Annotated in this window: 43 protein-coding genes (2 of these 43 running past the window's edge); 19 read left to right on the top strand and 24 right to left on the bottom strand. The window is 45.4% G+C overall.

The genetic code is table 11. The annotated features are described in order from the left end of the window. Positions 1–440, bottom strand: the 5' portion of a protein-coding gene (locus RJ41_RS17695) for an EAL domain-containing protein (protein ID WP_039223559.1). 1,657 nt of this gene lie to the left of the window's left edge; the window shows 440 of its 2,097 coding nt (coding positions 1–440); it begins with the start codon at positions 438–440; its stop codon lies off the left edge, out of view. A gap of 397 nt (positions 441–837) precedes the next feature. Between RJ41_RS17695 and RJ41_RS17690 the strand changes: the two genes are divergently transcribed. Continuing rightward, entirely contained in the window at positions 838–2,289 is a 1,452-nt protein-coding gene (locus RJ41_RS17690; protein WP_039223557.1) for a DEAD/DEAH box helicase, read from the top strand. A gap of 448 nt (positions 2,290–2,737) precedes the next feature. On the opposite strand, the gene RJ41_RS17685 is transcribed toward RJ41_RS17690, so the two are convergent. The 3 genes from RJ41_RS17685 to RJ41_RS17675 all read right to left on the bottom strand — a co-directional run bounded on the left by RJ41_RS17685 (position 2,738) and on the right by RJ41_RS17675 (position 5,861). Further along, the gene (locus RJ41_RS17685; protein ID WP_039223555.1) at positions 2,738–3,556 is read right to left on the bottom strand and encodes a thioredoxin family protein; all 819 of its coding nucleotides are present in this window, start codon (positions 3,554–3,556) and stop codon (positions 2,738–2,740) included. A gap of 83 nt (positions 3,557–3,639) precedes the next feature. After that, entirely contained in the window at positions 3,640–5,205 is a 1,566-nt protein-coding gene (locus RJ41_RS17680; protein ID WP_039223552.1) for an ATP-binding protein, read from the bottom strand. Continuing rightward, positions 5,205–5,861, bottom strand: a complete 657-nt coding sequence (locus RJ41_RS17675; protein WP_039223549.1) for a response regulator transcription factor — start codon at positions 5,859–5,861, stop codon at positions 5,205–5,207. Before RJ41_RS17675 ends, RJ41_RS17680 begins: the two co-directional genes overlap by 1 nt. A 278-nt stretch (positions 5,862–6,139) precedes the next feature. On the opposite strand from RJ41_RS17675, the gene dld reads away from it, so the two are divergent. Then, positions 6,140–7,873: a D-lactate dehydrogenase gene (gene dld / locus RJ41_RS17670; RefSeq protein WP_039223546.1), complete on the top strand. Its 1,734-nt coding sequence runs from the start codon at positions 6,140–6,142 to the stop codon at positions 7,871–7,873. A 150-nt stretch (positions 7,874–8,023) separates the two neighbouring features. Here the strand turns inward: dld and mmsB are convergent, their stop codons facing one another. Together mmsB and RJ41_RS17660 are read right to left on the bottom strand one after the other, a co-directional pair. Next, positions 8,024–8,899, bottom strand: coding sequence for a 3-hydroxyisobutyrate dehydrogenase (gene mmsB / locus RJ41_RS17665; protein WP_039223543.1), 876 nt, complete (start codon positions 8,897–8,899; stop codon positions 8,024–8,026). A 14-nt stretch (positions 8,900–8,913) separates the two neighbouring features. Beyond that, entirely contained in the window at positions 8,914–10,413 is a 1,500-nt protein-coding gene (locus RJ41_RS17660; protein WP_039223540.1) for a CoA-acylating methylmalonate-semialdehyde dehydrogenase, read from the bottom strand. A 98-nt stretch (positions 10,414–10,511) separates the two neighbouring features. Between RJ41_RS17660 and RJ41_RS17655 the strand changes: the two genes are divergently transcribed. The 8 genes from RJ41_RS17655 (at position 10,512) to RJ41_RS17620 (ending at position 22,556) form a co-directional block, all read left to right on the top strand. After that, positions 10,512–11,396, top strand: coding sequence for a LysR family transcriptional regulator (locus RJ41_RS17655; protein ID WP_039223538.1), 885 nt, complete (start codon positions 10,512–10,514; stop codon positions 11,394–11,396). 273 nt (positions 11,397–11,669) lie between these two features. Beyond that, positions 11,670–12,986 (top strand): methyl-accepting chemotaxis protein, encoded by a 1,317-nt coding sequence (locus tag RJ41_RS17650; protein ID WP_039223535.1) that lies wholly within the window; start codon positions 11,670–11,672, stop codon positions 12,984–12,986. A gap of 180 nt (positions 12,987–13,166) precedes the next feature. Further along, positions 13,167–14,426 (top strand): sensor histidine kinase, encoded by a 1,260-nt coding sequence (locus RJ41_RS17645; protein ID WP_039223532.1) that lies wholly within the window; start codon positions 13,167–13,169, stop codon positions 14,424–14,426. Continuing rightward, positions 14,423–15,100: a response regulator transcription factor gene (locus RJ41_RS17640; protein ID WP_039223530.1), complete on the top strand. Its 678-nt coding sequence runs from the start codon at positions 14,423–14,425 to the stop codon at positions 15,098–15,100. The genes RJ41_RS17645 and RJ41_RS17640 overlap by 4 nt, the downstream gene beginning before the upstream one ends. A 142-nt stretch (positions 15,101–15,242) precedes the next feature. Further along, complete coding sequence (gene exaC / locus RJ41_RS17635; RefSeq protein WP_014950684.1) at positions 15,243–16,760, top strand: acetaldehyde dehydrogenase ExaC; 1,518 nt, start codon at positions 15,243–15,245, stop codon at positions 16,758–16,760. A 40-nt stretch (positions 16,761–16,800) separates the two neighbouring features. Then, positions 16,801–18,897 (top strand): 4Fe-4S binding protein, encoded by a 2,097-nt coding sequence (locus tag RJ41_RS17630; protein ID WP_039223526.1) that lies wholly within the window; start codon positions 16,801–16,803, stop codon positions 18,895–18,897. Then, complete coding sequence (nosP, locus tag RJ41_RS17625) at positions 18,866–20,056, top strand: nitric oxide-sensing protein NosP (RefSeq protein ID WP_039223523.1); 1,191 nt, start codon at positions 18,866–18,868, stop codon at positions 20,054–20,056. The genes RJ41_RS17630 and nosP overlap by 32 nt, the downstream gene beginning before the upstream one ends. Then, on the top strand, positions 20,043–22,556 hold the full coding sequence (locus RJ41_RS17620; protein WP_039223520.1) for an ATP-binding protein: 2,514 nt from the start codon (positions 20,043–20,045) through the stop codon (positions 22,554–22,556). The genes nosP and RJ41_RS17620 overlap by 14 nt, the downstream gene beginning before the upstream one ends. Positions 22,557–22,613: 57 nt before the next feature. Here RJ41_RS17620 and RJ41_RS17615 read toward each other — a convergent pair whose 3' ends face one another. The 15 genes from RJ41_RS17615 to RJ41_RS17550 form a co-directional block, all read right to left on the bottom strand. After that, positions 22,614–23,273, bottom strand: a complete 660-nt coding sequence (locus RJ41_RS17615; RefSeq protein ID WP_014950680.1) for a response regulator — start codon at positions 23,271–23,273, stop codon at positions 22,614–22,616. Between the two features lie 272 nt (positions 23,274–23,545). Further along, on the bottom strand, positions 23,546–24,406 hold the full coding sequence (locus RJ41_RS17610; protein ID WP_039223514.1) for a hypothetical protein: 861 nt from the start codon (positions 24,404–24,406) through the stop codon (positions 23,546–23,548). Between the two features lie 210 nt (positions 24,407–24,616). Further along, positions 24,617–25,846, bottom strand: coding sequence for a porin family protein (locus tag RJ41_RS17605; RefSeq protein ID WP_014980250.1), 1,230 nt, complete (start codon positions 25,844–25,846; stop codon positions 24,617–24,619). 281 nt (positions 25,847–26,127) lie between these two features. Then, positions 26,128–28,650, bottom strand: a complete 2,523-nt coding sequence (locus RJ41_RS17600; protein WP_039223511.1) for a TonB-dependent receptor — start codon at positions 28,648–28,650, stop codon at positions 26,128–26,130. Positions 28,651–28,770: 120 nt separating this feature from the next. Beyond that, positions 28,771–30,573 carry an insulinase family protein gene (locus tag RJ41_RS17595; RefSeq protein WP_039223509.1) on the bottom strand — a complete coding sequence of 601 codons (1,803 nt, stop codon included), beginning with the start codon at positions 30,571–30,573 and terminating at the stop codon, positions 28,771–28,773. A gap of 88 nt (positions 30,574–30,661) precedes the next feature. Then, the gene (gene pqqE, locus RJ41_RS17590) at positions 30,662–31,822 is read right to left on the bottom strand and encodes a pyrroloquinoline quinone biosynthesis protein PqqE (protein ID WP_039223506.1); all 1,161 of its coding nucleotides are present in this window, start codon (positions 31,820–31,822) and stop codon (positions 30,662–30,664) included. Further along, complete coding sequence (gene pqqD / locus RJ41_RS17585) at positions 31,812–32,201, bottom strand: pyrroloquinoline quinone biosynthesis peptide chaperone PqqD (RefSeq protein WP_039223504.1); 390 nt, start codon at positions 32,199–32,201, stop codon at positions 31,812–31,814. Before pqqD ends, pqqE begins: the two co-directional genes overlap by 11 nt. Further along, complete coding sequence (gene pqqC, locus RJ41_RS17580) at positions 32,201–32,956, bottom strand: pyrroloquinoline-quinone synthase PqqC (RefSeq protein WP_039223500.1); 756 nt, start codon at positions 32,954–32,956, stop codon at positions 32,201–32,203. Before pqqC ends, pqqD begins: the two co-directional genes overlap by 1 nt. 2 nt (positions 32,957–32,958) lie before the next feature. After that, the gene (gene pqqB / locus RJ41_RS17575) at positions 32,959–33,879 is read right to left on the bottom strand and encodes a pyrroloquinoline quinone biosynthesis protein PqqB (protein WP_039223498.1); all 921 of its coding nucleotides are present in this window, start codon (positions 33,877–33,879) and stop codon (positions 32,959–32,961) included. A 72-nt stretch (positions 33,880–33,951) separates the two neighbouring features. Then, the gene (pqqA, locus tag RJ41_RS18995) at positions 33,952–34,023 is read right to left on the bottom strand and encodes a pyrroloquinoline quinone precursor peptide PqqA (protein ID WP_071953288.1); all 72 of its coding nucleotides are present in this window, start codon (positions 34,021–34,023) and stop codon (positions 33,952–33,954) included. Positions 34,024–34,127: 104 nt separating this feature from the next. Continuing rightward, positions 34,128–35,987: a leucyl aminopeptidase gene (locus RJ41_RS18785; RefSeq protein ID WP_052235506.1), complete on the bottom strand. Its 1,860-nt coding sequence runs from the start codon at positions 35,985–35,987 to the stop codon at positions 34,128–34,130. Next, positions 35,984–36,766: an ABC transporter permease gene (locus RJ41_RS17565; RefSeq protein WP_015068005.1), complete on the bottom strand. Its 783-nt coding sequence runs from the start codon at positions 36,764–36,766 to the stop codon at positions 35,984–35,986. Before RJ41_RS17565 ends, RJ41_RS18785 begins: the two co-directional genes overlap by 4 nt. After that, positions 36,766–37,488, bottom strand: a complete 723-nt coding sequence (locus tag RJ41_RS17560; protein ID WP_039223488.1) for an ATP-binding cassette domain-containing protein — start codon at positions 37,486–37,488, stop codon at positions 36,766–36,768. The genes RJ41_RS17565 and RJ41_RS17560 overlap by 1 nt, the downstream gene beginning before the upstream one ends. Then, complete coding sequence (locus tag RJ41_RS17555; protein ID WP_039223486.1) at positions 37,479–38,462, bottom strand: PQQ-dependent catabolism-associated beta-propeller protein; 984 nt, start codon at positions 38,460–38,462, stop codon at positions 37,479–37,481. The genes RJ41_RS17560 and RJ41_RS17555 overlap by 10 nt, the downstream gene beginning before the upstream one ends. Next, a complete protein-coding gene (locus RJ41_RS17550; protein ID WP_240485824.1) occupies positions 38,459–39,808 on the bottom strand; it encodes a type 1 periplasmic-binding domain-containing protein in 1,350 nt (449 codons plus the stop codon). The genes RJ41_RS17555 and RJ41_RS17550 overlap by 4 nt, the downstream gene beginning before the upstream one ends. A gap of 184 nt (positions 39,809–39,992) precedes the next feature. Between RJ41_RS17550 and RJ41_RS17545 the strand changes: the two genes are divergently transcribed. From RJ41_RS17545 to pedF, 3 genes are all read left to right on the top strand, one after another. Then, positions 39,993–40,901, top strand: coding sequence for a substrate-binding periplasmic protein (locus tag RJ41_RS17545; protein ID WP_039223480.1), 909 nt, complete (start codon positions 39,993–39,995; stop codon positions 40,899–40,901). 382 nt (positions 40,902–41,283) lie between these two features. Then, a complete protein-coding gene (locus RJ41_RS17540; protein WP_014977357.1) occupies positions 41,284–43,071 on the top strand; it encodes a PQQ-dependent methanol/ethanol family dehydrogenase in 1,788 nt (595 codons plus the stop codon). 294 nt (positions 43,072–43,365) lie between these two features. Continuing rightward, positions 43,366–43,863: a cytochrome c-550 PedF gene (gene pedF, locus RJ41_RS17535; RefSeq protein WP_039223478.1), complete on the top strand. Its 498-nt coding sequence runs from the start codon at positions 43,366–43,368 to the stop codon at positions 43,861–43,863. A gap of 144 nt (positions 43,864–44,007) precedes the next feature. On the opposite strand, the gene RJ41_RS17530 is transcribed toward pedF, so the two are convergent. After that, positions 44,008–44,940: an AEC family transporter gene (locus tag RJ41_RS17530; RefSeq protein WP_014950661.1), complete on the bottom strand. Its 933-nt coding sequence runs from the start codon at positions 44,938–44,940 to the stop codon at positions 44,008–44,010. A gap of 184 nt (positions 44,941–45,124) precedes the next feature. Here RJ41_RS17530 and RJ41_RS17525 point away from each other — a divergent pair, with 184 nt between their 5' ends. The 3 genes from RJ41_RS17525 (at position 45,125) to RJ41_RS17515 (ending at position 49,491) form a co-directional block, all read left to right on the top strand. Beyond that, positions 45,125–46,873 carry a sensor domain-containing diguanylate cyclase gene (locus tag RJ41_RS17525; RefSeq protein WP_039223475.1) on the top strand — a complete coding sequence of 583 codons (1,749 nt, stop codon included), beginning with the start codon at positions 45,125–45,127 and terminating at the stop codon, positions 46,871–46,873. Positions 46,874–46,978: 105 nt separating this feature from the next. Then, positions 46,979–48,097 carry an adenosylhomocysteinase gene (locus RJ41_RS17520; protein WP_039223472.1) on the top strand — a complete coding sequence of 373 codons (1,119 nt, stop codon included), beginning with the start codon at positions 46,979–46,981 and terminating at the stop codon, positions 48,095–48,097. A 188-nt stretch (positions 48,098–48,285) separates the two neighbouring features. Continuing rightward, the gene (locus tag RJ41_RS17515) at positions 48,286–49,491 is read left to right on the top strand and encodes a M24 family metallopeptidase (protein ID WP_039223681.1); all 1,206 of its coding nucleotides are present in this window, start codon (positions 48,286–48,288) and stop codon (positions 49,489–49,491) included. A gap of 26 nt (positions 49,492–49,517) precedes the next feature. Here the strand turns inward: RJ41_RS17515 and RJ41_RS17510 are convergent, their stop codons facing one another. Further along, entirely contained in the window at positions 49,518–51,227 is a 1,710-nt protein-coding gene (locus tag RJ41_RS17510) for a protein adenylyltransferase SelO (RefSeq protein ID WP_039223468.1), read from the bottom strand. A 270-nt stretch (positions 51,228–51,497) separates the two neighbouring features. On the opposite strand from RJ41_RS17510, the gene RJ41_RS17505 reads away from it, so the two are divergent. Both RJ41_RS17505 and RJ41_RS17500 read left to right on the top strand, forming a co-directional pair. Beyond that, positions 51,498–53,171, top strand: coding sequence for a Na/Pi cotransporter family protein (locus tag RJ41_RS17505; protein WP_039223465.1), 1,674 nt, complete (start codon positions 51,498–51,500; stop codon positions 53,169–53,171). A 1-nt stretch (position 53,172) separates the two neighbouring features. Further along, positions 53,173–54,588 carry an MBL fold metallo-hydrolase RNA specificity domain-containing protein gene (locus tag RJ41_RS17500; RefSeq protein WP_039223463.1) on the top strand — a complete coding sequence of 472 codons (1,416 nt, stop codon included), beginning with the start codon at positions 53,173–53,175 and terminating at the stop codon, positions 54,586–54,588. Positions 54,589–54,614: 26 nt separating this feature from the next. Here RJ41_RS17500 and RJ41_RS17495 read toward each other — a convergent pair whose 3' ends face one another. After that, positions 54,615–55,172, bottom strand: a complete 558-nt coding sequence (locus tag RJ41_RS17495; RefSeq protein ID WP_039223459.1) for a YceB family lipoprotein — start codon at positions 55,170–55,172, stop codon at positions 54,615–54,617. Positions 55,173–55,414: 242 nt separating this feature from the next. Between RJ41_RS17495 and RJ41_RS17490 the strand changes: the two genes are divergently transcribed. Further along, positions 55,415–57,671 carry the 5' portion of a WD40/YVTN/BNR-like repeat-containing protein gene (locus RJ41_RS17490; protein ID WP_039223458.1) on the top strand. It continues 899 nt past the right edge of the window, so 2,257 of the gene's 3,156 nt are visible here — the first part of the coding sequence; its start codon is at positions 55,415–55,417; its stop codon lies off the right edge, out of view.

Genomic DNA, 57,671 nt, shown 5'->3' with positions numbered 1-57,671 from the left:
CCTACTGTTTTCACTACTATTACTTTGCTAGAAGTGAGATATAACCCAACGGAGAGTGTTGAGATACTTTTATCGATGTCAGTTTGGTTGTGCTGAGGAGACATTTTTTCTTGCGGTTTAGTTAGCCCGCCATTAAAGCCGGCATGACCTATATAATGGTTCAACAGCGTACCGTCATTACCGAAAATATAGGCAGCTTCAGCATATTCATACTCGTCTAAACGAAGCAAAATTCCCGTTTGATTGAAACTGCCAGCAGGCTCGTCGATGTAGTCGATGAGATCAACAGCCATGTTTACACTTATAGCATCTACTTCCGCAGACACAAATTCAACGTAAAGCTTCTCATAGACATAGATAGACAGACCAATGATCAGCGCACTGACTACGGATATAGATGCAAGCGTGTTGAATGATATTTCAGAGCGAAGGCTTTTCAATAAGTACTCTTTTAAGTTGAACTAAGTGGCAGTAAATACTTTTTAAAAGTATTAGAAAAGGACTGCTCTTTCTTTTATTACCAGTATAGACGTTTTACATCATTTCTTGATTAGCAATTTGGGTGAAATTGCGTGAGAGCGCAGTATTAAACTATCAATTGAACAAAAAATGCTCTGGTGGACTTTAGTGTTTAGTGATAGACTCCGCGCGCAATTTGTAAGAGTAAACACCTACGTTCTTTTCTTGATGTCAAACACCAATAAGCCAAGTTGGCAATGGCGTGTCTCTTTAGGTTTTCCCAGTAATCTATAACCCCCACGGTTAGCAATAAAGCACTAACGCTAATACCTTTGTGGTATGCAATTTTTTATAAATACCTATGACAGGAGTTTATTAATGTCATTTACCCAATTAGGGCTCGCTGAACCCTTGTTAAAAGCTATTGAAAAACGAGGATTTAGCACTCCATCACCAATCCAGGAAAAGGCAATACCAGAAGTATTGCAAGGAAAGGATGTGTTGGCAGCTGCACAAACGGGAACAGGGAAAACTGCAGGATTTGGACTTCCTATTTTACAGAGATTGATGGAAGGACAACCTGTATCTGGCAACAATGTTCGGGCACTTATCTTAACACCCACGCGAGAACTTGCTGCTCAGGTAGAAGAGAGCATCAGAGCGTTCAGCGAGTTTTTGCCGTTAAAAACTGCCGTGGTATTTGGTGGAGTAGGCATTAACCCTCAAATGATGAAGCTCCGTAAAGGTGTGGATGTGTTAATTGCTACGCCTGGACGATTGCTTGACCTCTACCAGCAAAACGCTGTTAAGTTTTCTCAGCTTGAAGTGTTGGTATTGGATGAAGCAGACAGAATGCTTGATATGGGCTTTATTCACGACATTAAGAGAGTATTGAAGCTATTGCCACAAGAGCGTCAAAGCTTACTGTTTTCAGCCACGTTTTCTGATGAAATCACTGCGCTGGCGAAAACAATAACGCGCAACCCTGTGAGTATTTCAACCGCGCCAGCCAATACCACGGTAGAAGCGGTTCAGCAACACTTAGTGACCATTGATAAATCCAAAAAGACGACCGCGCTTATTTGTCTGATCAAACAGCAGAAGTGGGAGCAGGTGTTAGTGTTTAGCCGCACGAAACACGGTGCTAACCGTATTGCAGAAAAGCTAACTCGGTCAAAAATTCCAAGTGCCGCTATTCACGGTAATAAAAGCCAAGGAGCAAGAACAAAAGCGCTTGCTGACTTTAAAAATGGCGCAATTAAAGTGCTGGTAGCCACCGATATCGCAGCACGCGGCATCGACATTAGTGAATTGCCTATCGTTGTAAACCTAGACTTACCCAATACGGCAGCTGACTATGTTCACCGAATTGGTCGTACAGGGCGCGCAGGCGCTAGTGGACAGGCTTGGTCATTTGTATGTGCTGAAGAACTGCAAAACCTGAAAGATATTGAGACACTGATTCAAAAGCTGCTTCCTCGTGAAACGTTGGAAGGTTTCGAGCCTCAGCAAGCCGTGCCTGTTACCACGCTTTCTAAGCCTAAAAAGCCCAAGAAGCCGAAAAAGCCGAAAGCACCACAAGGTGAGAGCGACAGCGAAGGTAAACGAAGTGGCGAGAATAAAAAGTCGGGTCAACGTCAAGGCAACCGTAGCGGAAATGGTAATCCGCGCGCAGGTAAACCGGATTCGCGCAACAATAGCGGTGGAAAGCCTGCAGGTCGAAGACGCTCAGGAAGTGAAGGAAGTGCCGCTAAACGACCAGCTAAGCGCAGAAGTAATCCGTCAAATAGCACCACTAATAATACGGCGTCAAACAGGGCAAAAGCGTAAACAGTTGAACTGCGCTTCATAAAACCGAGTTTATTAAAAAAGGGCCGTTGGAAAGGCCCTTTTTAATGTCCATATTCTTTGTTGCGTCACCTTGATGTAGAACCACTATACTTGCGATAACACGCCGCGATTACGAACATTTTAAATCTGGCTGAGTGGGTAATGAATTATGTGGACTGGTATTAGGGCCTATTGATCTTTGTTGTACATTTTTGCAGCGGTCTGTGTGCCATCTAGACAAGGCGGATGTTTGACGGTTTAGTGGTTTTAAATCGAGAACATTCAACGCTGTATAGATGGCACAAAGGCGCTGCCCGAAGGGGTCGTTATGGAAGCCTTTTACTCTTTGTCACAGTCCTTTAACTTAGCCCGCTAGGCTTGCAGGACTGTTTCGCGATTAAAAGGCTTCCATTTAGACCAAAATTCGTACACCAAAGGTCAACAGGCCCTAATTATGTTCCCACGAAAACGGATTGTAATGTCGCAATGCTGGCGTGGTGTTGACTCCGTTGCCATTCTCAGAATCTAACGTAAGCTCGGCGCGCTTTATCAGCGTTTTTTGCAGTTCAGTGCGAAACCCTTTGGTCTCTTTCCATAGCTCGTTAAGCCCTTGTGGGGTATTACCTTGTAAATCTAACGCAAGTAGCGGACCCAGTTTGTCATAAGCGCTTTGTAATCTGAGTGCTTGCTTTTTATTGTAAGCTTCTTCTTCATCTGTCGTTTCCCAGTTAATAAACGGGGCTTTTTGCGCAGTTGTCATTGCAGGAAAGCGAGAGAAATACTGAATGTACTCCGATAAGGGAATGCTGTCAGCGCGCCCCCATATATCCATTGACGTTCTGTTTAACAATGCGCTGGTTTTAGGTTCAACCACCATTACCGTTGGTGTGGCGTAATAAATGGGGTAGTCAAATCGCTCGGTTATATTTCTTCTGTCTTCAAGTGTTCCCACATCAACAAATACGGTTTCATAATGAGCTCGTAGAATAAGGTCCATTTCCTTTGTCGCAAAACGCTCAGCTAAGCCAGTACTGTCGTGACACCACTGAGCACCCAGTACAACCAAAAGTAATTTGCTTTGTTCCACAGCTCGCTGCTGTGCATTGACCACATCTTGATAGAGTGATTTAGACGGAGCGTAAGTGTAAGGACTTTCATTTTGAGTACTTACACAGCCATTTAACGTGGTGAAAGTGGCAATTAAGACAGCAATGTTCAGGCACTGTCTAAAAAAGTGGCCCCGGCGAGTAATGAAATTTTTTTGCATACGGTTATCAAAATAGTAGTTAAATCAACAGCAATGTAGCATAAAAAGGATGCAGCGACGCACCTAAAACGCAATAGAGTAACTTAAGCACTGTAGGACAAAGTCAGGCAAACTCTGGTGCCTGATGGTTTGTTCTGGGAAATATCAAACTCACCATTTATCAACTTTGCGCGTTCTCTCATCGACAGCAGGCCGAGTGTGGGTTCAGCGTTTGCTAGTTGGGCAATATGCTCAGGGATACCGCCGCCATCATCAGTAACGATAAACACGGCACTGTGTTGGGCATAGTTGATATTAATACTGAGCGACGTCGCATTGGCATATTTTATACTGTTTGTTACCGCTTCCTGCACAATACGATAGATGTGTATTTTCTGGTCTGAATCGAACGGTACTGGCGTGCCGCTAACGTTAAACGAATAGTCTATGTTTGCGCGCTTAAGCGTGGTAATGATCTCTGAACGTTGGATCACGCTTTCAATGGGAAGTGTATCAATACCGGACGGACGTAATCCCCCTAAGCTTTTCTTCATTGCGTGGTATAGAGCATCTATCTTTTTGAGCATCATGTCGTTGTCGCTTTCTCTGCTATCTAGCGACAGTTGAAGTTTTAAATCGACTATGCGGTGACCAAAGTCGTCGTGTAAATCTCGCGATAAGCGCTTTCGTTCATCTTCTTGCACTACCACCAATTGACTGGCCAGTGCTTGAGCGCTTTGTACCGATACTTCAAGAGCCTCGTTTTTCTTCGCAAGCTTCATATTCAGCAAGGTAGATTGGTTAATTGAAGCACCTAAAATGAGGCAACTTGTACATGATGCTAAGATGTAAAACTGATGCTCAATGGGAGGAAGTGCGCTCTGGCTTGCCACCACGAACGCAGTAATACCTATGAGTAAACACGAAAACGCACTGCCAACTATGGCATAGCGATACGATAAAAACAGCGCGGGGAAAACCGCTAGATATTTAACCTGATAGCTGATGTTAATTTGTTGGGAGTAGGCATAGCTGCTCAGCATCAGCAAAACCAGCCAAGCGATTGTTGTAAGGTACAGTGCTAAGTGACTCTTAGGGATAGATGGCCGTTTATACAATGCGAAGAGAAAAGGACAAAGAACAACAATTCCTACAAAGTCACCTAATGAAAAATCAAACAAAATAGAGAGAAAAACCTCTATGCCTGTTTGCAGTTCAATAGCCCTTCTGCCCAAAAATACCGCCCCAAGAGCAACACTTATAAGAACACCAAAAGCCAACGTGGCAAGGGTGCTGGAAACATTATGTATATAAGGTGCGCTAAAGCGACGTCTGAATAAATAAACGCATGTACAAATTACCGCGGGTGACAGCACTAAATGGACTAAATACCAACCTATGGTTCCACTTAAAAACGCCGTATTGTCGAGAATGCCACCGGGGTGAAATAAAATGAAGTGGGTTAATTTTTCTGCGATGAGTAGCTGTGGCCAGCTGTAAACTGGCAGTAGTAAAAACGCCGCCAGGCGAACACCAGCAGGCAAATACCAGCTCACCGTACCTGAAATAATTTCGAATTGGGTGCTTAACAACCACACGCCGTGAAATAGCGCGGTATAACCTAATCCCATTAGTAAATAGGTAACGTTGAAATACCGCGTTAGATTCATCAATTTGCTTTGACTAGCGTATCGTCGTAGATAACGTCAGAAACGTCGAGGTACCCAGTTTCTAACGCAATTCTAAGTAAACCAAATTGGGAGGTTACATTGAGTTTCTTGTAAATATTAGTTCTGTGAACCATCACTGTTTTCGGGGCAGTATCTATGTAGTAAGCAATCTGTTTTGGCTGGAATCCTTTTGCTAACAGTAAGAAAATTTCCTTTTCCCTTTCAGTAAGGATAGAGGTTAGCTGTTTATCACCGAAAGCTAACTTTTTACTAATATCTGTGCTTAGATAATTCTCGTCCTTTTCTAGAGACTCCAACGCGTCCATCAATTCTTTAGTGACGGCATTCTTTGTAACATAGCCATCGGCACCGAGTTCAAGCGCTTTACTGATATAGCCAACATGATCATACATGCTCAGCATTAAGCACTTTATAAACGGCGCGTCTTTCTTGATTTTTATTAGCGTGTCGAAACCACTTTCTTGTGCTAACGAGATATCTAGAATGGCAACGTCAATATCGTCTAACGTGGCGAAGGAGGGAAGTGCATCCAGAGAGCTTACTGCGTAGGAAACATGCCAGCCATACTCTTGCTCGATGAGTGTTTTAATGCCATCCCTTACAATTTCGTGATCGTCAATAATGAGTATGTGCATGAAAAAATGCTTTTTATTTCTTAATGCATCAAGTGTACGTTGTATTTGGCTTATAGTGAATAAGCCGATGGCTTAGAGTGGCGATATGCTCGTTAAAATATCATGGTGAAAAATGCTATTTAACGTTGCCAACGAACGGCCTATCTATAAGTGTCCAATGAATTAAATATAAGTAAATTATATCTATAAAAAACGTTTCCCCCCTTTGTTAAAAATGGCGTTAGTGTATAGTTCATCACCAAGTCCATTCTTCCAACACTTCAACACAGAGAGAACCAATGACCGTAAACGTTGACACTCAGTCTTTGATTGCATCTATACGCGATGTAGTAGGGCAGGCCTATTTGTTAACAGATAAAGCGAAGAAGCAGCCATATACCAAAGGGTTTCGCTTTGGTGCGGGCGAAGCACTCGCAGTAGTAAGACCAGGTACGCTGGTTGAAATTTGGCGTGTGTTGAAGCTTTGTGTTGAGGCCGATGTTGCGGTCATTATGCAAGCGGCTAATACAGGGTTGACTGGAGGCTCTACACCAGACGGTAAAGATTACGACAGGCCTCTTGTTATTATCAGCACCATGCGTATAGATGATATTCAGCTAGTTGAGAATGGAAAGCAGATTGTAGGGTTAGCTGGAAGTACCTTGTTTGGGTTGGAAGAGACGCTTGCGCCTTATGGCCGTGAACCTCACTCAGTGATCGGTTCTTCATGTATTGGCGCATCCATCGTGGGGGGAATCTGCAATAATTCAGGTGGCGCTTTGGTTAAACGAGGCCCTGCCTATACTGAATTGGCGCTTTTTGCCCAAATCGATGCAAATGGGAACCTGTCTCTGGTAAATAATCTGGGTATTAACCTAGGTAGCGAGCCAGAGGAAATTTTGAATAATCTTGAGAACAAGCAGTATAAAGAGGAGGATGTCTACCATCCTGACGCTCGTGCATCAGACAATGAATATGATGAGCGGGTTCGAGATGTTGATTCTGATACCCCTTCTCGCTTTAACAATGACGGCAGAAGACTTCACGAAGCTTCGGGCTGTGCAGGTAAGCTCGCTGTCTTTGCGGTGAGGCTAGATACGTTCCCTATTCCTGAAAAGAAACAAGTATTCTATGTAGGCTCTAACGATGCAGCTGTGTTTACAAAAGTGCGTCGTGACATTCTTTCTACCTTTAAAAACTTGCCTGATTCTGGCGAGTACCTTCACCGCGATTGCTACGACGTGTCTAAGAAATACGGCAAAGACATGTTTATTGTTATCAGTAAGCTCGGTGCGAAGTTCATACCGAAGCTGTTCGCGTTTAAGCGGAAGTTTGACGCTTTTACCGATAAGTTAGGCTTTTTACCCAACAAAATGTCAGACCGCGTTATGCAGTACATGAGCTATATTTTCCCTAACCACCTGCCAAAGCGCATGGAAGAATACAGAGATAAATACCAGCACCACTGGATATTGGAAATGAGCAACGACGGGGTAGATGAAGCTAAAGCCTACCTAGATGAGTTCTTTAAAACCAACGAAGGTGGCTACTTTGAGTGTACCGAGGAAGAAGCAGATAAAGCAATTTTACACCGCTTTGTTGCCGGTGGAGCAATAGGTCGCTATCACGTAATGCACAGTAAAGAAGTGGGGGCCATGATGACCATTGATGTTGCACTTCGCCGCAATGATCCTGATTGGTTTGAGGTGTTGCCTAAAGAAATAGACGACCAGATAGACACAAAACTGTACTACGGCCATTTATTCTGTCATGTAATGCATCAAAATTACGTGTTGAAGAGGGGCGCGGATGCCAAACAGCTTAAAAATAAAATTCTAGAAACCTTTGATGCAAGAAGCGCAGAATACCCCGCAGAGCATAATGTGGGTCATGAATACTTTGCCAAAGATGCGCTTAAGAATTTCTATCGCGAACTTGATCCAACCAACAGCTTTAACCCAGGCATAGGTAAAACCACTAAACTCAAAAACTGGGCTGAGCATAAAGGCGGATGCTGTGGTGGGCATCACTAAAAGCCCGATTGATTAAAAGCGATAAGCTATAAATAATTGTTACCATTGCCTGGGTAAAATAAAAAAGAGCGAGTAAAATCCTTTACTCGCTCAGTAAGAAGGCCACCTCTTCTGAGGGAAAGTAGCCGTCGGAGAACTGTTGGTTTTTTCTTATGCTAGTCGGTTGATTATTGAAGAGAAGTCCATCCCTGCATTGCCTTCTTCACAATGCATTTCAAACCACTTTGCAGCAAGTTCACCCATAGGTACTTGGGCATTTACACCCTTTGCGCCCTGCATGGCAAGGCCTAAGTCTTTGAGCATAAGCGCCGAAGCGAAACCGCCAGCAAAATCGTTATCAGCAGGGCTTTGTGGCCCCACACCTTTCACAGGGCAGTAGGTGGTCATTGACCATGTCTGCCCCGAGGCATTAGACGCAATATCAAAGAATACTTGCGCGTCTAAACCAAGCTTTTTGGCCAGTTGAAAGCTTTCACACGTCGCAATCATGGTTGCGCCAAGTAACATATTGTTACAAATCTTCGCTGCTTGCCCTGCACCATGGCCGCCCGCATGGACGATTTTTTTGCCCATTGCGCTAAGCACACCATGAGCTTTGTCAAACGCTTCAGCGTCGCCACCCACCATAAACGTGAGGGTGCCGCCCGCAGCTGCTGCAACACCACCAGAAACCGGCGCATCAAGCATTTTAAGGCCTTTTTTCTCTGCCAGTTCCGACACACTCTTCGCCGTTTCTACGTCAATAGTTGAGCAATCAATAAGCAAAGTGCCTTCGCACACAGAAGACAGGATCTGATTTGAATAGATATCTTTTACGTGTTTGCCTGCAGGCAACATTGTAATAACAATGTCAGCTTCAGCAGCAGCTTGCTCGGTACTTTGTGCAATAGTACAGCCGGCTTCTTTGGCTTTGGCCAGCGCAGCTTCGCTTAAGTCGAAAGCCAATACGTTGTAATCGTTCTTAACCAGATTATCTGCCATCCCTGAGCCCATATTACCTAGGCCAATAAATGCAACTGTGGTCATAATAGTCTCCTCGCTTAGCCCATGGTTGGAATAACAAAGGCGTTGTCGTTCGTATCTGAGCCATCAGGCCAGCGCTGAGTAATCGTTTTAACTTTGGTCCAGAATTTCACACCTTCCATACCGTGCTGGTTGGTGTCACCAAATGCAGAGCGCTTCCAGCCCCCAAACGTATGGTAGGCAACTGGCACAGGAATAGGCACGTTAATCCCCACCATGCCTACGTTTACACGCTGAGCAAATTCGCGCGCTGCATGGCCATTACGGGTATACATAGCAACGCCATTACCGTATTGGTGGTCGCTTGCTAAGTTAACTGCTTCGTTGAAATCTTTCGCGCGTACCATTTGCAGTACTGGACCGAAAATCTCTTCTTGGTATGAGCGCATGTCTTTAGTCACGTGGTCGAAGAAGGTTGGGCCGATGAAGTAGCCCTGACTGTCGTCTGGGATCTGACTGGTTCTACCGTCGTAAACAAGCTCAGCACCTTCTTTTATGCAAAGGTCGATATAGCCTTCAACGCGCTCTTTGTGAGCAGCAGTAACCACAGGCCCATAGTGCGCTTTAGGATCTTCACTATGACTTACCATAATGTCTTTAATCGCCGGAATAAGCTTGGCTTTCAGTTTCTCAGCAGTTTCATCGCCCACTGGGACGACAACCGGTAGCGCCATACAGCGTTCACCGGCACTGCCGTACGCAGCACCTACTAAGTCGGTTACCACCTGATCTAGATCTGCATCAGGCATTACGATGCCATGGTTTTTCGCGCCGCCCATGGCTTGAACGCGCTTACCTGCACGAGCGCCACGCTCGTACACGTAGTTAGCGATGTCAGAAGAGCCTACAAAGCTCACCGCTTTAATAGTTTGATGATCTAAAATACCATCAACCACTTCTTTGTTACCGTGTACAACGTTAAGTACACCTGCAGGAAGGCCTGCTTCAATCATAAGCTTTGCCAGTTCAACAGGTACTGACGGATCGCGCTCTGATGGCTTTAAAATGAACGCGTTACCGCAGGCAATTGCCACACCGAACATCCACATTGGGATCATGGCCGGGAAGTTAAATGGCGTAATACCTGCCACTACACCAAGTGCTTGGCGCATGGAGTACACATCGATTCCTGGGCCTGCGCCTTCGGTATATTCACCTTTTTGCGCATGAGGAATACCACAGGCAAATTCAATCACTTCAAGACCGCGCTGAATATCACCTTGTGCATCAACCAACACTTTACCGTGCTCGCTTGATAATAATGCCGCTAGGCGATCGCGGTTTGCTTCAACTAGCTCTTTAAACTTGAACATTACACGAGCGCGTCGTTGAGGATTTGTTGCTGCCCACTCAACCTGTGCAGCTTGGGCTGTTTCAATTGCATAGGCCAAAGTTGAAGTGTTAGCCAAGCTGACTTCAGCCTGTACTTCACCTGTGTTAGGCGCAAATACCGACGCGGTATTTTCGCTGCTATCCTCAAAATCTTTACCTGCAATAAAGTGAACAATCTTTCTCATGACATAGCTCCTGTAATTTTTAACAATATTGAAACCTTGTGTTTGCAAAGGCAATACATATACTTGCAGTATGATGCTGTAAAAATGCAGGTGTTGATGTGAATTGGGACGACATGCGTTTGTTTCTTGGTTTGGCAAGGAATGGTCGTGTAGCTATTGCAGCTAAAGGCTTAAAGGTAGATCCTACGACCTTGGTACGTCGTGTAAAAAAACTGGAAGACTCACTAAATTGTAAATTGTTTGAGCTAACTAAAAGAGGGTATGTGCTTACTACGCACGGTAGTGAGCTTGTTTCTTACATCGAAAAAGCAGAGCATTATTTTTTAGAAGCGCAAAATGAGCTTGGCGATGAACGTTCCCACTTGGCCGGCACCATTAGAGTTAGCGTTTCTGAAGGTTTTGGCAGTTGGTTTTTGGCACCTCTACTGGCCGACTTCAAGAAGCAGTATCCGGGGATCAGTATTGAGCTTGTGGCAACCAGCGGCTTTTTAAACCTGAACAAACGAGAAGCCGACATGGCTATCTTGTTAGAAAAGCCCAGTAAAGGCTTGCTGGTTACACAAAAATTGACTGACTATAACCTTTATCTTTATACCCACCAGTCCCTTATCGACGATAAAAAACCGCAAACATTGCGAGACCTTACCTCATTCAATTTAGTGAGTTATGTTCCCGATTTAGTGTATGCGCCTCAATTGAAGTTCATTGAGGAAACGGCACTGTCACAGTTAAGCGCGCTGCGCAGCACCAGCATTAATGCGCAATATCAAATGCTTATTAATGGTGCTGGCGTAGGAATTTTGCCCAAGTTTATGGCTGAAAAACAACCAGGCTTGGTTCGGCTGATTGAAAACGAGATTCACATCAAACGCACGTTCTGGTTGGCTACGCACAAAGAAACGCATTCTCAAGCTCGTTTCCAAGCATTTACACACTGGCTAATTGAAAACGTAGCGCGTTATCAAACAAGTTTTACTGACTAGCAATAATCGATATAGTAAAGATCCCGTTTTGTTTGAAACTATTGAACTGTGAGGTCTAATACTGAGTTGGAGTAGTACAGACAAAAGTTTACTGCATTCAAAAGCCGTTTATTCGTAACATCATCCTGCGGCAAAGTGCTTAAGTCAGCAAACCAAACGAAGCTAAGTTTATATCCAAGTAATTTTTCAAATAGAATTGTAAATTTACTAAGAAAAACGACAGTTTAGTCGATAAGCGTCTTATTACCTCAAAATTTTGTCAGGGAAGCGTTCATGTTTAACAAACACCTAGTTAAAGAAAACGAAGCACTTAAAGAGGAACTACATATACTCAAGCAAGTGCGAGATGGCTTGCGCGAAGACATGATCTTTCTTCGTCTCAACGAACGCGGCGAAATTGACGATGTCAATGAGATGTTTCAAAGAGAGCTTGGTTACTCACTGTCTCAAGTGAGAGGCCAACGCTTTTTTGAATTTGTTCCCGAGATTGCCAGAAACACGCCACACTTTAAGAAGCTAAAACATTCTATTGAACAGCGCGTTCATTACTGGGGAGCAATTGAGTTTGTCCGTGAAAACGGCGAGGAAGCGTGGCTGAGGGGCGTAGTTGAGCCGATTTTTGATATTAACGGCAATATTTATAAATTCTCGGTAAACCTGAATGACCTTACGCGAACCATTGCTAAGTCGAAAGAACACGAAGATTTAGTGGCCGCGTTACACAAGTCAAATGCAGCGATAGAATTTGACTTGAACGGCAATATTCAAGACGCAAACGAAGCTTTTCTGAAAACGGTTAAGTACAGCCTTAACGACATTAAAGGTCAGCATCATAGAATTTTCTGTGACACTGAGTATGCGAACTCACGAGAATATAAAACGTTTTGGGAGCGACTCGCTCAAGGCGAGTTTGTAGCAGGAAGGTTTGAACGCTTCGACGCACATGGTAATTCTATTTGGCTTGAAGCCACATACAACCCTATTTGTGACTCTCACGGGCGCATGTATAAAGTAGTTAAATTGGCTACTGATATTACCGAGCAGGTGGCGCGAGAAAGCGCCGTATCCAGCGCGGCTGATATCGCCTATCGCTCCTCTAATACCACGGATCAAATTGCGTCGCGAGGCAAAGAAGTCATTAGTGAACTGCTTTCTGAGATGTCTTCCCTGTCGCAGCAAATGGATAGGGCAAAAGAGGGGATCAATGCGTTAGATGCCCAGTCTCAGCAGATTGCCACCATTATCGGAAGTATCAGTGCCATAGCTGAACAAACCAACCTACTTGCTCTAAATGCTGCGATTGAGGCAGCACGTGCTGGCGATCAGGGACGAGGTTTCGCTGTAGTTGCTGACGAGGTGCGTCAGTTAGCATCGCGTACAACCGAAGCCACAGAAGAAATCATCAATGTGGTTAAACACAACCAGACATTGGCCACCGACGCAGTAAATTTGGTTAATGAAGGCGATGAAAAAGCGCAATCAGGGCTCAATTACGCCAGAGAGGCGGGTGAAGTTATCGAACAAATTCAAGACGGTGCAAAAGAAGTCGTTGATGCAGTAGGCCAATTCAGCAGTCGACTGGGAAGCTAGTAGTACAGAGAAACAGGCTTACCGATAAGTGTAAACTGTCTAAGCTCTTACCAAATAAAACATCGCTCAAAACAGAATTCATCCTACCTTGGTAGGATGAATTCGCCCCTATTGCAGGATGTGCTTTTTAACACAGCCTGTATAGCATAACCCTGTAATAAAAGGCTTGCAGGGGCGGTTATGTCAGGTTTTACGAAAATATCTACAGCTATAGTGGCCGTATTCATTGGCTGCTTTTTGGTTTTTACCTGTCTGGTCTACTTCCATATACAAGATAACATTGAGGAAGAGATGACGGGCGCGCTTAATCAAGTGCGAGAAATGGTCAACCTCAATATCCCTGTTGCTGATATCGAAGCGATTGTAGAGCCTAGTCCTCACTTATCTGCTCACTATTTCACGGGCCGTCTTCAGGCAGACTACGCTTCAGCGTATTCTAAATCCGAAGGAACTGCACTGACGCCAGTTATTATCCCTATTCAGGAAAACCAGTATCTTATAGTGACGCCTTTCAAAGCTACAGAACTCACGCAAAACCTCACTTTTTTTGCCTTGGTGGCGGGACTGTTTTTCGCAACATTCGTTTTGCTGTTGTTTACGTTAAAAGTGGCGGTTAAGCAAAGGTTAGTGCCGCTAAATCAGCTCGCTGACGCGTTATCTGAGCTACGAGAAGGCAAGGAATCACAGCCCCTGCCACATTCAGATATTACCGAAATGAATAGGGTATTAGACCAGTTTAAGCACCTGCAAAATGCGCTTAAATCAAAAGAAAAGCAGCTCATCAAAATAGATAAGCAATTAGCGCTTCTTCAAGAGCAAGAGCGTAATTACCTTGCCAGAGAGCTTCACGATAACGTGGGGCAGTTACTGACAACGATTAAAGCCCACGCCTATATTTTGGTTAACGCAAAAGAGCGCTCGGTTGTTGAACTGTCGGCGCAGAAAGTTCAAGTGATGTCACATCAAATAAGTGATGCAATTAGAAAGCTTACAGCTCACCTTCACCCCCTGATACTAGACAAAGTACCTTTGCAATCGTCGCTTGAGAGACTGGTGTACGAACAAGAAGTGGCGCAGCCCGATACGCAGTGGGACGTGTCAATTAATCTAAAGCGCTATCAAGAAGATAATGAGCGAGATATTCACCTTTATCGGTTTGCTCAAGAAGCCATTAACAACGTGATTAAGCATGCAAAAGCCACTAAAGTTTGCATTCAAATTTATGGCGATACTCACCGGGTCTCTGTGATGGTCAAAGACAACGGCAGGGGGCTGGGAAATCACATCGTGGAAAACATTGGCATGTCATCAATGCGCAGCCGAGCGCGTTGTATAGGAGCAAATTGCAGTGTGACGTCACCCGATGATGGCGGCGTTGCTGTATCGCTGTCCCTTACCCTTAAAAAAATGCCTCCTCTTATGGGCGCTAACGTCGCATGAATATTCTAATTGTCGACGACCACGCTGTGGTGCGTGAAGGATACAAAGCATTACTCAATGCGATGATGCCCGACTGCCGTATTTTTGATGCTGAAAACGGTGCACAAACCCATCGTTTATTAGCCAGTAGTGACATTGAGATCTTAATCCTCGACATAAACCTTTCAAATGAAAGTGGCCTTGTTTTAGCCAAGATTTTTTTGAAGCGACATCCAGATTTAAAAATTATCTTTTTCAGTATGTTCGAAGACAGCGTCATATTGCACCGCGCCATGCAGACCGGTGCTATGGGGTACATCAGTAAAAGTAGTTCGCCTGAAATATTGATCTCGGCAATTAAGGTCGTCGCAAAAGGGCAAAAGTATATTGAGCGAGGCCTCGCGGTAAATTTAGCCAATCAACTTCTCGATACTAACGTGGACATTGCTGCCAAATTAACAAAACGTGAGTTCGAGATATTTATTGCGATAGCGATGAATAAATCCCGCTTCGATATTGCTGATGAGTTGGGCCTATCGGCTAAGACTGTTTCTAACGCACTTACCGTCATTAAGCGAAAGCTTGACGCGGTGCCCTCCCAATTTTCAGCCATTGCGGCTAAACACGGTTATATCGGTGATGCAGAGTTTTCAGCGTCTCAATCGGTGTCTTTTGTCGAGAAGAGTGAGAAGTAGCCATAGGTTTCCCCTCCTAAAGTAGGAGTCAAATCGGTCTATCGCATCATGGTAGGTACAACGTAAAAGTACCATTATCAAACTACACAACAAACCAAGTTAGTGCGCGTGGTACGCGCAAAGTTATCAAAAGGTACTTCTTATGATTTATGCAAAGCCAGGTAGTGAAGGTTCGGTCGTAAGCTTCAAAGAAAGCTACGGTAATTTTATCAATGGCGAATGGGTAGCACCGGTTAAAGGTGAGTACTTCACCGCAACATCTCCAGTAGACGGCAGCGACATCGCACAAATCCCACGCTCAACATCTGAAGACATTGAGCTTGCGTTAGATGCCGCTCACGCTGCGAAAAAGGGCTGGGCAGATACGTCAGTAGCTGAGCGTTCTAACATTCTTCTGAAAATTGCCGATCGCATTGAAGAAAACCTAGAGCTACTTGCCGTTGCGGAAACATGGGACAATGGTAAAGCCGTTCGCGAAACGCTTAATGCAGACATTCCGCTGTGCGCAGACCACTTCCGTTATTACGCAGGCTGTATTCGAAGCCAAGAAGGCACCATCGGTGAAATTGATAAAAACACGGTGGCGTATCATTTCCATGAACCTTATGGTGTAGTTGGGCAAATTATCCCTTGGAACTTCCCGCTACTTATGGCTGCGTGGAAACTTGCGCCAGCACTTGTTACCGGTAACGTAGTGGTGCTAAAGCCAGCAGAACAAACGCCAGTATCTATCTTATTGTTCGCAGAACTAATCCAAGACTTACTACCACCGGGTGTACTAAACATCGTTAACGGGTTCGGGGCAGAAGCCGGACAGGCTCTTGCAACAAGCACAAGAATCGCAAAAATTGCATTTACTGGCTCTACACCTGTTGGCGGACATATCCTTCGCTGTGCTGCTGAAAACCTTATTCCATCTACCGTTGAGCTTGGCGGCAAGTCGCCAAACTTATTCTTCCCAGACATCATGAATCACGAGCCTGAATTTATTGATAAGTGTGCGGAAGGTTTAGTGCTTGGCTACTTCAACCAAGGTGAAGTGTGTACGTGTCCTTCTCGAGCGATTATTCACGAGGACATCTATGATGCATTCATGGAAAAAGTGTTGGAAAAAATTCAGAAGATCAAACGTGGTAACCCACTAGACACAGACACCATGGTAGGCGCACAGGCATCTAATGAGCAGTTCGAAAAGATCCTTAAATACATCGATATCGGTAAGTCAGAAGGGGCTCAGGTTGTCACTGGTGGTGAGAAAGAGCAGCTACCTGGCTTTGATGGAGGCTACTACATTCAGCCGACTATCTTGAAGGGTGAAAACCATATGCGTGTGTTCCAGGAAGAGATTTTTGGTCCGGTAATCGCTGTTCAAACCTTCAAAACCGAAGAAGAGGCGATTGAGATTGCCAATAATACAAGCTTCGGACTTGGCGCTGGTGTATGGAGCCGCGATGCGAATGTAGCATTCCGCGTGGGTCGAGCGATTGAAGCAGGTCGCGTATGGACGAACTGTTATCACTTGTATCCAGCTCACGCTGCGTTTGGCGGCTACAAGAAATCGGGCATTGGCCGCGAAACCCACAAGATGATGCTAGATCACTACCAGCAGACAAAAAATCTATTGGTAAGCTACGACATCAACCCACTTGGTTTCTTCTAAGTAAACCTGAGGGCGGCGCCTACCGCCGCCCGCTACTTTTATGCGCATCGCATTTTCCTCAATCATTTTCTTACTGTTTCTCAGCACCAATGTGTTGGCGCAGTCTGACGCGACAGACATTCCACAAGACATTTACAAAATATTTCCCAACGCTACACGAGTGGGGGAGATGCACACTGACATCAAGGTAACCCCGGTCTATCAGCTTCAGCAACTACTCGGATATGTTTTTGAGTCGAATGACTTTGTCGACTTCATAGGCTTTTCAGGCAAACCAGTTAATGTAGTGATTGGGCTAGACACACAAGGCAATGTGGTCGATCTTTTCGTCAAGCAGCATAGCGAGCCGATTTTTTTGCACGGGCTTGGCGAGAAATCCATGTTTGATTTCGTTGCTCAATATCAAGGGCACAGTGTCAAAGAACGTTTTATCATTGGTGGTAAAAGCAATGTAGGCAAAGACGCTACCTACTTTGATGGGGTTACGAAAGCCACCGTATCGGTGCTGGTTATCAACGATACCATCGTGACATCTGCATTAGCCGTTGCCAGAGCTAAGCTCGATGGCTTTGTTGCGCCTAGCAACAATATTATCAATCCAGACTTTTACGAACCTCTTACTTTTAGCGAATTGGTGGACAAGGGCTACATTCAAAAGCACCAGATTACTCAGCAAAATACCGAAGGGCTTTCGAGAGAAGTGGTTCGGGCGGTTGACGATATTCAAGGCGAGTTTGCTCTTGATGGTAACATCATTGCCGAACACTACTATGCGTTTTTAAGTCTTCCTATTGTGGGGAAAAACCTGCTAGATGAAGAGGAATTTGCTCGGTTACAGGAAAATCTAAATCCGGGTGAAATGGCACTGATGGTACTGAATACGAAAGGGTTCAGTTTTATCAGCGATGAGTTTATTCCCCAAACCACACCTGAGCATTTACGGGTATCTCAAGGCGGTTTTCCCACGGCTATCCGCGATATCGATTTTTATAGCTTCTATGACCCCGCATTTTCACAAGCATTGCCCGACTACAACGATATCAAAGTACTTCGAGTAAAATCGAAAGGTGGGCTGTCACTTGACCAAGAAATGGAAATAGCGATTAGTGTGCCGTTTAAGCCAAGTTTCTTCGAGCAAGATGAGCATCTGTTCCCTTTCAAAGTGACACTGCCTAGTGAACTATTTATGGAAAATCCTGAGGCTCAGTTAGCGAAGCCCATTCCGTTGTGGCAGAAAATTTGGAGGGACAGAACCTTAACGATAAGCACCACCGTTGTTTATCTTGTAGCGCTGTCGTTGTTTTTTGCATTCCAGCAAAGGCTAACGCCTTACACCAAGTTTGTGCATACAGTACGGGCATTTTCCCTTGTGTTCGTGCTGTTTTTTATTGGCTTTTACGCTCAAGGGCAGCTGTCTGTTGTCAACATATACACGCTGCTACTGGATATTGTCGATGGATTTTCCTTAGAAGTATATCTTCTCGACCCGGTCATTTTTATTTTGTGGAGCTTTGTATTTGTCTCGCTGTTTATTGTTGGTCGGGGACTATTTTGTGGCTGGCTTTGCCCCTTCGGAGCACTCCAGGAAATGATGGGAATACTGGCTGAAAAGCTCAGGATAAAACAAATTAGAATTAAGCCTCAGCACCACAAACGGGCGCAAAAAATTAAATATGTATTGCTTATAGGCCTAGTCGCGTGCTCATTCTATTCGCTGAACCTTGCAGAGAAGCTCGCTGAGATAGAGCCGTTTAAAACGTCTATAACCCTACACTTTGTTCGATATTGGCCCTTTGTGCTGTATTCGGTTTTATTGCTGCTACTTAGTTTAAAAATTCATAAAGTGTACTGCCGCTATTTATGTCCATTGGGAGCAGGGCTTGCCATTCTGGGTCGTTTCCCTTTGGTTAAATTGCTAACACGTAAAGATGCCTGTGGTAATCCGTGTCAGCTGTGCAAACAAAAGAAATGTGGTATTGATGCTATAGAACAAGACGGCAGCATTGACTATGCTGAATGTATTCAGTGCCTTGAGTGTGTGGTTACGTTAGATAACCCTGACTTGTGCAAAATCGATAAATATAAAAAGAAAAAGGTGCCAACGCGTGTCAAAAACCTCAATCCTGTCCGCACTTAGTCAACCTGCTAATAGCAAGATTAACGATGACAACCAAGCTAGTTTATACGGTGCAAAAGAAGCCTGCCGCGATGTGGCCAATGAGATTTTAGCCAACGTTAAGTGCGATGAAATAGAGCTATTACTTTTTCATACCAGCACGCTGTTTGACTTAGACACGGTAGCAAAGGAAATCTCCGCACGTTTTCCGCACGTGAACATTGTTGGCTGCACCAGCGCTGGAGAATTTAATAAAAATGGCTACGGAACAGAAAAACTTTTGGCCGTCGCGTTTTTGAAAAACGAATTTTCTATTGCCACAGCACTGGTGCCTAATTTAGGCGAAGTAAACTTTGATGAAGCCCACGATATTGCCAGTGGTTTGCGCCGAGCCTTACAGGGAAGGAAGCGTCGTTACGATACAGAGCAGCACTTCGTTATTTCTGTGCTCGATGGACTTACCCGCCATGAGGAACATTTTCTAGAAACCTTTGCGACTGCATTTGGCAATATTCCACACTTAGGCGGTAGCGCCGGCGACGACTTAAAACTTGAAGCCACCTATGTGTTTTACAACGGTGAGTTTCATCGAGACGCAGCAGTACTGTTGCTTGTTGGCACGGGAAAGCCCTTCACCGTGTTCTCCATTGATCACATTAACTCTCCCGTATCGAAGCTGGTGGTCACCCACGCCGATCCTGAGTCGCGAACCGTGTATGAGATTAACGGTGAACCTGCAGCGCAGTATTACGCCAGTTTATTGGGAATGAAAGCTGAAGACTTAACGCCTGATGTGTTTTCCATGTTTCCCCTTGCTGTGATGGTAGGTGGCAAATATTTCATCCGCTCTATTCAAAAAGTAGATTTGGCCACTAACGCCATTACCTTTTACTGCGCGGTAGATATTGGCATTATTCTTACATTTGTTCAGATGGGTGACTGCATTGAAGCATTAGAAAGTAAACTAGACAAACTGCGCGCTCAGCTTGGCGAGCCCGAATTTGTCTATGCTTGCGATTGCTTTTTGCGAAGGCTCGAAATTCAACAGGGCAAAAACGACCACGAAATAAGACGGCTACAGCAAATGTATAACGTTGCGGGCTTCAATGCCTATGGCGAGCATATTCATTCGGTTCACTTGAACCAAACGTTTACGGGGGTGTATTTTGCAGCCCAATAATCAATTTACCGACGTGGAAGCGCTCCAAAAGGCCCTTTACGAGCAACGGCGTGAAAACGAAAAGCTTGAGAAAATAAACGCAGCACTGATGTATCGCATGGAAGAAGGCGGTTTTAATCATCACAGTTACCGCGCCTTCGAACATTCGGTTCAACTTTCTGAAAAAGTGAGTCAGAAGACAGAGGAGCTACAGTCAGTACTGCAAAAGCTAGAGCAGTCAAATGCCGAGCTGGTGCGTGCTCACGAAGAAACCCATAAGGTCAAACAGCGTTTACACGACGCTATTGAAAGCACCAATCAGGCGATGGTGTTGCTAGATAGACTAGGCGGGATCATCTTCTTTAATCGGCATTTTGAAACCGTTTGGGATGACCTTTCCATTACCCCTAAAATTGGCGATAACTATTACGATATCACCCAAGCTGCCAAGCATTCCGGGGTTGTTCGCCGCGTCCTGCCTGCTGATGTCGAAGGCAGGATGATTTATCAGTTGTCAAACCGGCGATGGTATCAACTGACCAATCGGCCCACGCAAGAAGGCGGGAACGTTATTCTGTTTAACGACATCACTGAAGTAAAACTGCTTGAGTCGAATCGCTACGAGCAAGTCATTAAAGAGAAAAACAAGCTGTTGCAAAGCCTTATCGATAATATTGATGTTGGAATATTGCTCATTGATAAAGAAGGTGGCATTGCGTTTTGGAATAACACGTTTTTGACCCAATCAAACGTGCCCCAGCACGTACTGGTAAACAGTAAGAATATTTATGCCCTTCAAAATAACCGTCACTGGAGCGGGCTAAACTTAAACCCGGTGGGGCCAAGTACACAGATTATCCACGAGCAACTGGTGGTTGAACGCAACATCACTACACTGCCCGAAGGCAATACGCTGTGCACGTTCACCAATGTTACATCGCAGCATCACTACGCGGAAACGCTGAAGCAAAACGAAAGCTGGATCCGCATGATAACCGATAATGTACCGGCGCTTATTGCTTACATTGGTACCGATAAAAAGTTTCAATACACCAATAAAGGTTATCGCGATTGGTATGGCGTTAGTGAGCAAGACATTAATGATATGCCTATGGATCGAAGCCATCTGAAAGAGGTTTACCCCAATCTTATTCAGTACTTGCGCCGTGTTAACCAAGGCGAAGTGGTGAGCTTTCAAAGCAAAGAGAAAAATGCTCATGGCGACGTTGGCTTTTTACAGAAAGTTTATTTGCCTCATTTCAATGAGTCTGGCGATATCACCGGGCACTTTGTCTTGGCAACAGACGTGTCGCAGCAGGTAGAAAGCCAGCTCCAGCTTAAAGCGGCTAAAGACCAATTAGAATCGAATGTAGAAAAGCGTACCCGCGAACTCAACCACGCCAATATCGCCCTTCAAGAAGCGATTGATTCAAAGAGTAAATTTTTGGCTGCTATTAGCCACGATCTTATGCAGCCCCTTAGCGCTGCCATCTTGTTCAACGAAACATTGAAAGATCAAGTGGATAGTTCATCCAGCCCCATTGTTGCCGCCCTCGATAATTCACTGTCTGATTTACATGGCCTTATTCGCACGCTTATTGAAACATCCAAACTGGACGCTGGGGTGTTACAGCCCGATAAACAGCAAGAAAATGTATTGCCGTTACTTAAGCAGTTAGCCGAAGAGTTTACGCATATCAGTAAAGACTACAGCGTAGATTTTCGCTATCGCTTGAAAGAAGCCTTCGTGGTGACAGACGTGAACTTACTTTCTCGAATATTGCGAAATTTATTAATAAATGCAATGAAATACGGTGCCAACGGCAAGGTGTTACTGGCAGCACGAAAGGTGAATGAGAACCTGGAAATTAGCATCTATGATCAAGGTGTGGGTATAAGCGAAGACGATCAAAAAGTTATTTTTAAAGAGTTTTCGAGATTAGAAAACGATTTTAACTACTCTTACAGTTTGGGTCTGGGACTATACATTGTAGATAAAATGAGTAAGTTGCTAGAGCACGATATTCGAGTGCGCTCGAAAGAGGGCGTAGGCGCGTGCTTCACGGTGACCATTCCTATTACCGAAGTGGGTGATACGAGCCAGGAGCAAGACTATCTTTATACTTTGGAGCCATCGTTACCAGATTACGTTTTGGATAAGCATATATGGCACATTGATAACGATGCTAATATGCGCATAGCTATGCAAACGTTGTTCGCAAACTGGGACATGGAAGTAGACACCTTCTCAGGTTTTGAACAATGCAGTGCCGTAAATAATGGCAGTTTTGACGAGTGCGACATGCTTATTGTCGATTACCATTTAGATGAAGAAGAAACCGGTTTAGACATTGCGAAACGCGTAAGAAAAATCGCGCCTTCAATGCCCATTATGATTTGCACCGCTAATCATTCAAAAGCGTTAGCGAATGAACTTGAAGGCACCGACATTCAGCTGCTGCACAAACCTGTTAACTCCGCGGTGCTGAGGGCGGCGCTAGTCTCAAGCTTGAATGGCTAAAAGTATAGGAACACGGGGCCTGTTAATCTTTAGGTGCACAGCCAAGATCAACAGGTCTTAATTAAATACGTATTGGTTAAAGTCGATATTCGCGGCACTGGCCACAACCTTTACTCGGTTGCTGGCGCCTAATTTTTTAAGAATAGATGAGACGTGAGACTTAACCGTGGTTTCAGAAATATTAAGCTCGTACGCAATCACTTTATTGGCTAACCCTTGAGTTAGATATTTCAGTACAGTCAGCTCTTTTCGTGTTAATGAACGAATTTGCTCCGGCGAAATACCGTTGTCATTGGTCATGCGTGTTCTGGTAGACGGCGTTCTTAATATCTCTGATGGTAAACACACGTTACCTTCAAAAATACTCTCGATAGATGTGGCTATTTCTTCAATTTTGCTGCTTTTAGAAATAAAGCCAACGGCACCATAAGAAATGGTTTGCAGTATATTTTGCTTTTCCGTTTCAGCGGAAATAATCACTACAGGTACGTTAGGGTGTTGGTTTCGAATTTCCAAAAGTCCGTTTAGGCCACATGTTTCAGGCATATTTAAATCGAGCATGATTAAGTCGAACTTCGCGTCTTGCTCTAGTAACGTTAACGCTTCAGAAATTGAATTGGCTTCGAGGGTTTCTGAGTCGGGAAACTTTTTCCCTAAGATAGTAATCATTGCGTGACGAAAAATAGGGTGGTCGTCAATTATCAAGATACGGTGCATGGTCTTTCCCTCAGCTAAAAAAGCGACATTTGCCGCTGGCCTTGTGACTTATTTGGGCTGGCGTTTTATTCACACATAAGCCTTTTAGTAAGACAAAATTATGGCGTAAATGAAACGCTTCAAAGTGACCAAATTCCCCGAAATATTAAAAGCTAAACAGTCACTTCACGTGTTTACAATGTTAACATTAATATAACATCAAATCAGGCCTAATAAGACCAATGGCTTATAATAAAAAAGCACGTAAGCCCAGTACTGATGGGACTTTCGTTCTATAACTCGTCAAGTAGCTGCCTTCTTTTTTCGGCGTATTCTGTTTCGCTAATTAGCTTCGCCTTTTTTAGTGCGTCTAACCGTTTAAAACGAGCAACGATATCGTTTTCTGCTGGTAAGGGGGCCGAGCCAGCTACGTCTTTCTTACTGGGTGTGTTTTCCCTATTCTCTGGGGAAAGTGTTTCCTTTTCTACAGGTGCTTCAAATGCCAGCTGAGTCGGTGCGACCACCCAATCGAAGCGATTTTTCGTTTTCAGTTCTATACCAGGTGCGGAAAAAGAGAGTGGGGAATCGAATGAGAACTTTGCTTGTTTGCGATTACCGAAATCAAAGTCGTATTTTACCAAGCCCTGAGAAGTAGGATCATAAGCCATTTCGTAGGCTTTATTGGCTACTTTATCGAACTCGCCAATCAGAATATTGAGCTGGTCGTCTGCAACGAAAATACTGCCTGCAACGTAATACGTTTGGGTTTTAAGGCCTGCCAAATAGCGCTTCTCTTTACTAAGGGCAAAAATTACGTCTTGCTGAGCAGTCGCTGTTCGCAGCGCCTCAGGCAGATAGGCGGCAAGTAACGCAACTTGTTCGTTGGAAAAAAGCGGTGTTGACGTATTTTTGTTCTTAACCACCTGAATAGCGCTAAGTATGGCGGATACATCCTGCTCTTGCAGCGTGAAGGGGTGTTGGTTGGCACGCATGTCACTGCCTGTTTCGTTTTGCTTTTTAACAAGGCGAATAAAATTGTTTTTGTCCTCCTGAAATATGACCTGTGCGTCTGCGATATGTACTGTCGTTATGAAGAGTAGGGCTAACAGAATGGGTTGAGCTGAACGTAATGAAAATAGAGATATATTTTTCATGATCTTTCCTTTTTCAATAGGAAAAGCGAGAGTCAATCTCGCTTTTTTATGTCATATCTTTTAGCTTAATTTTAATTTCTAATTTAAATTTAAAATTGATCGGTTTTTTATCGTTAATCAAATGAAAGTAAATGAATCGAGTAATTTTTAAATTTCAGAGTAATTAGATATAAGTTCAATGTTAAAATATGACTGATTTTTAATTCTCAATTAAAAGAACACAGTGCCACCTAGTTGAATTAGGGTTAAGTCTTCTGCGCTGTTATAAATTCCTTGCGCAGATTCTGAACCATCAATATCTAAACTTAGATTTTCGTATTTCGCGTACACTAAGAAGCGCGAGCCAAAATATTGTTCTGCTGCAACACCCCACTGACTAAGCTCTGAGCCGGTAACGCCATCTAAATGAGCCATGCCGTATTGGTCGTTATAACTTGCATATTCAGCATAGAAAGCAGAGTCACCAAAGCGATTAAACTGTTTTCTTATGCCTGCTTTAAAGTAATAGGCATCCGTATCGTCACCCGAGCCAACAATCGCATCGTCAGCTTCTTCCATCTGATAAGTGGCTACCCCAAATACTCCTGACTCAATATGCATGAGCCCTGCTTGCAGTTGCAGCGTAGTTGAACTGTTGCCCCCAACATTGCTACCGCCATCTTTATTCACTGAGTAACCTGCATGAAGGTTAGTTTTGAAGCCTTCGTGCTCAGCCGCATACTTAACCGCAATATCGTAAATTTCGTCGTTTGCATAACCTACTGCAATACTCACGTTGCCCATTTGAGGGAGATCGTAGCGCACACCGTTGCGATATATGCCGTTACAGTCAATACCAATTCCCAAGCCAGGCGTAGCCAAGCACTGAGCGAATTGACCCCACGCGACATTGGTTGAACCTTCTTCTACGCCTCGAATAAAGAAGCCATTAGCTCTAAATAATGGAGAAATTCCCGACCAGATTGTGCCAGAAGGATCGGCTAGAACGGCAATGTTATCGGTGGGAAGGCTTTGTAAACCAATGGTGATTTTACCCCAGTCGCCACCAAAGTAGAGGCTACTGCCCAACAGGCCTATGTCGCCGCCGTTGAAGGTGTCTAAGTTATCCTGATTGGCAAACAAAAGCGGGGTTTGATGGCCACCACCGGCGTAGTTCGGTGCGCCTGAAAGAGGTTCAATAATGACCTCAAAGCCCACGTCCATGCCTTGTTCTTCCAGTTTATAATTTCCTGAAAGCGTAATACGGCTGCCTAGCGTTGTACCGTTGTCTGAAAGTTGTGCCACATCACTACCCACACCGTCGTCGTAATAGGTTAAGCCTTCATTTATCCATCCAGAGATATTCCATGAATAGGGCTCGTCTTGGGCAAAACTATGGCTACTGACTGTGCTTAAAATGGCAATAGATAAACAGGTTTTTGTAAATGTATTCTTTTTCATTTTACTGTCCCAATTTTGGTAGTGTTGATTAATTACAGTGGCTTTTTGTTTTTATTTTTGACTGGTTTTAATACTTTCGGTGTCCAGTAAATTGATAATAGGTTCTATTGAATTTTGAACCATCGGCCGTAAGGCGTGTTAATCTCCTTCTTTAGTAGCGGGAAAATTAAATGTAAAAATCATAAAAAACGCGACTACTGTGAAAAAGTAAGTCGCGTTTTTTTGATTTTTGTTCAGCTTTTGTGTGGATAAAAGCGCGTGTGGTAACAACTGCTATCTGATTAGAATCTCGCTTTTAGATTTACACTGACCATTCGCGGTTGTGCGGGGCCCACGAACTCTGCACCTTCTACGTCGGGATAAATGTCTTCTAATACCTCATCAGCCTCGCCATACGTGCCAAAGGTTTCATAGTCTTTGTCGAACACATTGTTCACACGTAGCGATGCGGTAAATGTGTCGTTGAAACGGTACGATGCATAAATGTTTGCAATAACGTATCCGTCAATCTTTTCATTTTCGTTAGCCTCATCGCCCCTAAAGTACTGACTAGATGCTGAAATAACTTCTGCCCCCAAACGCGCTTTATCCGTTAAGGCGTAATCTGCATAGAGCTTGACTAGATGCTCTGGCTGGCCTGGAATTTTGTCACCTGGCGTTACGACCCGATCCGGCCCCTGAGGGTTAAAGGGGCTAAACGACGTGAATGTCGATTCGTAGGTTGCGTTAAGATAGTTGTAGTTTAACCGGTAGGTTAGTTTTTCCCACGTTGAGCCTACGCTGAATTCAACGCCCTGACGCTGGGTTTCATCAACGTTAATAAAGTATCCGCGAGAGGCAACAGAGCCTGCTTGTTGGAAGATAATGTCATCCTTACTTCTACTGTGAAAAACATTTAGCATCACGTCGATGTTATCAATGCGTGTGGTGTAGTTCGCTTCAATAGTTTGGGTGACCACCTGATCAAGAGGAGGATCGGCCACAAAACCGTTCGGTAAGCGGCACGGGTCGTCTTCATCTGCACAGCTTAACTCTGCTGGGCTTGGCGTTCTTGAAGACTGGCTGATTGCAAGATTCAACTGGCTTTGCTCATCAATAGTAATGTCTGCACCTACCGCTGGGTTAAATTGGGTAAAACGGTGATTGCCGTCCAATGAACCTTCACCGTCATCAATCAGGTCTTCCATAACAATATGGTCTCGGTTAAAACGTCCACCAAGATTGAGTGATACGGCTGAAGAGAGCTGTGTACTATTCATGAAAAATAGCGACCATGCGGTGGTGTCTACATCTAATCTAACCCTGGCTTCTTGTGCCATGAGCCCTTCGATGGGTAAAACGGTGCGTGAGTCTTGTGCAGATTCGTTTTCCAAAATACCAAATGTAGTATCAGCGGCGTAGTTAACATCTCCTTTGGTGTAGCTGGCACCAACAATTAACTCTGAACTGAAGCCGCTTAAGGCATATTGTTTTGCTAGCTGAAACGATAACCCAGTAGCTTTGGCGTCTGTGCGGCCCGTATTGTATGTTCCATCAAGTTCATCTGCGTCCACATCTGATATTTCGGCAAGCGCGATGTCGTCATCAAAGCCAATAAATTCAACCGCCTCTATATCGTCGCCTTCTCCTACAACAGGCAAATCATCGTCATCATCGTCGTCGCCATCATCATCACTATCAAGCGGATCATCATCATCGTCGTCATCATTTTCAAATTCACACAGTGTTACGCGTCCATCAGCGAACTGGCAGGCACCAAAATCACTGTCATCGCCGTTGATTGATTGAGTTTGTGTGTCGCGATAAAAAATATTGGCGGTTAAAGATAAGGTGTCAGTTAAAACGAAATCACCGGTTATATTAACGTGCGTAAGTTCGTTGTTGGTCTGATCGGGGTGGGTGTAGACCGCTTCTCTTCCTTCAATATCCAGCAGTTCAATAGGAGATGCACCATTGCCGAGTAACTCGTTATCGGCCATAAACAGGTTCATGTCGAGATGCATTTTGTCACTTTTATAGGCAAGCGATGTAAATACTTGCTGCACTTCAGATGGCGAATAGTCGCGCCAGCCATCTTCCTCATAGTGATTCAGGTTCACATAATACGCCCAGTGATCGTTATGACCACCTGATTCTACAGACGCGGCTTTCTGGCCGAATTGTCCAGCCTGTAAATCTATTTCATTGGCGTTGAAGCTAAACCCTGTTTTCGTTCTTAGAGCAAGGGCGCCGCCTAGCGTGTTTTGCCCAAACAGAGGGTTTGAACCAGAGTACAAAGAAACGGTATCTATAGCATCTAGAGGCATGAGGTCCCAATGCACAGTGTCGCCAAACGCTTCATTAACCCGACCACCGTTCAAGTACACCGAAATGCCCTGAGGTAGACCAAGTAGCGGAGAGGCAGTAAACCCGCGGTATTGCAGATCGGGTTGGAACGGATTGTTTTGAACATCGTTTAGGTTCACGCTTGCCAGCTGAGTTTTGAGTAGCTCCGGTAGTGAACGGTTGACGCTCCCTTCAATGTCGTCTTGAGTGAGTGTCTGAACGTTACCAAATACGGCAGAGTTGTTGCCATTAGCATTAAGGGAGGTGACTCCTTGTACCTCTATGACCTCGTAGTGCTCGAATGCATTATTCGCTGCTGCAACGGTGTTACATACAGCGGCTACCGCGCTGGCGATGACAGTAAATACCAAAGGGGTTCTAGTTGTAAAAGCCGGCGTAGCTTCAAATTGTGGCTCGCTTTTCGAGGGGCTGTCAGCAGGCTTTTCTATTGGGCATTGCAAAGATTTACGTGTAGGCATGGTCTTGGCTGTGTAGTTATTATTTATGTTTTAAGTATTGCCCTAACCATTCCCTAAAAATATCCTCCTTAAGGGGGAGGAAGTGTCATAAATTGGTAGCAGTGTTTTTTCCCGAATTCCCTACGAGAGCATCGATAAAACCTTATGACACCAGTTTTCACGCTCTGTGATATTTGTATCGCTGGCACCAAATAGAAAAAGGTTATTTTCATAGGTTGCAGCGCCTAGTGCGTAGCATTCTCCCGAGGTTCTTGGTTGCCAGAAACGGTGGTGTGCCAGCACCGCTTGTAGTCTTGACTGTTGATAGAACGCGATGCGATACACCCAGTGTGAGGCCAAATAACCAGAAGCCGAATTTGGAGAGGCCGACTCTAGAGTTGTTGAGGGCGATTGGATGGAAAACGGCGTAAAGTGCGAAGCAATGTGTTCAGCGTTAAAGCGTTTCAAATTGGTGGTATTGTTGGCGAGTGGCCGCAATAAACGTGGAAGTGCAGGCAAGTGCTCTAACGCAATAAAATGTCGGTATTTAGAGGTAAGACGCGGTATTAAACGTGACTGTTCGCTATTGGAGGCACTGGCCTGCGCGGAAAATCCCTTACGTGCCTTTCTAATCCGCTCGCGAGCGACTGACTTTTCTGGTGAAGGTAGAGCCCCCAAATAGGAGTGCGATACCTTATTAGCACTCGCTAAATAAGCGCTTTTGGTGGCACAATCTTTGGCGGCACCCTCGTTCGAACCCAACGCATCTGTTAGTTGTGCAAAATAGCGAATAGCCGCCCCCACACCTTCTGCGTGTTTATCAGTGTCTGGCGTCGGCTTTGAAGGTCTAATATCAAATGAGGCAAGACACGCGGATACCACATGTTTTAGTTGTCGCAGCCTTTTATCATAATCATCGCTCACGAGCTTATGTGTCAGATTTTGTGAAAGCTTTGGAAGTGCTTCTATCGAAAGCTCGCTTGCTACTTCCTTCATCGCTTCGTTTGTGACGAGGCGAATTGCAAAGTTACCTTGTTGATTGATTTCGGGGTCGATAAATAAAGTGTTTTTAAGGCCTGCTACGGTGCTAAGTGTTGCTTCTTGCTGTAGTAAACCATTTAAAAAGCACTGAGGAAACCACCAGGTTAATACATGTCTTATTGATTCGTTTTCGCCTTTTGTCGTTGGCACATCAAGAGAGGCTTCTTTGTCTAAATGTGAGTGTTCACGTTGAGATGAGTGCTGACTCAGTGCAGCGTTCCTGTTCAGTGTTGATTCTTCGCTCAAAGCTGCTTTCTCGCTCAAGGCTGTTTCAGCGCTCAGGGCTTTCATTGCGCTCAGGGCTATTTCTTCGCTCACGGCTGTAACAACCTCCTTGCACTGCTCAAAAAAGTGGGCTGAATTACTATAAACCAGCGTGGTGATATTGCTTGGCTGATACCACTGGCGTTTGTAGTCTTGAAGCGCTTGAATGCTGTTGCTGCCTATGGTTTGTGTAAAACCCCCCGCGTGTTGATAGGCATTTTTATTGGTATCGGTTAATCGAATAGCGGCGTTTAATGCATAGTCGCTGTTTACCTCTAGCATGGCGAGCTCGTTAAAGATAACCCCGTCACGCTCTAAGATAACCTCATCGGTACCGTAATCCCGGTTAAGCAGGCCACAGTACAGGTAATTTACAGCATCAAGCAGCACGTTCGCTTTTTCAGACGAAGCGAAAAAGAAGGTGTACTCGGCGAGTGTGGTAGCGTTAATAGTAACAGGCAGAAGTGTATTGGCCGTAAAAAGCTCGTGGGCAGTTGGGTATTGGTGAGAGCGTCGAAAGCTCATGTGCTCAGCTAAGTGCGACAACCCAGTGTGGCCTGCTGCAGGGGTTTTTAGCGCAAAAACAACGCTATGCACTTTTGACCCAGAGCCGGCATCAATGAAATGAAATTCAGACATACACTTTTATCATTGCGGTTTAACGGTATCTCTTTTGGTTTAGTACTTATCGCAGCGCACTTATTTCGTATTACTTGTCTCGTAGCGCTTACCTCGTAGCACTTACTTCTAGAATGGGAATCGGCTTTTCCACCTTCCGATACTGTAGTGCCTTCGACGGTGCAGTACCTGCTTTATCGGTAATGCCTTTCATCAAATGGTGATCGGGCGACTTGCTGCAAACCGGATCCGTCTTATACATATCACCTGTTAGCAGGTAGGCCTGACATCGGCAGCCGCCAAAGTCTTTATCTTTTTCATCGCAGTCCCTACAGGGCGAAGGCATCCAACTATCGCCACGGAAATGATTAAAGCTAAAGTCTTGGTGCCAAATATCGTGCAACGAGCGTTCTTTCACATTAGGAAAACGAAGGGGCAATATCTTTGCACTGTGACACGGAAGGGCACTACCATCTGGTGTTATGGTTAAAAACGTTGTGCCCCAGCCATTCATGCACGCCTTAGGGCGAGATTCGTAGTAATCGGGCGACACAAAGATGAAGGTTGGCCCTTTACCGTTTTGCTGCGCTCGATAGCGGTTCACTGCGGCCTCAGCTTCCTGTAGCTGCTGTGAGGTAGGTAACAGATGGTCTCTATTTTCATAGGCCCAGCCGTAATACTGTACGGTAGCCAGCTCGACAAAATCAGCGTTTAGCTGCTCGCTGAGCGCCATCACGTCTTCTATTTCGTGAATGTTCTGCGCGGTAATGCAGAAGTTAAGCACCATAGGGTAGTTGTATTGTTTTACCAGCTTCGCAATTTTAAGTTTTTGTTCAAATGAGTGACGCTTGTTGCCTATTAAGTCGTTGACTTCAGCATTGGCTGCCTGAAAGCTCAGCTGAATGTGGTCAAGACCGGCTTCTTTGAGTTTGGCAATACGTTTTTCTGTCATGCCAATGCCAGAGGTGATCAAGTTGGTGTAAAAACCCAAAGCCCGCGCATAAGCGACTAAGTGCTCTAAGTCTTTTCGAAGCAATGGCTCCCCGCCAGAAAAGCCCAATTGCACGGCGCCCATTTCCCGCGCTTCACGCAGCACACGCTCCCAGTGCTCAGTAGAGAGCTCGTTAAATGTTTCTTCCATGTTTACCGGGTTAGAGCAATAGGGGCAATGCAATGGGCACTGATAGGTAATTTCGGCTAGGAGCCACAGCGGTGGCGTTACGCTATTTGGTACGTCGGCTTGTAAATCAACGTCTGTATTATTCGTCATAGCGGATCCACTTCTTTTGCTCGGCATGAACCAGAAATGCATGAACATCTTCTTCTAAATCTTCAGGTGCATCAGGGAACGCTTGGCGAAGCTCAGCACAAATGGCATTTTCCGTATTGCTGCCATCTACTCGCTGAAGAATTTCTGCCGCAGAAGGATTAAGTTTGATCATTCCTTCGGGGAACAACAAAACATAACAACCCTGAGCTTTCTCGTACTGCATGCGAAAAAGCGGATTTAAAGAAGCTGTTTTGTCTCTTGTGCGGCCGCCCTCGTTGTTGTGACTGCTGCTATTTTCAATGTTATCTTCCACGTTATCAGCACCGACGCTATCAGCATCTAAGTGGTGCTCGGTTTGCGATCGTAAATTCGACATCATTAAAACCTCCCTTTATGGCACACCCGCTGGTCGGCAATACCATCAAACGGCTTTCTCTTATATTCATAGGCAAAGCAAATGGCATCAGCAATGCTCCACAAAATATCAATTTTGAACTGCAGTATATTGAGCGCATGTTCTTGCTGTTGTCGGGTAACAAAGTGGTCAAGGGTAATCTGCAGGCCATGCTCTACATCACGGCGCGCCTGGCTTAACCGCATTTGAAAGTAGGTAAAGCCTTCACTATCAATCCATGTATAGTGCCTAGGCCAGGTATCTAATCGGCTTTGATGTATTTCAGGGGCAAACATTTCAGTTAACGATGAGCAGGCAGCCTCTTCCCACGACGCGCGGCGGGCAAAATTCACATAGGCATTTACTGCAAACTTAACCGCTGGTAACAGGTGGGTTTCATCAAGTAATTCACTGCGGTCCAAGCCTACCGCTTCGCCCAACCGCAACCAGGCTTCTATGCCGCCCAGTCCGTCTTCACCTTCCCGTCCATCATGATCGATTATTCGTTGGATCCAGGTTCTGCGAACCGATTGTTCTTCGCAATTCGCTAAAATTGCCGCGTCTTTAACCGGTATCGCCATTTGATAATACAGTCGGTTGGCCACCCAGCCCTGAATTTCATCAACGCTGCAGTGTCCTTCATTCATGCGTTTATGAAAGGGGTGATGAATATGGTAGTAAGCGCCTTTTTCTCTCAGTTTTTGTTCGAATTCTTGTCTAGACCATGCGTGTTCTGTCATTACTACACCTCAATTTCCATACCGTCGTAAGCCAATTCAATACCTTGCTCACACAGGCTGTGATAAGCACTGGAGTCTTCGTCAAGCACGCGATTTGTGTTGTTGATATGAATAAGTACTTTACGCTCAACGTTAAATTCATTTAGCAGCGCAATGGCTCCGCCCTTTCCATTAACCGGCATGTGTCCCATATCAGTGCCCAGCTTGTTGCTAAAGCCGTGATCTATCATTTCTTCATTGGCCCACAGCGTACCGTCAAATAGCACGCAGTGAGATTCGCGCATCACCTGTTTTACTGTGTCGTTTGCCTGCATACATCCCGGCGCGTAAAAAAGCACCTTGCCCGTGGTGTCGTCAGTTATCTTCAGGCCGATATTGTTGCCCGGCACAATGTTGTCGCGATATGTCGAATAAGGGGGCGCATTAGACTCTAATACCACCGGTTGGAAAGTCAGTCCTTCTGCCCCTTTGGGTACAAAGCGTTTATGATAATCGGTATTAATTGAATGCTGCTGTAGTCCGCCGTGCCAGTGTTTTAATACGGTAAAAAGCGGGAAGCTGGTGGTTAGGTCTTCGGCCACTACATCGGTACAATAAACGGGAAGGGGTAAGCCTTCGCGCAATGTTAGCAGGCCTGTCGTATGGTCTATTTGACTGTCGGTAAGCACAATTGCGCTTATGCGTGTGCCGCGAGACACATGGGCGTCGGGCCACAGCTGCGGGTGGCTATTTATCTGCTCCCTTAAATCGGGGGAGGCATTAATGAGAACCCAATTTTTACCATCGCTACTGACAGCAATGCTCGACTGTGTTCTGCCTTTCGCCTTTATTTTACCTTCGCGTAAACCCTTACAATTTGGGCAGTGGCAGTTCCATTGCGGAAATCCACCCCCGGCGGCAGCACCAAGAATCAATACGTGCATAACAACTCCATACTACAAGTAAAAAAAGGCTGCGTCGGCAGCCTTTTTGTTCATCATCCCAGAGGGCGTTGCCTAGCGGTTATTGATGTAAAGAGTTACTTCAAAACCAAGGCGCATTTCTGTGTATTGGGGTTTAGTCCACATAATTGTTCCTCTTCTTTATGATTAAACGCATGACTGAGTATATGTTGAATATGTGTTAACAGATATCCTCCTAAGGGAGGAGAACTGTCATGAATTTTGATGATTTATTGATTATTTTTGATTGCGCAGCTGCTTAAGTAAGATAACAGCAAAGGAATAGGGCGGCCGGTCGCCGATAACGATTTGGTGTAGGTAAAAGCGGTTCCTGCTACATCGAGGTGAGCCCACGGGGTGCCGTCAGCAAAGCGAGAGAGAAAGCAGCCTGCCGAAATAGCACCGGGAGAGTTTATACCCGTATTCATCATATCCGCGTGCTGAGAGGTAATGGCGTCTTGATATTCTGGCCAAAGTGGGAAAGGCCAGCACCTGTCGTTAGCCAGTTCACCCGCTTCAACTAACGCACTTTCAAGCGCTGGAGCGTTGCTAAAAAGCGCAGTGGCTTTGTGCCCTAGTGCGCTAATGGCCGCGCCGGTTAGGGTTGCAATATCAATAATAACCGAGGGGGTGAACTGTTTCGCGTAGCTGATTGCATCGGCCATAAGCATACGCCCTTCTGCATCGGTGCTCATGACTTCCACGGTTTTTCCTGAGTGCATAGTAATAATGTCACCCGGGCGATAGGCTTTGCCATCAATCGCATTATCGGCGCTCGCCACAATACCAATAATATTTATATTTAACCCCAGTGTGGCAACCGCCTGAATGACGCCCAATACACAGCAGGCGCCTGCCATGTCGTAAATCATATGACGCATATCAGGGCTGCGCTTTAACGTTATGCCGCCGCTGTCAAAGGTTACGCCCTTGCCAATTAACACTACCGGTGGTGAATTCTCTAAACCTTTGGCTGTATAGCGAAGAATAGGCATGGTGGCAGCGAACTGTGAACCTGCGTTTACCGCTAAATACCCGTTCATACCTAACTGCTTTAGCGCACTTTCATTGAGTATATCGCAAGACACCGTATTAAAGGTTTGCGCCAGATGCTGAGCTTGTTCGGCCAGGTAATCTGGCGTACATAAGTTGGCTGGCATGTGGGCGAGATCTTTAGCCCAGGTCATCGCGTCATTAAGGGCTGATTCATAGCGCATAGTGTGTGAAACGAGACGCTTTTGCGCGTTAGTAAAATGCTTGGCATCTAATGCAAGAGACAGCGTGCCCCTCATATCAAGTGCTTGATTAATTGCTTCATTAGTTGCGGCGTTTTTTTCAACACTAGTTGCGTTGTTGTTGCCATCGCGGGCTCGACTGCTAGAAACCGAACGATTATTCGTCTTATAGCCCTTAAAGTGATAACCGTGCTTGAAATAGCTTCTAAGTAGCGCACTCAGAAATGGTGAGTGGCTTGCAATGGTGTTAACAGGGTCACTGCTTGCTGTTTCAGTGGTAGAAAGCGCCATTAACGCCAGCTTTTCCAAGGTTACCGACAAGCTTTTAAGCTTTTTAAACAATGCATCGAACTGCTGTTCTAAGTAGCGAAATGCTGGCGCGTTAGTTTGCTTCAAGTCACTAGTGCTTTTCGAATAAAACGCGGAGTTTGAATCGCTAGCGTAGCTTGAGCGGTTAACCATGGAAGGGTCATTAGTTTTAGATAAAGTCGAGGCACGGCCAGAGACGTTGGGTGCATCTGACGCTTCAAAAAGCGCAAAATCGACACCATAAAACAGTACCCGTTTTACTTCAGCTAATTGTTGGCTAATTTTGTTTTTTCCGCTGTTTTCAGTGTCTGAGATGTAACTTGTTTTAAACGCCTTAAGGCCTTGTACTAATACACATTGGCCTTTATTTCCTGCAAAACCTTCATCGTCAAAAACCTGCTCAATGTATGTCTTAGCGGGTGTTGAAAAGTGAAAGAGTTGGCTCGCTAATAACTCGGGCGTAGTTAAAATAAGTAAGCAGTCACTGTCGTCTAACGTTTCAACTTTATTGCTTTCATTAGCCCAGGTTAGGTTTGCTTTTATCACGAGAAGCGCCCTTTTGAGGCTTTGGGGCGAAAGCTTCTCACAGCGAAAATAAAAGTGATAGCCGTAAGGCAAAGTACAACGGCAAGCGCGTTGTGTTCGAGTTTTTCATAGAGCGCAAATCGCAGTAATTCTACGCCGCTACTAAAGGGGTTAAAGGCACAAATCTGATACAGCCATTCGCTGGCCTCACGCATTTTCCAAAGCGGGTATAGGGCGCTTGATAGAAAGAACAACGGGAAAATGACAAAGTTCATGACCCCGGCAAAGTTCTCTAGCTGCTTAATATAGTTTGCCAGTAATAATCCTAACGAACCTAAAAACAATGACAGTAGCGCAATAACAGGCAACGCATAAACGTATCCCAACGCAGATAGACGTACATCAAGCAGAAGCGCAAAGGCAAAGAATATATACACCTGAATAGCGCTTACCAAGGTGTTGGCTATAAGCTTGCTGCCTAGCAGAAAAGGGCGGGGAACCGGGCTTAACAGCAGTACTTTCATGCTGCCCATTTCTCTGTCGTACACCATGGACAATGAACTTTGCATACTATTAAAAAGCACAATCATGGCGGCAAGCCCAGGTACAATGTACTCTTCGTACAAAATATAACTCTCGTAAGGCTCGGTCATTGAAAGACCCAGGGCCGAACGAAAGCCTGCTGCAAAAACAAATAGCCAAAGCAGCGGGCGCACCAATGCACTTAACAGGCGTGTACGTTGCTGCCAGAACTTCAGCATCTCTCGGGTAAGTACGCCCACAAAACAGCGCCAATACATCAGCAGCCTTCCTGTATCAAATGCTGCCAAAGGTGCTCAATATCCTGTTGATGATACTTGGCTAACAAGGCTTCACATGGGTCGTGAGCTAACACTTGTCCTTTTGATAAGACTATCAAGTTGTTGTTGTGCTTCACTTCTTCAAATAAATGCGTGGCCCATAGTACGCTTACATTTTGGGAATGAGCGAGCGCTTGTACTACCCGCAAAATAAGATGACGGGATTCTATATCTAAGCCAACGGTAGGCTCGTCTAATAGCAGCAAGGATGGCTTGTGAATAAGGCAGCGAGCTAACTCGACCCGACGTCTGTGCCCGCCATTTAAGTTGCGAATTTTTGTGTTCAGCTTACTCGTAAGATCAAGCTCGTCGAGCAGGCCTTGAATATGAGATAGCGCGCTAGCGGTACTTATGCCATGGAGCGAAGCAAAGTAGGACAAATTTTGTTTTACTGATAAGTCGATATCTAAGGTACTTTGCTGAAATACCACGCCCATTTTCGCCATAATACTTGTGCGAGATTGAGACAGGGTAGCACCATCAAAGGTAATACTGCCTTGCGTGAGTTTTTGAAGGCCCGTAATAAGCGCAAATAAGGTACTTTTGCCTGCGCCATTTGGCCCAAGCAGCATGGTTAAGCCAGGTTTTAGGCAAAGGTTTATATTGTCCAGCGCGTGGTGGCCGCCGTACTGATGTGAAACCGCTTGAACCGCTATTTCCATTTAACCGCCACGCCCCAAGGGTAACGCCCCACTTTTACCGTATGCTCTACGTTTAACGTGTGGGTATTGATGACAGAAACATCACCGCTCACACCGTTAGTGGTCAGCAATAAAGACTGATCTTGATTAAACGCTAATTGCCACACTCGTCGCCCAACCAAAATGTAGTCTTCCACTTCAAAGGTATCGGTATTGATGACCGCTATGCGATTCGCTGGGCCAAGCGCCACGAAGGCGTAGGGCTTATCTTTCATAAGCACAATACCCACTGGCTGAACCTTGTCGCGATAAACGCCCTTAATGGCAAAGGAAAGGGTCTTCACTTTTTGCTTAGTAGCAGTATCGAAAATACTAACGGTGCCACCTATTTCCGAGCTTACCCAAAGGTACTTGTCATCTTTGGTAAAGTGAGCATCTCTGGGTCTTGCATCAACCAAGCTATTTGCAATATTTTCATGCGTTTTGGTATCTATCCAGTGCACCATGTTAGTGGTCTCTGATGTGACTACCATCATGCTGCCGTCGTGACTCACAGCCAGCCCCTCAGGCTCTACGCCTACATCTATCTGAGAAATGACCTGAGCCGTTGGAATGTCGATAACAGTAAGAAGGGCATCGTCTTCATTAGCTGTGTAAATAGTGGTGCCGTTAGGATGTAATGCTATGGTTTCAGGATCTGCACCTGAGGGAAGATCGCCTACGATCGAATGGGTAGACAAATCCATAATTTGAATGCGATCAGCATCAGAGGCACAGATATACGCGTGGGACTGGTCTGCACTTAAAATAAACCCTCGGGGTCGCTCTCCAACCTCGATAGTTTCAACCACATCAAATGTCGTCATATCAATGACAGATAGCGTGTTGTCTTTTTCGTTAGTGACATACGCTTGAGGAAGTGCAAAGGCTTGAGGAAGTGCTAAGGCAAAGGCTGCCATTAAACTGCCAAGCAAGAGTGCAAAGCGATAGCTCATAACTTGTCCTTACAGGTAGTGTGTGTTGCGCCTAATGTGTCTAGTTCGTTGGTTTGATGCAAAAAGCCTTCAAGGGGCGCATGAGTCACCAGTGCGTCTTCGTGGGCCAGCGCAATAGGCTGACGAAATTGGTGGGTGTGGGAGCGAATAGAAAGGGGACGACCTTTATAGGCACCTAGCGTGTAATGATCGCTAAGCAAGGTTTTAAGTATTCCCCGCTGCGTTAAATCGCTTCCTTGCTGTGCAGCATTTGCCACCGCCGTTACCGCAAGATACGCGGCGAAGTCGACTTCATTCATGTGTCTGTTAAACGTATCGTTAAAACGGCTTTGAAGCTGACGGGCGCCCCATTGTTCGTGGGTAAAATGCCAACCTAGTGCTTTTAGGCCGGCAGCGCCTACCACAGGTACGTGATGATAGGTGTTAAAGGGTAGGCTATACGCGAATTGTGCCGCGCTATCAGCGGTAAAAACAGCCTGATAAGTTTCTCTTGTTCGCGTAAATTGAGGAATTTCAGCAAAGGCAGCCCTGCGTAAATCAAAACTGTCCTGCCACTGTTTAGTCTCAACAAGTGAAAGTTTGAATTTTTTAGCGCTGCGTCTGAACGCGGCTAGGTATGCAGCATCGTCAGCAGTTTTTCCGTAAACTGCAAATATCTCGTCAATACGCTTAGTGCGAAACCACTGGGCTAGCGCGTCGGCTTTCATCTGATAACTGGGGATCGTATGAAACAAGGGCAGGCGACATGAATTTTGTCTCAGCAAATCATCGCTATTAGCTACGTTAAAAAATACGGCATTAGGAAGCGTGCTTTGAATAGTGGTAATCAACTGCTCAATTGAGGCAGCCTTTACCTTATCACTGCTTCGCATGTCCAGTAGTACAACGGGTGCAATGTTGCCTTGCTGATTGCTGCTTATTTCTTTGTGATTTGCGTTAGCACCTGAAGCAGAGTGCTGGCGTGTTTTAGCTAAAGAGGCTTGCAGTTCGCCGATAGAAGGCACACTGATTTCAGTTAACTCAAACTGATAACCAAGAAATTTCCCCGTGATATTGGCATCCTTTATCGCCACACTTGCGCCAGCTGTCCCCTCATTGCTGGGGGACTTTAAATAGTCTGGTGTGCCTGGTGGAGATGTGCCCGCAACTTTTATGTAAATGACCACAATAGTGGCAAAAGAGGCCTGTGGTGCAGCTTGTTGAGTACGTGAAGGTTGCGCTTCATTAAACGCGGTCGCGCTGTTTAAAAACGACAACAGAACGCAGCAAAAAAGTGACGCAACACACTTTTGATAACGCTTACCGGTTAATCGTCTTTCAACCGTGCTTTTTACACCCTTTGCCATATACCACCCCGAGCTCAGCTGCATGCTTTTGCTGATATCTGTTTGTCTGACATAAGGGTATATGGCAATTTTCCCGAAGAACATCCTCCTAAAGGAGGAATGCTATGGCGCTAAAGTAGCATTAGTAAAATCACGCTAACCCCTTAGTATGCTTAAGAAGTTCGATTGAATAAGTGGGTAAGCTGTGCAGTTAGTTAAACCTTTTCGAGTTATTTTCATTTTACTCTGCCTGATAACGGGTTCTGCGCTTTCTGCGTTCGGGGAAGCAAGATCGTTAGACGATATTAAAGACAGCGGTTTAATTAGAATTGCGGTGTACACCGACTATCCTCCATTTTCATTTATTGAAAACGACAGCCCCACAGGTATTGATATTGATATCGCCAGTGAAATCGCGAGCGCCCTAGGTGTTGAGCTAGAACTGATATGGATGACACCAGGTGAAACGACAGAGGACGATTTCAGAAATTACCTATGGAAGGGCCATATAATTCATCGCATTAAGGCTGATGTGATGATGCGCGCGCCTTACGACCCCAGTTTTTCTCAAAAACGTGACGACGTGGGCTTGTTGGTTAATGAGCTCGTTCACATGTTTGCCCCCTATCAGCGTGAAAGCTGGCAAATCATTCATAACACGCAAAGCTTGCCCGAAGTGGAAACCATGGGCATGTTTCAATATCACACGATTGGTGCGGAAATAGACAGCATTCCCCACTTTTACTTAACGTCAGCGTTTGGCGGCCGATTGCGAGAAAAAACATCGCACTATGGTTCAAACGCAGAAGCGATTGACGCAATGAAAGCAGGAACCGTCGAAGCGGTAATGGGATTGCGCTCGCAAATATCCTACCTCAGTCAGTTTGTTGATAATGAGCAATATCGCCTTGCAAGCAACGCGTTTCCGCTTATTGGAAAGCAAAAGTGGGATATAGGACTTGCTGTTCATACTAATTATCGCGCGCTAGGCTATGAAATTGGTGATGTAATTACGCGAATGGTGGTAGAGGGCGATATGCAACGGTTATTTGAGAAATACAAAACCATTTATGAGATGCCGCCTTATTTTGCGGGGAATGAAAGTTCAGAATAAGTTAATTCAGTATAAAAGCATCTGACCAAAAGCAATCAGAACATTAGCACTTCAAACAATAGCACGCTGGTTAACAGGCTTCGAATTACAGCTTTTCGAACACTAGCATGTTAACCGGTAGCACTTTAGGCAATAACTCTATTGCCAGCAGCCTTCATATTATTAGCACTGCTATCAGTATTGGAAGAACGCATTTCTTTAAAAAGACGTGAAAGCGTAAAGGTGTTAATCAAAAGGGAAAATAGCCCTTCATTCCTCCTCCTAAAGGAGGAGTCAAATCACTCCGCTGTTGCATAGGCATCGACATCCCCCCTAGCTATGCTAATCCTAACGAATAGTCTGAAACAGACCATTTATGGCCTACATGCAACTAGGAACCGTTATGAATAATAATATGCCAATTAAAAAACTTGCCCTATCTATGCTGGTTTGTGCAAGTGCGTTAACTCCTGTCCATGCTGTTGTCACCGACAAAGATATTCAAAATGACCACGTTACCACTGACGACGTAGTGACGTATGGCATGGGCTTGAAAGCTCAGCGCTATAGCCCGTTAACCGCCATTAACCGCGATACAGTAGAAGAAGTACGTCCTGTGTGGGCGTTCTCATTAGGTGGTGAAAAGCAGCGGGGTCAAGAATCGCAGCCTCTGGTAAAAGATGGCGTGATGTATGTGACCGGATCTTACTCTCGTGTGTGGGCCATCGATGCGAGAACTGGTGAAGAGCTATGGCAATATGAAGCGCGTTTGCCAGATGGCATTATGCCTTGCTGTGACGTAATAAACCGTGGCGTTGCGCTTTACGATAATCTGGTCATATTTGGCACCTTGGATGCCAAGCTAGTAGCACTGGATAAAGACACGGGCAAAACCGTTTGGAAGAAAAAAGTTGAAGACTACCGAGCGGGCTACGCCATTACTGCGGCGCCTATTGTTGTTGATGGAAAAGTCATTACAGGGATTTCCGGTGGTGAGTTCGGTATCGTCGGTAAAGTGTATGCTTACGACGCGAAGTCTGGCAAACAGCTATGGGTTAGACCTACCGTTGAAGGGCACATGGGGTATCTGTGGAAAGACGGTAAGAAAACCGAAAATGGTATTTCAGGCGGCGCGCCAGGCAAAACATGGCCTGCTGATTTATGGAAAACCGGTGGTGCAGCAACGTGGCTAGGCGGCACTTACGACTCAGATACAGGCTTGCTATTCTTCGGTACGGGTAACCCTGCACCGTGGAACTCTCACCTACGTCCGGGCGATAACTACTTCTCGTCGTCGCGCTTAGCTATCGACCCTAATACAGGCAAAATTGTGTGGCACTTCCAAACCACGCCGCACGATGGCTGGGACTTCGATGGCGTAAACGAACTTATCTCATTTGACTACCAGGAAAACGGCAAGACAGTGAAAGCGGCGGCAACCGCCGACAGAAACGGCTTTTTCTACGTCCTTAACCGCGAAAACGGTGACTTTATCCGCGGCTTCCCGTTTGTTGATAAATTAAACTGGGCAAAGGGACTGGATGAAAAAGGTCGACCTATCTACATTGAAGAAAATCGCCCAGGAAGCCCAGCGCAATCAGCTGATGGTAAACAAGGTGCACAGGTTGTCGCTCGCCCTGCGTTCTTAGGTGGTAAAAACTGGATGCCAATGGCCTATTCAAAGGATACTGAACTCTTCTATGTGCCTTCAAACGAATGGGAAATGGATATCTGGAACGAGCCTACCTCTTACAAGAAAGGTGCAGCGTACCTAGGTGCTGGTTTCACCATCAAATCAGTGAATGAGGACTTTATCGGCGTACTTAAAGCGATTGACCCTAAAACAGGTAAAACCGTTTGGCGCTACAACAACTTCTCTCCACTTTGGGGTGGCGTGTTAACTACAGGTGGTGGTTTGGTTTGGACCGGTAACCCTGAAGGTTATCTTATGGCCTTTGACGACAAAACCGGCGAAATGGTTTACAAGTTCCAAACTGGCTCAGGTATTGTTGGCTCTCCAGTGACATGGGAGATGGATGGTGAGCAGTACATCTCTGTACTATCAGGATGGGGCGGCGCAGTGCCATTATGGGGCGGTGAAGTTGCTAAACGCGTGAAGCACTTCAACCAAGGCGGCACCGTGTGGACGTTTAAACTGCCGAAGCGCTATCAGCAGGTGGCAAAAAACTAACCTTAGCTGAGCAGTAAATAGTGATTAATACATGGCCAGCGCCTACGTGCGCTGGCCTTTTTTCATCACCTATTCATTAACCTGTTGGCAAGGTAAGTCGTTACCATTCTTATGGGCGTTATTTCGACTCTGACTTTAGCACTAACGTTGAAGCAGCAACGGTAAAGCTTGCGCTTTCAGTGGCTATCATTGTGGCCTCCTACCAAAGGAGGAGCCTTTCAAAACCAAAGTAGAGTTACCCCTTATTTCCTCGTACGTATACTTAATTCATAGTCTTTTGAGGATGTATGAATTATGAAAACAAAAATATCGATGTTGTTCGCTGCACTCGTGATAACTGGCTTGTCTGGTCACGTGCTAGCACATGGAAATGTTATCCCTCAAGGCGCAGATAGCTCAGCTATGCCGCCAATCACTGATGGCGATGAGTCTGAAAATGGCTGGGTGTTTGAAAACCCATATCGAAGCCTTGATGAAGAAACCAAAACGAAGGTCATCAAGTTTGGTGAGTCAGCTTATGCAAATAACTGTGCAGGTTGTCACGGCTTGCACGCGCAGTCTGGCGGAATAAACCCAGACCTTCGTGAACTCGACCCAGAAAGCTTCGAAGACGACGAATGGTTCGTTGAGCGCTTGCGTTTTGGCTCGGCGAAAGGCATGCCTGCACTTGGCGGTATTCCTGAAGGTCAAACCGATCCTATCTTAGACCAAGAGACACTTTGGGCTATTAAAACCTACGTTGAAGCTCGTCGCGTTGTGGCCATTGAAGAGGGTGAGATAGAAGCAGATTAGGGCGACGTCTGTTACGCCTTTTTCGCCGGGTTAACGTCGAGTTACCCGGCGCTTTTCGTTTCCAATAACGTCTAACAACACATCAATAGCCTCACTCTTCACTGTTTATAAACTTAAAATGCGCTTAACAAAGACGTATTTTCATCACACCAGCTGTAGTTTACTTAATATTCCAAAGGCGAGGGCGGTAATAGGCAGAGATGCCAATGTGCTCACTGCGATGATACTTGCCGCCAAACGATAATCACCGCCTAAGTTTCTAACCATGACATAGCTTGCTGCAGCAGTAGGTGAAATGGCGAGAAGAAGAACAATGCCCAGTTCCATACCTCTAAATCCAAAAGCATAGGCAAACGCGACTAATATGGTGGGATAAACCACGCATTTACTGGTTGTGCTAAGCACAATGTTAAACCAGTCACTGGAGAATGAACGGAACTGTAGGGAAGCACCAGTACAAATAAGTGCAAGTGGCAGTGTTAGCTGCGCAAAGTATTCACCGGTTTTTATCAAGGTGGTGGGCAATTGCCATTCGAAGTAAGAGAAAGGGAGCGCTGCCGCGATAGAAAGAATTAGCGGGTTTTTCGCCATGCCAGTAACTTGACCCAACAAAGAACGCGACGTGCCTTGATAAAAATTAAGAACAAAGACAGACAATACGTTAAACAATATAGTAATACACCCCATATAGACCGAGGCTACAGCAAGCCCTTCTTGCCCATAGGTATTGGCACAATAAGCAAGGCCAATAATGCCCATATTGGCTCTGAAACCGCCTTGTACAACCACACCTCTGGCTTTGTACGGATGTACGGTCAGGTGAGAGGTAATCATCAGAGCGGCGAAAACAATGAGCGTGCCCATAACCCCAACGCCTATCAGCGATAGGTTGGCAGCTTTAGAAAAGTCTGCTCGCGCTATCGATAAAAATAATAGCGCAGGGAGCGCGACGTTAAATACCAGTTTAGATCCAGCTTCTATAAACCCTTCATTGAGCCATTTAATGCGAAAAAATAGCCATCCCATTAACAGAAGGATCAAAACAGGAATCAGCGTGCTGGTAATAAAACTAAGCATAAAAGATACGTAAGCCTTTACATGTGGAAACGAAATAACATTAAAACGCATTTGTAGAATATTGATGAATTTAACCTATTCACAAACGGTTTTGATAAGCGTAACTTAATATTTATATAAGAAAGGGTTGCCGATACAAAAGCTAGCCCTGTGTTTAAAAGCCCCTATTCAAAAGAATTGATGTATGAAAGCACTTCTTTTATTTATTGGTTTTGTAATAGTTAATTGCTTGTGGGGCGGGCTCTCTCACGCTTACGCTAAAAGTACTGCGTCTCTAGATAAAATGCAGTTAGTTAACGACAAGCTGTGGATGTATTACGAGGAAGGTAGTCAGCTTACTGCTGAAGACATCCTGACTAAACATCAGCAGAATAGACTTATAAAAAATACTAAAGGGCGCGTTAGTTATGGGTTCACTGGTAACACGGTTTGGGGTGTGTTGGCTGTTGAATTAGATACATATGGTGTTCTTGTTACTCGTATTGCTAAAAATAGCCCAATAAACGTACCTTTTCTTCCTCTGAAAATAGAAATAGATAATGCGTGGCTAGACGATATCGACCTCTATTTTTTCGAAAACGGTCAAAGAAAGCGTCATGTAAAACTTGGTGATAATCAGGTGCATAGTGCTCGCTTTGACGACACAAGAATGCCTTCCGTATTCTATCGATTTACCCAACCTGAAACGCTGGTGGTTTTTAGATTTTCCTCTGAAGATCCTATGACGATCCCCATATACGTAGGGCCACCAGTAGTTGCTAAAAACAAGACAACGGAAAATGCGTATTTTTATGGCGCGTTGTACGGCGCACTCGTTATTTTATTGGTCTACAACTTGGTTCTATACTCCTATCTCAAAGAACGGCGCTACCTGCTTTATTCCTTATACCTTCTCTCGTTTTTGCTATTTAACTTCACTTATACCGGTCATGGTTTCTGGTGGCTTTGGCCAGAATCGATATTCCTTCAACAGTGGCTTTTGCCCGCGCTAATGTTTTTGTATTTGTTCAGTGCGGTTAGATTCACCATCGAATTTCTTAATACCCAACTCTATCTACCAACGCTCTATCGGTGTAGGAAGTATATCTATGGCGCATTGGGCGCACTCGCTGTCACCATTGTATTGATTGGAAGTCGCTCTTTCGCGGTGATGTCGCAGCTTGCCGTTTTAACAACAATAGCGATTTGGATGTTGTTGATAGGAATTTTTGCTTACCGTAATGGCGACACATTAGCTAAATTTTTCCTTCCAGCCATTTTATGCGGAACCGGCGGTGCGATGGTGTCGAGTCTAGCCACATGGGGGCTTATTCCATACTCGAAATGGGCATTTAGAGGCATTGAAATCGGTATGGTGTTGGAAATGTCTTTGCTATCTATCTCACTGGCATTTAACTACAAACAAGTACAGCAAGCGCGCAGAAACGCCGAGCGTGACGCAAGGCTCGATCCACTTACGTCGCTTTATAATCGGCGAGCTTTTGAAGACTTAGTTTATCCTATTTGGGAGATGGGAAAGCGCAGTAATAAGTTCATGTCGGTTATGCTCATTGATATTGATTGGTTTAAAGGTATCAACGATAAATATGGTCATGACATGGGTGACAAGGTGCTGAAAAAAGTCGCTGAAGAAATTAAAGGGCAAGTTAGGGGCTCTGACATTACCTTTCGCTGGGGCGGCGAAGAGTTTTTGGTAATTTTGCCCAATACTCGGGTGCATTACGCCAAGCAAATTGCCGAGAATCTCCGCGTACACCTTTTCACCCACGACATTAACAAATTCATACGAGTGACAGTAAGTATAGGTGTGGCAGGAACCTCGCCAGGCGAAGAGGATGTCAATGTTCTCATTAAACAGTCAGACCAAGCCTTGTACCTAGCGAAAGCGAAAGGTCGAAACAAAGTGGTGGTTTGGGAGGAAGATTCAGAATAAGAGAAAATAACCGAGAGGAGAAATAAAGGGAAGTATCTAGCTGATTTATAAATACAGCATTCTCACGTATGATTCTGCTTTTCATTTTCTCAGAGTATCCTTTTCATGTACCAAGATTTTCAAGCAGAGTTGGCGTGGGCTAGCCTTCACATGCCGCGCACTCGTAATGCCATTGCATCACTTCCCGATCTGTCGAACGTAAAACTTGCTTGCAATATGCATTTAGATTTGAAAATGGCGCCTTTGGTTGAAGGGCTACTTTCACGAGGATGCGACATTTTTCTTACTACGTGTAACCCCACTACAGTGCAAGATGACGTGGTATCTTACCTTGTTGATAAAGGTGCAACGGCCCATGCATGGCGTGATATGAGCGAGGCTGACTGGTCTGAGTCATTCGATAAAGCGCTGGCGTGGCAGCCTACCCATTTGTGTGAAATGGGCGCTGATCTGACAACTCGACTTCACGAAAATATAAAAGCAAATAAACCAGTACCGAGCATTGTATCGGGCTTAGAAGCAACGGGCTCTGGCATTAACCGTTTAAATGGTATGGCGCCAAACTATCCAATATTTAACTGGGATGATTTGCCGGTAAAAGAAGGGCTTCACAACAGGCACATGGTGGGCTTAAGCGCATGGCAAACCTTCTTCCAAACCACTCATCTAACCCTGCACGAAAAAGTAGTGGTTGTTATTGGCTATGGTTTGGTGGGGCAGGGTGTTGCTGCCTCAGCAAAGGCCTTCGGAGCACAGGTTCAAGTAGCAGAACTTGACCCAGCAAGAGCGCTTCAAGCGAAATACGACGGCTGGCCAGTGGTTGATTTAAATGAAGCGGCTAGCCAGGCTGACGTTATTGCTACTGCAACTGGTGCGTATGGCGTGGTGAATTCGAATCATCTAGACAACATGAAAGGCGGAACGTTTATTTTAAACGTAGGCCATGTAGCCCAAGAAATTGATGTGCCTTACCTTAAAAACAACGCTACTCACAGTGAGCCAATGCCTTATGTAAATGCCTATAAACTGGGCGATAAAACACTGTATCTTTTAGCCGATGGCTCTATGTTTAACTTAACTGCGGGCTATGGTGACAGCATTAATGCCTTCGACGTAACCTTGGCCGTCATGGCTGCAGGCATCGGCTTTATCGTGAATGAAGGTGCAAAAAGCGAAAAAGGCTTGTACTTGTTGCCAGAGGCCGCGTGGAAAAGTGCGCTTTAAAGCGCAGCAAATCATAAGAGAGTGTTTATCTTTAAGTACGCAGTACAAAAGGTCTAGCCACCTCTGCTTATCTCGACATTCCTATTGAATGTTGTACAGTGAGCCCGTTTTAATAAATTCATAGTTAAGGCGGGCTGATGATCATTCCAATAGACAATCAGCCTTACGCCAGTGTAGGGACGAAAAAAATGGGCAAAATAATAGGTACAAAAACACCACAGCAGGCTTTAGATAGCCTTGTCAACATGACAGGCGATCTGCGCCCCATAGAGCTCTCTGAATACAAAGCCCGCATTGCCAAGGCGCAGCATTATATGCAGGAAAATGGCATTGGTGCGCTTTACTTAAACGCTGGTACTAACTTAGCGTATTTTACCGGAATGCAGTGGTACGCCAGTGAACGTTTAGTCGGAGCGCTTTTGCCTGCAAAAGGTGACCTTGTATATCTGGCCCCTACCTTTGAAATCGACTCTTTAAACGAACGCAAATTAGTGGAAGGTGACATAATTGGCTGGCAAGAGCACGAGAGCCCATACGCGCTTGTCATAGCTATGCTAGATAAGCTAAATACCGCTGGTGGCGATAAACTGGGTGTAGATGAGTCGACCCAGTTTTTTATCGTAGATGGTTTGAACAAGATGCTTGGCCAATCTTGGCAAATTATCAATGGTGCAGAGGTAACAGCACACTGTCGCATGCACAAATCTGAAAGTGAACTCGCGCTTATTCAACGCGCTATGGACATGACCCTAGCTGTGCACAAAGCGACTGCCAGTATGCTTTATGAAGGCATTACCACGACAGAAGTTGAAGCATTTATTAACGATGCACATAAGAAAGTGGGGGCTGCTGGTAACTATTTTTGCATTGTACTTTTTGGAAAAGCCACGTCGTTTCCCCACGGCGTTAAAGACCCTCAAGTACTAAAGAAGAACGACTTAGTATTGATTGATACTGGCTGTAAGGTGCATGGCTACCTCTCTGATATCACGAGAACCTATTGTTTTGGTGAGCCAACCGATAAGCAACGAGCATTATGGGAAAGCGAAAAGCGCGCGCAGCTTGCCGCATTTAACGCTGCAAAAGTTGGTGTTCCCTGTGGCGATGTGGATAAAGCCGCGCGAGACAGCTTAGCTAAAGATGGCTTAGGACCAGACTATAACTTACCAGGTTTGCCCCATCGAACCGGGCACGGCATAGGCATGGATATTCACGAATGGCCGTATTTGGTAAAAGACAATCCTCACCCGCTAGCATCTGGTATGTGTTTTAGTAACGAACCTATGATCGTAGTACCAAACGAGTTCGGTATTCGCTTAGAAGATCACTTTTATATGACCGAAGATGGCCCTGTGTGGTTTACTGAGCCTAGCGAATCGATTGACTCTTTATAAGTAAACTAAAATTAAGCTGCTCTTTCTTACGAAGAGCAGCTGTAGTGCGCCACACCGCCCGCACTGAAAAATTCAAGTGGGCGCAGCTGGTAGTACTTATTCTCTACCTCTTTTGATTGCTCATCATAAGGTGCAGTAAGTATCTTCTGAAGTTCGTGAATTTGTGTGAAGTCACCGTTTTCGGCGGCTTTGTAGGCAGGCACAATTAGCCATTCGCGCCATGTGAATTTAGGGTTTGCTTTGCGCATATTCTCTGCGGTAGCAGCAATAGCGTTTGTAACATCACCTTGTGTTTCGGCGTCCTTTTCAATGCGCTCACGCCACGTTTGTAGCCATGTTTCCCATTCTGTCATGACCTCTGCTTTAGGCGGGTAGTAAAAGCTTTTCGTCAAGCTCGCCATATCTTCTGGTATTGACGATAGCTCTCGGAAAAAAATATTGTAGTCTACGCCTGTGCGCAGCATTAATTGCAGCAGCTTAATTAGCAAGTCGTGGTCGTAGCTGGCAATGCCAAGCTTTGTTGCCCACATACTCTCCATAGCCCGCTCCATAACGCCAGAAAAACCGTCGTTGATCTCGTTAAGTTTAGAGAGCTGTTCAGTGTTACCGTCAATTAGCGGCATCAGTGAGCGGCAGAACATATCAAAGTTCTTTTGCGCAGCAATGGGCTGGTTTAAAAACGAGAAGTGACGACCGCCGCCTGTCCAAGGTTGGTAGTCTGCTTCAAAAAACTCACAAAAGCCGAATGGCCCATAGTCGAGAGTAAATCCTCCTGCGGCGCAGTTGTCGCTATTAAAATTGCCCTGACAGTAACCCACGCGAACCCACTCAGATACAAGGTGAGTTAATCGGCCTCTAAATAGCTTAGCCAGCGTTACCACTTGCTCTTCAAACGGCGCAGTTGTGTCTATTTCACTTGAGTACTCTCGCTTGATAAGGTGCTTAACAATGGCTTTTAGTTCGTTTAGCGCTTCGCTGTGTTCGTTGCAGCGAGCACGCCTAGCAAAAAGCTCAATTTGCCCAACGCGCAAAAAGGAGGGCGCCACGCGGGTAGAAATAGCCGTTATATTTTCTACCATCACTTCAGGTTCATAGGAATGAGACCCTTCGCGATACCACGGCCTGTCTACTGTGTCTGATTCAGACATAAACAAGCTCAGAGAGCGTGAGGTAGGAACGCCAAGGGCGTGCATGTGCTCTTGCACTAAAAATTCGCGCACGCTAGAGCGCAATACGGCGCGCCCATCGGCGCCACGGCAGTAAGGCGTGCGACCCGCGCCTTTTAACTGCATTTCCCAACGCTTGCCGTTTAATACTGCTTCAACAATAGAGATTGCTCGTCCGTCACCGTAGCCATTCCCCGTTCTAAACGGGCACTGCTGTGTGTATTCCGTCCCATAAATGGAAAGTGCGTAGCCAGTTGCCCAGCCGTAAGGTTTCATTGGGGCGGGTACACCCGACATATCACCTGAAAAAAGCTGGGTGAAATCTTTTGATGTAGCCAAGCTGTCGTCTAAGCCTAATTCGGCAAACAGCGTTTTGCTGTGCGCAATGTATGTCGGTGCAGTTAATGGGGTCGGAGTAACCGGCACATAGTGACCAGAGAACACTTGGCGCGGGTCATGGTCGTTACCATCAAGGGTTGCTTGTGGATCTGGACTGAGCGTGTCGAGCAAAGAGTAATCTACATGCTTTGCGAATTCATCTAGCGTTTTGATACGTTCTGTCACTTCCATCACCTTTTGTTGCGTAGCCGTGGTTTATTACTCATTTGCCGAGTGCTCAATCATCAAGTTGAGCCCCTGAACGGCTGTGCATTGCGTTGCTATATTTCTTCATTGTTTGACCAAGAACAAACAATGAGACTTACGCGCATTGTACTCTTATCTATACTTTTATGAAGGTATGAAGCGCCAACCGCGACTTTTATTTATTGGCGAAGTGCTCAGGAGAAATGATCAGAAATAGCGAATGGTCGGCGATGAATAAAGCAAAGAGGCTGGTAGATGGAAAGTGTCGTACTGCTGGGTAGTATAATTGGTGGGTTAGGTCTGTTCTTACTTGCCATCGGAATGATGACTGAAGGGCTTAAGTTAGCAGCAGGTAATGCGCTGCGCACCTTGCTCGCTAAATGGAGCAAAACGCCATTTAGAGGCGTGGTGTCGGGTGCGGCAATGACAGCTTTGGTGCAGTCCTCAAGTGCAGTCACCGTGGCATCTTTAGGCTTTGTTAACGCCGGTTTACTGAGTATGCGCCATGCCTTAGGTATAGTGTACGGCGCCAACATCGGCACCACCATGACAGGCTGGCTTGTCGCAATGGTAGGCTTTAAATTAAATATTCAGGCCGTTGCTTTGCCTATGATAGGCGTAGGCATGATCCTGAAGTTATTAAAGCCCAATAGCCGTTTAGCGTCAGTCGGTATCGCCATCGCCGGCTTTGGCCTTTTCTTTGTAGGGATAGACAGTTTAAAAACAGCCTTTGAAGGAATAGTAAGTACCTTTGATCTTAGTCAGTTTAAAGCTGAAGGCGTTGAAGGTTTTCTTATGTACCTAGTGATTGGCTTTGTAATGACTGTGCTAACCCAGTCATCTAGTGCATCTATCGCGCTTACCATCACCGCGGCAACTTCAGGCATGGTGGGTATTTATGCCGCCGGCGCAATGGTTATTGGTGCAAATATAGGCACAACCTCTACGGCTATGTTCGCGTCAATTGGCGCTACCTCTAGCGCGAAGCGTGTTGCCGCTGCACAAGTTGTGTTTAACGTAGCGACCGCCGTTGTGGCTGCGCTTATTTTACCGCTATTGTTTGGGCTAATTCATTGGGTAACGGCGGTTGCAGAAATAGACGCTGACCCAGGAATCACCTTAGCCATTTTCCATACACTGTTTAATTTGCTGGGTGTGGCACTTATCTTTCCTCTGAACGACAAGCTTGCAAGCTTTCTTGAGCAGCGCTTTGTGTCTCTTGAAGAAGAGGCCTCAAAACCTAAGCATTTGGACAAAAATATTGCTCAAACCCCTGACCTGGCAGTAAACGCGCTCATCTTAGAATTGTTGTCAGTATCTGACCGCTTTTTACATGTTTACCCCAAACTATTTTCTCAACAAAGTAGTGAAATAACTGCTGTTGAAAACGACATACATGGCGTTGAGGCGCTATGCCAACACATATCGCAATTTATTGTAGACGTAGAGCGTGCAGCTTTAAGTGAAGAAACCACAAAAGCATTGGCCTCGCTCATGCGAGTAGAGCACTACATGCTATCTAGCGCGCAAAAGGCACTCGCTATTTCTGCAGTGAGCAGGCGTCGGGATGTCCTCACTAAGGCTGAGCTGGAAGGTCAACTGCTTAACTATCTATCGGTAACTAACGAGTTCATGCGTATGGTGCGTTGGAGACAATTTGATAGTAGCGATGCGCTAAGTCTTCAGTTTGACTTACTCGACAAAGAACACCACAAAGTTAAATCAGCACTTGTGATGGGGGCAACACAAGGTGACATTGCTGTTACCCAAATGACAGATGCCACTGAGTGCATGGAGTGCCTGCTGCAGATAGTACAAATGTGGGTCAAAGTCTTTGTGCGTATTCAACAAGTTGAAGACAGTATAACAACAGCAAACTTAATACACGGCGACAGTCAGAATAACTCGAAAACAATTGAAGGAGTCTGATATGGCATCACTTACTTTTTTAGGCGCAGTGGAAGGTGTAACAGGGTCTATGCATCTACTCAAAACTGAACATAGCACCTTGTTGTTAGATTGCGGCCTATATCAAGGTAGGCGTGATGAAGAGGCGAAAAACCATAAACCCTTGCCAGTGGATGTCAGTCAACTTGATGCGGTTATTCTGTCACACGCCCACTTAGACCATTCCGGGCGATTACCTATATTGTTGAGAGAGGGCTATAGCGGGCCTATTTATATGACACGGCCAACGGTTGATCTCATTGAAGTGTTGCTAAAAGATGCCGCTTCTTTGCAGGAGCGGGATGCTGAGTGGGAGAACAAGCGGCGGCAGCGTTCGGGCAAGCCGCTCATCGAACCCCTGTATCGCCAAGAGGAAGTGGACGGTGTGATGAAACTATGCATACCAACTCGCTACCACACCAAGCGTAAAATCACGCAAGACGTGGAAATTAACTTCGCTGATGCTGGGCACATTCTTGGTTCAGCAATAGTGGAAATATTTATTACTGAAAACGGTCAGACTAAAAAGCTGGTCTTTTCTGGCGATCTTGGTAATTCGCAGGCTGCATTGCTCCGCGACCCAGACATAGTCACTGATGCTGATATCGTGCTTTTAGAGTCGACCTATGGCGATCGCAACCACCGCTCAATGAAAGACACCCTTGATGAGTTTGAAGAGGTGATTTTGCAGGCCAGTGAGAATGGCGGAAACATCCTCATTCCGTCATTTGCGGTTGGGCGAACCCAAGAAATCATTTTTCGTTTAGGTGAGCTCTATCAACAGGGGAAATTGCGTCATCAAAAAGTATTTCTAGATAGCCCAATGGCCATCGCGGTTACCGAGATATATCACCGTTACCAAGATGTTTATAATGAAGAAGATTTAGACGCTATTGAAGATAGTGCTGAGCGTGCGCATAGCCACAACCAAAGCTTACATTCCTTACTGCCCATTTTAAGCTACACAACGTCAACTGAAGAGTCTATTGCCCTAAATAAAGTTGTTAGCGGCGCCATTATTATTGCTGGTAGTGGCATGTGTAACGGAGGAAGAATTCGGCATCACTTAAAACAGAACCTATGGCGCAAACAATCTCACGTGGTATTCGTAGGCTTTCAAGCAATGGGTACGCCGGGACGAAAAATTATCGACGGGGCGACACATATTAAAATGGCTGGCGAGGACATTGTAGTTCGCGCTCAAATTCATACGCTAGGTGGGTTCTCGGCACACGCAAGTCAAGAGCAGCTCATCGGCTGGCTATCGCATTTTACTAAGCAACCGAAAGTTTACCTAGTTCACGGTGAGGACGGCGCTAAACAAGAATTGCAAAGCGCCATAAGAGAAAAAGGGTGGAATGTTACTATTCCACAACTAAACGACACGATACGCTTTTAACCGGCTTGGAAGTAACAGCCACTGTGTTATTGCTTCGGCCTAAGCGCCAGTTGGCCTTGCTCAACCGTGAGCTGTAAAGGCACGGTTGAAAGCATGCTTACTGCTTTGTTCGCAAGGTCTAAGCGATATACAGGATTAGTGGCCAAATAACCGTTGATGAGCTGCATAAATTCACCGCTCACAGGTGCCAAATTACCTTTAAAACCGCCTGCATCAATGGTGCTATCAAGTAGAGACAATGAGCGCACAAAAATCGCTTTTTCTTCATTGTCGTAATAAGGCGTGCCTTCTAAAGCAAGACTTACTTTCGCAGGGTAGTTCAACCCAAATGCACTAATACGCGCAGTGGCAATAGCGCCTAGCTGAACCACGTCTCTGCCATCTGGGCCAATGGTCGCCGTCATATCTTCCACATCTAGATAAAGAGGGATACCAGCAAGTGAGGTTTGCTTTTGCAGCTTACTCACCTGGCTATCAAGCACTTGTTCTAACTCGGCATTGGATACAGTGTAAACCGCCAATTGAGAAATAGTAGCGCAGCCCGCAAGCATGGCAGCGAAGGCAACGGAAAGTAGAATCCTCATAAAAAGTCTCTTTAGTAATTAGGTGTCGAATTACACAGTGTGAGCTACTAATGCTACCGCTGTAACAACAGAATGTATTCATTGTAAGGGCTGAGGCAACAGATGAACAACGAAATCGTTAAAGTACTACTGGGAAAAATGTGTTCGGGCATCATTAACAAAAACTTTTGCCATAACGCCCTCAACAAAGCAGTATAAGAAGTTCTTCTTATTAAAAATAAATACACGACAAGGCATTTAGTATGGTTTCACAGAGACTGATTTCTGGGAAAATGGTGGCTGCGCTTGCTATTTGCGTAAGCACACTTTCTAGTTTCTCGCATTCTGCATTCGCACTTGAAGATACCGTTAACCCTGAGCTTTTCGATAAAATGGAGTATCGATTTATTGGGCCTTACCGCGGTGGGCGCTCGGTAGCGGTTACCGGGGTTGAAGGTAATAGCAATCTTTATTTTATGGGCACCGCAGGTGGCGGTGTTTGGAAAACCGAAAACGCGGGTTTATCGTGGACAGCCATATCCGATAAAACATTTAAGGTAGGTAGTATTGGCGCAATCGCCGTTGCTCCTTCAGATCCTAATGTTATTTACGTAGGTACTGGTGAAGGCCCTATTCGAGGCGTAACCACTAGTCACGGAAAAGGTGTTTATAAATCTACAGACGGCGGTGAAACCTGGAAGCTGGTGGGTTTAGATAAACGCGGTCAAATCCCCAAAATTCGCATACATCCCACCAACCCTGATATAGCTTGGGCTGCAGTACAGGGCAATATTTGGGGGCCTAATGAAGAGCGCGGTATATTCAAAACGATAGACGGCGGTAAAACATGGCAGCATGTGTTAAAAGTGAACGTCGATACCGGCGCCGCTGACTTAGCAATAGACCCATCTAACCCCAGAATTCTTTATGCCAGCATGTGGCATCACGGCAGAACACCTTGGTTTATTAAATCAGGCGGTGAGGGCGGTGGCCTTTATAAGTCAACAGATGGCGGTGAAAGCTGGGACAAATTAGAAAAAGGACTGCCTACGCTTATCGGTAAAGTCGGTGTAGATATTGCCGCGTCTAACCCGAAGCGCCTGTATGCTATTGTCGAGGCTGAAGAAGGCGGTGTATATCGCAGTGACGATGCGGGTAAGTCGTGGTCGTTAATGAACGGCGACAACATTCTTAAAGCCCGCGCGTGGTACTACAACCACATCAAAGTTGACCCTAATGACGAAAATACTCTGTATGTGATGAATGTGCAGCTGCACAAATCTATTGATGGCGGCAAAACCTTCGAGACGGTTTCGTTACCCCATGGCGATACCCACGATATGTGGATAAACCCTGAAAATAGCTTAAACATGATCAACGCTAATGACGGTGGCGCAACCGTTACTTTCGACGGCGGTGAATCCTGGTCAAGCATTTACAACCAGCCAACGGCGCAGTTTTATCGCGTTATTACCGACAATTTAAACCCTTACTACGTTTATGGCGGGCAGCAAGATAACTCAACCATGGCAACGCCTTCTCAAACTTGGGGAGATGGCATGGGAATAGAAGATCAGTTTGCCGTGGGTGGTGGCGAAAGCGCGCATATTGCGTTTAACCCCGACGATCCAACACTGATTTACGCCACTACAATCAACGGTACATTAACCGAATATAACCGCGATACTGGGCTAACGCGGCCCATTATGCCTTACCCTGAATATGTGTTTGGCCGAAACGCACGGGATCAAAAGTACCGCACCAACTGGAATGCCCCAGTGGTAGTGTCAAAGCATGATCCTGACACCGTGTACTATGGCACGCAGATGATCTTAAAAACCACAGATCGCGGTGTGAACTGGCAGGAAATTAGCCCAGACTTAACCCGTAACGAGCCAGAAAAGCAGGGGCTGAATGGCGGTCCGATTACCAATGAACAGGCCGGGGCCGAATACTACAACACGGTTTTCTATATTGCCGAATCGGCAGTTAACAAAGGCGAGCTTTGGGTTGGAGCCGATGACGGTAAGCTGCATATAACCCGTGATGAGGGCAAAAACTGGAAAGATGTTACGCCTCATAAAAAAGAAGCGCAGGTCAATGCCATAGAACTTAGCCCTCACGCACAAGGCAGAGCTTACGTTGCGGTAGCAGGCTATAAATTAAATGACTACACGCCTTACATTTACAAAACCGACAACTACGGCAAGCGCTGGAAGCGTATTGACGAAGGCCTACCAGAGGACGCCTTTGTTCGCGTAGTACGCGAAGATACAGAGCGCGAAGGTATGCTGTTCGCGGGTACTGAAAGCGGCATGTTTATTAGCTTTGACGACGGTAAACATTGGCAAGAGCTAGACTTAAACCTGCCGCCTGTGGCGATTACGGATATGCAGGTAAAAGGTGATGATTTGGTCATTGCAACCCAAGGGCGAGGCTTTTGGATATTAGACGACATAGCGCCGTTACGTGAAGTGCACAAGTCGTTAGATAACGAAGCATTGTTTCAGTTTGAACCCG

Origin of the sequence: Alteromonas marina, assembly GCF_000808575.1 — a bacterium.
Lineage (GTDB): Bacteria > Pseudomonadota > Gammaproteobacteria > Enterobacterales > Alteromonadaceae > Alteromonas > Alteromonas marina_A.
This window is presented reverse-complemented; position numbering and strand designations above follow the sequence as displayed.

Bases quoted from the DNA above. Each gene is read 5' to 3' on its own strand.
- RJ41_RS17560 (WP_039223488.1), bottom strand. From the start codon at position 37,488: ATGGAAATAGCGGTTCAAGCGGTTTCACATCAGTACGGCGGCCACCAC.
- RJ41_RS17675 (WP_039223549.1), bottom strand. From the start codon at position 5,861: ATGCACATACTCATTATTGACGATCACGAAATTGTAAGGGATGGCATT.
- RJ41_RS17540 (WP_014977357.1), top strand. From the start codon at position 41,284: ATGAATAATAATATGCCAATTAAAAAACTTGCCCTATCTATGCTGGTT.
- pqqE (WP_039223506.1), bottom strand. From the start codon at position 31,822: ATGACGAATAATACAGACGTTGATTTACAAGCCGACGTACCAAATAGC.
- RJ41_RS17630 (WP_039223526.1), top strand. From the start codon at position 16,801: ATGCGCATCGCATTTTCCTCAATCATTTTCTTACTGTTTCTCAGCACC.
- RJ41_RS17530 (WP_014950661.1), bottom strand. From the start codon at position 44,940: ATGCTTAGTTTTATTACCAGCACGCTGATTCCTGTTTTGATCCTTCTG.
- RJ41_RS17600 (WP_039223511.1), bottom strand. From the start codon at position 28,650: ATGCCTACACGTAAATCTTTGCAATGCCCAATAGAAAAGCCTGCTGAC.
- RJ41_RS17565 (WP_015068005.1), bottom strand. From the start codon at position 36,766: ATGTATTGGCGCTGTTTTGTGGGCGTACTTACCCGAGAGATGCTGAAG.
- RJ41_RS17640 (WP_039223530.1), top strand. From the start codon at position 14,423: ATGAATATTCTAATTGTCGACGACCACGCTGTGGTGCGTGAAGGATAC.
- RJ41_RS17495 (WP_039223459.1), bottom strand. From the start codon at position 55,172: ATGAGGATTCTACTTTCCGTTGCCTTCGCTGCCATGCTTGCGGGCTGC.
- RJ41_RS17505 (WP_039223465.1), top strand. From the start codon at position 51,498: ATGGAAAGTGTCGTACTGCTGGGTAGTATAATTGGTGGGTTAGGTCTG.
- RJ41_RS17690 (WP_039223557.1), top strand. From the start codon at position 838: ATGTCATTTACCCAATTAGGGCTCGCTGAACCCTTGTTAAAAGCTATT.
- RJ41_RS17605 (WP_014980250.1), bottom strand. From the start codon at position 25,846: ATGAAAAAGAATACATTTACAAAAACCTGTTTATCTATTGCCATTTTA.
- RJ41_RS17520 (WP_039223472.1), top strand. From the start codon at position 46,979: ATGTACCAAGATTTTCAAGCAGAGTTGGCGTGGGCTAGCCTTCACATG.
- pqqB (WP_039223498.1), bottom strand. From the start codon at position 33,879: ATGCACGTATTGATTCTTGGTGCTGCCGCCGGGGGTGGATTTCCGCAA.
- RJ41_RS17525 (WP_039223475.1), top strand. From the start codon at position 45,125: ATGAAAGCACTTCTTTTATTTATTGGTTTTGTAATAGTTAATTGCTTG.
- exaC (WP_014950684.1), top strand. From the start codon at position 15,243: ATGATTTATGCAAAGCCAGGTAGTGAAGGTTCGGTCGTAAGCTTCAAA.
- pedF (WP_039223478.1), top strand. From the start codon at position 43,366: ATGAAAACAAAAATATCGATGTTGTTCGCTGCACTCGTGATAACTGGC.
- pqqD (WP_039223504.1), bottom strand. From the start codon at position 32,201: ATGATGTCGAATTTACGATCGCAAACCGAGCACCACTTAGATGCTGAT.
- RJ41_RS17515 (WP_039223681.1), top strand. From the start codon at position 48,286: ATGGGCAAAATAATAGGTACAAAAACACCACAGCAGGCTTTAGATAGC.
- mmsB (WP_039223543.1), bottom strand. From the start codon at position 8,899: ATGACCACAGTTGCATTTATTGGCCTAGGTAATATGGGCTCAGGGATG.
- RJ41_RS17680 (WP_039223552.1), bottom strand. From the start codon at position 5,205: ATGAATCTAACGCGGTATTTCAACGTTACCTATTTACTAATGGGATTA.
- RJ41_RS17660 (WP_039223540.1), bottom strand. From the start codon at position 10,413: ATGAGAAAGATTGTTCACTTTATTGCAGGTAAAGATTTTGAGGATAGC.
- RJ41_RS17550 (WP_240485824.1), bottom strand. From the start codon at position 39,808: ATGGCAAAGGGTGTAAAAAGCACGGTTGAAAGACGATTAACCGGTAAG.
- pqqC (WP_039223500.1), bottom strand. From the start codon at position 32,956: ATGACAGAACACGCATGGTCTAGACAAGAATTCGAACAAAAACTGAGA.
- RJ41_RS17610 (WP_039223514.1), bottom strand. From the start codon at position 24,406: ATGAAAAATATATCTCTATTTTCATTACGTTCAGCTCAACCCATTCTG.
- RJ41_RS17500 (WP_039223463.1), top strand. From the start codon at position 53,173: ATGGCATCACTTACTTTTTTAGGCGCAGTGGAAGGTGTAACAGGGTCT.
- RJ41_RS17555 (WP_039223486.1), bottom strand. From the start codon at position 38,462: ATGAGCTATCGCTTTGCACTCTTGCTTGGCAGTTTAATGGCAGCCTTT.
- RJ41_RS17685 (WP_039223555.1), bottom strand. From the start codon at position 3,556: ATGCAAAAAAATTTCATTACTCGCCGGGGCCACTTTTTTAGACAGTGC.
- RJ41_RS17645 (WP_039223532.1), top strand. From the start codon at position 13,167: ATGTCAGGTTTTACGAAAATATCTACAGCTATAGTGGCCGTATTCATT.
- dld (WP_039223546.1), top strand. From the start codon at position 6,140: ATGACCGTAAACGTTGACACTCAGTCTTTGATTGCATCTATACGCGAT.
- RJ41_RS17595 (WP_039223509.1), bottom strand. From the start codon at position 30,573: ATGTCTGAATTTCATTTCATTGATGCCGGCTCTGGGTCAAAAGTGCAT.
- RJ41_RS17510 (WP_039223468.1), bottom strand. From the start codon at position 51,227: ATGGAAGTGACAGAACGTATCAAAACGCTAGATGAATTCGCAAAGCAT.
- RJ41_RS17615 (WP_014950680.1), bottom strand. From the start codon at position 23,273: ATGCACCGTATCTTGATAATTGACGACCACCCTATTTTTCGTCACGCA.
- RJ41_RS17650 (WP_039223535.1), top strand. From the start codon at position 11,670: ATGTTTAACAAACACCTAGTTAAAGAAAACGAAGCACTTAAAGAGGAA.